58 protein-coding genes and 2 pseudogenes (1 of these 60 running past the window's edge) are annotated in these 57671 nt (G+C 42.5%); 28 read left to right on the top strand and 32 right to left on the bottom strand.

Annotation, left to right across the window (positions count from 1 at the left end; translation table 11 throughout):
• Positions 1-464, top strand: the end of a protein-coding gene (murJ, locus tag FTT70_RS10390) for a murein biosynthesis integral membrane protein MurJ (RefSeq protein ID WP_171287394.1). It extends 1087 nt beyond the left edge of the window; the window shows 464 of its 1551 coding nt (coding positions 1088-1551); the start codon falls outside the window, past its left edge; it ends in the stop codon at positions 462-464.
• A 77-nt stretch (positions 465-541) separates the two neighbouring features.
• Here murJ and FTT70_RS10385 read toward each other — a convergent pair whose 3' ends face one another.
• The 10 genes from FTT70_RS10385 to FTT70_RS10340 form a co-directional block, all read right to left on the bottom strand.
• On the bottom strand, positions 542-1231 hold the full coding sequence (locus tag FTT70_RS10385) for an FKBP-type peptidyl-prolyl cis-trans isomerase (RefSeq protein ID WP_004974089.1): 690 nt from the start codon (positions 1229-1231) through the stop codon (positions 542-544).
• Between the two features lie 56 nt (positions 1232-1287).
• A complete protein-coding gene (locus tag FTT70_RS10380; RefSeq protein WP_004974091.1) occupies positions 1288-1992 on the bottom strand; it encodes an FKBP-type peptidyl-prolyl cis-trans isomerase in 705 nt (234 codons plus the stop codon).
• A 238-nt stretch (positions 1993-2230) separates the two neighbouring features.
• Positions 2231-3253 (bottom strand): NAD(P)-dependent alcohol dehydrogenase, encoded by a 1023-nt coding sequence (locus tag FTT70_RS10375; protein WP_004974093.1) that lies wholly within the window; start codon positions 3251-3253, stop codon positions 2231-2233.
• A gap of 94 nt (positions 3254-3347) precedes the next feature.
• The gene (locus FTT70_RS10370) at positions 3348-3911 is read right to left on the bottom strand and encodes a DNA-3-methyladenine glycosylase I (protein ID WP_180168608.1); all 564 of its coding nucleotides are present in this window, start codon (positions 3909-3911) and stop codon (positions 3348-3350) included.
• A gap of 52 nt (positions 3912-3963) precedes the next feature.
• Positions 3964-4209 (bottom strand): hypothetical protein, encoded by a 246-nt coding sequence (locus FTT70_RS10365; protein ID WP_104852758.1) that lies wholly within the window; start codon positions 4207-4209, stop codon positions 3964-3966.
• Between the two features lie 18 nt (positions 4210-4227).
• Positions 4228-4767 (bottom strand): M23 family metallopeptidase, encoded by a 540-nt coding sequence (locus FTT70_RS10360; RefSeq protein ID WP_131261236.1) that lies wholly within the window; start codon positions 4765-4767, stop codon positions 4228-4230.
• 60 nt (positions 4768-4827) lie between these two features.
• On the bottom strand, positions 4828-5862 hold the full coding sequence (gene mutY / locus FTT70_RS10355; RefSeq protein WP_180168607.1) for an A/G-specific adenine glycosylase: 1035 nt from the start codon (positions 5860-5862) through the stop codon (positions 4828-4830).
• Positions 5863-5998: 136 nt separating this feature from the next.
• Positions 5999-6361 (bottom strand): HIT family protein, encoded by a 363-nt coding sequence (locus FTT70_RS10350; protein WP_070155794.1) that lies wholly within the window; start codon positions 6359-6361, stop codon positions 5999-6001.
• Between the two features lie 69 nt (positions 6362-6430).
• On the bottom strand, positions 6431-7171 hold the full coding sequence (locus FTT70_RS10345) for a dienelactone hydrolase family protein (protein WP_136144130.1): 741 nt from the start codon (positions 7169-7171) through the stop codon (positions 6431-6433).
• A gap of 207 nt (positions 7172-7378) precedes the next feature.
• Positions 7379-7537, bottom strand: coding sequence for a DUF1328 domain-containing protein (locus FTT70_RS10340; RefSeq protein WP_004974108.1), 159 nt, complete (start codon positions 7535-7537; stop codon positions 7379-7381).
• A gap of 191 nt (positions 7538-7728) precedes the next feature.
• Between FTT70_RS10340 and FTT70_RS10335 the strand changes: the two genes are divergently transcribed.
• On the top strand, positions 7729-8181 hold the full coding sequence (locus FTT70_RS10335; RefSeq protein WP_026438343.1) for a YcgN family cysteine cluster protein: 453 nt from the start codon (positions 7729-7731) through the stop codon (positions 8179-8181).
• Positions 8182-8298: 117 nt separating this feature from the next.
• Positions 8299-9567, top strand: a complete 1269-nt coding sequence (locus FTT70_RS10330; protein ID WP_004974112.1) for a replication-associated recombination protein A — start codon at positions 8299-8301, stop codon at positions 9565-9567.
• A gap of 114 nt (positions 9568-9681) precedes the next feature.
• On the opposite strand, the gene FTT70_RS10325 is transcribed toward FTT70_RS10330, so the two are convergent.
• From FTT70_RS10325 to dapA, 4 genes are all read right to left on the bottom strand, one after another.
• On the bottom strand, positions 9682-9894 hold the full coding sequence (locus FTT70_RS10325) for a cold-shock protein (RefSeq protein WP_004974113.1): 213 nt from the start codon (positions 9892-9894) through the stop codon (positions 9682-9684).
• 359 nt (positions 9895-10253) lie between these two features.
• Entirely contained in the window at positions 10254-10973 is a 720-nt protein-coding gene (purC, locus tag FTT70_RS10320; RefSeq protein WP_004974116.1) for a phosphoribosylaminoimidazolesuccinocarboxamide synthase, read from the bottom strand.
• 36 nt (positions 10974-11009) lie between these two features.
• Positions 11010-11609: a hypothetical protein gene (locus FTT70_RS10315; RefSeq protein WP_026438344.1), complete on the bottom strand. Its 600-nt coding sequence runs from the start codon at positions 11607-11609 to the stop codon at positions 11010-11012.
• Positions 11610-11623: 14 nt separating this feature from the next.
• Entirely contained in the window at positions 11624-12523 is a 900-nt protein-coding gene (gene dapA / locus FTT70_RS10310; RefSeq protein WP_131261232.1) for a 4-hydroxy-tetrahydrodipicolinate synthase, read from the bottom strand.
• Positions 12524-13494: 971 nt separating this feature from the next.
• On the opposite strand from dapA, the gene mhpT reads away from it, so the two are divergent.
• The 4 genes from mhpT to ppk1 all read left to right on the top strand — a co-directional run bounded on the left by mhpT (position 13495) and on the right by ppk1 (position 18289).
• Positions 13495-14721: a 3-(3-hydroxy-phenyl)propionate transporter MhpT gene (gene mhpT / locus FTT70_RS10305; RefSeq protein ID WP_131261231.1), complete on the top strand. Its 1227-nt coding sequence runs from the start codon at positions 13495-13497 to the stop codon at positions 14719-14721.
• A gap of 196 nt (positions 14722-14917) precedes the next feature.
• Positions 14918-15319 carry a hypothetical protein gene (locus FTT70_RS10300; protein WP_131261230.1) on the top strand — a complete coding sequence of 134 codons (402 nt, stop codon included), beginning with the start codon at positions 14918-14920 and terminating at the stop codon, positions 15317-15319.
• Between the two features lie 47 nt (positions 15320-15366).
• Entirely contained in the window at positions 15367-15993 is a 627-nt protein-coding gene (pncA, locus tag FTT70_RS10295) for a bifunctional nicotinamidase/pyrazinamidase (RefSeq protein ID WP_180168606.1), read from the top strand.
• 232 nt (positions 15994-16225) lie between these two features.
• Positions 16226-18289: a polyphosphate kinase 1 gene (gene ppk1 / locus FTT70_RS10290; protein WP_180008541.1), complete on the top strand. Its 2064-nt coding sequence runs from the start codon at positions 16226-16228 to the stop codon at positions 18287-18289.
• Between the two features lie 106 nt (positions 18290-18395).
• On the opposite strand, the gene FTT70_RS10285 is transcribed toward ppk1, so the two are convergent.
• Complete coding sequence (locus tag FTT70_RS10285) at positions 18396-19655, bottom strand: hypothetical protein (protein ID WP_004974135.1); 1260 nt, start codon at positions 19653-19655, stop codon at positions 18396-18398.
• Positions 19656-19733: 78 nt separating this feature from the next.
• Between FTT70_RS10285 and serB the strand changes: the two genes are divergently transcribed.
• The 3 genes from serB (at position 19734) to FTT70_RS10270 (ending at position 22380) form a co-directional block, all read left to right on the top strand.
• Positions 19734-20954 (top strand): phosphoserine phosphatase SerB, encoded by a 1221-nt coding sequence (gene serB, locus FTT70_RS10280; RefSeq protein WP_004974136.1) that lies wholly within the window; start codon positions 19734-19736, stop codon positions 20952-20954.
• Between the two features lie 401 nt (positions 20955-21355).
• The gene (gene aciT / locus FTT70_RS10275) at positions 21356-21691 is read left to right on the top strand and encodes a ciprofloxacin tolerance protein AciT (protein ID WP_004974137.1); all 336 of its coding nucleotides are present in this window, start codon (positions 21356-21358) and stop codon (positions 21689-21691) included.
• A gap of 209 nt (positions 21692-21900) precedes the next feature.
• Positions 21901-22380, top strand: coding sequence for a hypothetical protein (locus tag FTT70_RS10270; RefSeq protein WP_004974140.1), 480 nt, complete (start codon positions 21901-21903; stop codon positions 22378-22380).
• 62 nt (positions 22381-22442) lie between these two features.
• Here FTT70_RS10270 and dtd read toward each other — a convergent pair whose 3' ends face one another.
• On the bottom strand, positions 22443-22883 hold the full coding sequence (gene dtd / locus FTT70_RS10265; RefSeq protein ID WP_180168605.1) for a D-aminoacyl-tRNA deacylase: 441 nt from the start codon (positions 22881-22883) through the stop codon (positions 22443-22445).
• A gap of 234 nt (positions 22884-23117) precedes the next feature.
• Between dtd and pncB the strand changes: the two genes are divergently transcribed.
• From pncB to asd, 3 genes are all read left to right on the top strand, one after another.
• On the top strand, positions 23118-24323 hold the full coding sequence (pncB, locus tag FTT70_RS10260; protein WP_131261228.1) for a nicotinate phosphoribosyltransferase: 1206 nt from the start codon (positions 23118-23120) through the stop codon (positions 24321-24323).
• 163 nt (positions 24324-24486) lie between these two features.
• On the top strand, positions 24487-25329 hold the full coding sequence (locus tag FTT70_RS10255; protein ID WP_167846417.1) for a sulfurtransferase: 843 nt from the start codon (positions 24487-24489) through the stop codon (positions 25327-25329).
• A complete protein-coding gene (asd, locus tag FTT70_RS10250; protein ID WP_096901498.1) occupies positions 25326-26186 on the top strand; it encodes an archaetidylserine decarboxylase in 861 nt (286 codons plus the stop codon). The genes FTT70_RS10255 and asd overlap by 4 nt, the downstream gene beginning before the upstream one ends.
• Before the next feature lie 96 nt (positions 26187-26282).
• Here asd and phoR read toward each other — a convergent pair whose 3' ends face one another.
• The 3 genes from phoR to FTT70_RS10235 all read right to left on the bottom strand — a co-directional run bounded on the left by phoR (position 26283) and on the right by FTT70_RS10235 (position 29576).
• Positions 26283-27641, bottom strand: coding sequence for a phosphate regulon sensor histidine kinase PhoR (gene phoR / locus FTT70_RS10245; RefSeq protein WP_179997048.1), 1359 nt, complete (start codon positions 27639-27641; stop codon positions 26283-26285).
• Positions 27642-27650: 9 nt separating this feature from the next.
• The gene (gene phoB / locus FTT70_RS10240; RefSeq protein ID WP_004974162.1) at positions 27651-28361 is read right to left on the bottom strand and encodes a phosphate regulon transcriptional regulator PhoB; all 711 of its coding nucleotides are present in this window, start codon (positions 28359-28361) and stop codon (positions 27651-27653) included.
• 495 nt (positions 28362-28856) lie between these two features.
• Positions 28857-29576: a TetR/AcrR family transcriptional regulator gene (locus FTT70_RS10235; RefSeq protein WP_004974164.1), complete on the bottom strand. Its 720-nt coding sequence runs from the start codon at positions 29574-29576 to the stop codon at positions 28857-28859.
• A gap of 213 nt (positions 29577-29789) precedes the next feature.
• On the opposite strand from FTT70_RS10235, the gene FTT70_RS10230 reads away from it, so the two are divergent.
• Positions 29790-30629 (top strand): SDR family oxidoreductase, encoded by an 840-nt coding sequence (locus FTT70_RS10230; protein ID WP_096901500.1) that lies wholly within the window; start codon positions 29790-29792, stop codon positions 30627-30629.
• A gap of 26 nt (positions 30630-30655) precedes the next feature.
• Here the strand turns inward: FTT70_RS10230 and FTT70_RS10225 are convergent, their stop codons facing one another.
• From FTT70_RS10225 to FTT70_RS10205, 5 genes are all read right to left on the bottom strand, one after another.
• On the bottom strand, positions 30656-32023 hold the full coding sequence (locus tag FTT70_RS10225; RefSeq protein ID WP_096901501.1) for an MATE family efflux transporter: 1368 nt from the start codon (positions 32021-32023) through the stop codon (positions 30656-30658).
• A 114-nt stretch (positions 32024-32137) separates the two neighbouring features.
• Complete coding sequence (locus FTT70_RS10220) at positions 32138-33292, bottom strand: methionine aminotransferase (RefSeq protein ID WP_131261224.1); 1155 nt, start codon at positions 33290-33292, stop codon at positions 32138-32140.
• Positions 33293-33450: 158 nt separating this feature from the next.
• Positions 33451-34779: a DUF445 domain-containing protein gene (locus FTT70_RS10215; RefSeq protein WP_131261223.1), complete on the bottom strand. Its 1329-nt coding sequence runs from the start codon at positions 34777-34779 to the stop codon at positions 33451-33453.
• Between the two features lie 18 nt (positions 34780-34797).
• The gene (locus tag FTT70_RS10210) at positions 34798-35373 is read right to left on the bottom strand and encodes a hypothetical protein (RefSeq protein ID WP_104852739.1); all 576 of its coding nucleotides are present in this window, start codon (positions 35371-35373) and stop codon (positions 34798-34800) included.
• A 45-nt stretch (positions 35374-35418) separates the two neighbouring features.
• The gene (locus tag FTT70_RS10205) at positions 35419-35958 is read right to left on the bottom strand and encodes a DUF924 family protein (protein WP_131261222.1); all 540 of its coding nucleotides are present in this window, start codon (positions 35956-35958) and stop codon (positions 35419-35421) included.
• 318 nt (positions 35959-36276) lie between these two features.
• Here FTT70_RS10205 and gshA point away from each other — a divergent pair, with 318 nt between their 5' ends.
• Both gshA and FTT70_RS10195 read left to right on the top strand, forming a co-directional pair.
• Entirely contained in the window at positions 36277-37854 is a 1578-nt protein-coding gene (gene gshA / locus FTT70_RS10200) for a glutamate--cysteine ligase (protein ID WP_180043508.1), read from the top strand.
• Positions 37855-37872: 18 nt separating this feature from the next.
• Positions 37873-38406 carry a disulfide bond formation protein B gene (locus tag FTT70_RS10195; protein WP_131261221.1) on the top strand — a complete coding sequence of 178 codons (534 nt, stop codon included), beginning with the start codon at positions 37873-37875 and terminating at the stop codon, positions 38404-38406.
• Between the two features lie 137 nt (positions 38407-38543).
• On the opposite strand, the gene FTT70_RS10190 is transcribed toward FTT70_RS10195, so the two are convergent.
• Positions 38544-39875, bottom strand: a complete 1332-nt coding sequence (locus FTT70_RS10190; RefSeq protein WP_004974178.1) for an alpha/beta fold hydrolase — start codon at positions 39873-39875, stop codon at positions 38544-38546.
• Between the two features lie 308 nt (positions 39876-40183).
• Here FTT70_RS10190 and FTT70_RS10185 point away from each other — a divergent pair, with 308 nt between their 5' ends.
• Complete coding sequence (locus FTT70_RS10185) at positions 40184-40768, top strand: YqiA/YcfP family alpha/beta fold hydrolase (protein WP_131261220.1); 585 nt, start codon at positions 40184-40186, stop codon at positions 40766-40768.
• A gap of 14 nt (positions 40769-40782) precedes the next feature.
• On the top strand, positions 40783-42663 hold the full coding sequence (parE, locus tag FTT70_RS10180; protein WP_004974183.1) for a DNA topoisomerase IV subunit B: 1881 nt from the start codon (positions 40783-40785) through the stop codon (positions 42661-42663).
• A gap of 76 nt (positions 42664-42739) precedes the next feature.
• Here the strand turns inward: parE and FTT70_RS10175 are convergent, their stop codons facing one another.
• The 4 genes from FTT70_RS10175 to FTT70_RS10160 form a co-directional block, all read right to left on the bottom strand.
• Positions 42740-43441, bottom strand: coding sequence for a phospholipase D family protein (locus tag FTT70_RS10175; protein WP_131261219.1), 702 nt, complete (start codon positions 43439-43441; stop codon positions 42740-42742).
• 136 nt (positions 43442-43577) lie between these two features.
• Positions 43578-44993: a DASS family sodium-coupled anion symporter gene (locus tag FTT70_RS10170; RefSeq protein ID WP_096901624.1), complete on the bottom strand. Its 1416-nt coding sequence runs from the start codon at positions 44991-44993 to the stop codon at positions 43578-43580.
• A gap of 176 nt (positions 44994-45169) precedes the next feature.
• On the bottom strand, positions 45170-45952 hold the full coding sequence (locus tag FTT70_RS10165) for a sulfite exporter TauE/SafE family protein (protein ID WP_180168604.1): 783 nt from the start codon (positions 45950-45952) through the stop codon (positions 45170-45172).
• Between the two features lie 172 nt (positions 45953-46124).
• Entirely contained in the window at positions 46125-46865 is a 741-nt protein-coding gene (locus FTT70_RS10160) for an outer membrane protein OmpK (RefSeq protein ID WP_070155832.1), read from the bottom strand.
• Between the two features lie 545 nt (positions 46866-47410).
• Between FTT70_RS10160 and FTT70_RS10155 the strand changes: the two genes are divergently transcribed.
• The 6 genes from FTT70_RS10155 (at position 47411) to FTT70_RS10130 (ending at position 52682) form a co-directional block, all read left to right on the top strand.
• Entirely contained in the window at positions 47411-47776 is a 366-nt protein-coding gene (locus FTT70_RS10155; protein ID WP_180168603.1) for an HPF/RaiA family ribosome-associated protein, read from the top strand.
• A 164-nt stretch (positions 47777-47940) separates the two neighbouring features.
• Positions 47941-48483, top strand: coding sequence for an ankyrin repeat domain-containing protein (locus FTT70_RS10150; protein ID WP_004974192.1), 543 nt, complete (start codon positions 47941-47943; stop codon positions 48481-48483).
• Between the two features lie 16 nt (positions 48484-48499).
• Entirely contained in the window at positions 48500-49270 is a 771-nt protein-coding gene (locus tag FTT70_RS10145) for a transporter (RefSeq protein ID WP_180008537.1), read from the top strand.
• 172 nt (positions 49271-49442) lie between these two features.
• Positions 49443-51275, top strand: a complete 1833-nt coding sequence (gene dsbD, locus FTT70_RS10140; RefSeq protein WP_180168612.1) for a protein-disulfide reductase DsbD — start codon at positions 49443-49445, stop codon at positions 51273-51275.
• Positions 51272-51952, top strand: coding sequence for a glutathione S-transferase family protein (locus tag FTT70_RS10135; protein WP_180096280.1), 681 nt, complete (start codon positions 51272-51274; stop codon positions 51950-51952). Before dsbD ends, FTT70_RS10135 begins: the two co-directional genes overlap by 4 nt.
• Before the next feature lie 166 nt (positions 51953-52118).
• Complete coding sequence (locus FTT70_RS10130; RefSeq protein ID WP_004974205.1) at positions 52119-52682, top strand: FMN-dependent NADH-azoreductase; 564 nt, start codon at positions 52119-52121, stop codon at positions 52680-52682.
• A 107-nt stretch (positions 52683-52789) separates the two neighbouring features.
• On the opposite strand, the gene FTT70_RS10125 is transcribed toward FTT70_RS10130, so the two are convergent.
• On the bottom strand, positions 52790-53701 hold the full coding sequence (locus tag FTT70_RS10125) for an alpha/beta hydrolase (RefSeq protein WP_004974206.1): 912 nt from the start codon (positions 53699-53701) through the stop codon (positions 52790-52792).
• 154 nt (positions 53702-53855) lie between these two features.
• On the opposite strand from FTT70_RS10125, the gene FTT70_RS10120 reads away from it, so the two are divergent.
• Positions 53856-54293, top strand: coding sequence for a DUF2147 domain-containing protein (locus tag FTT70_RS10120; protein WP_004974208.1), 438 nt, complete (start codon positions 53856-53858; stop codon positions 54291-54293).
• A 96-nt stretch (positions 54294-54389) separates the two neighbouring features.
• Here FTT70_RS10120 and FTT70_RS10115 read toward each other — a convergent pair whose 3' ends face one another.
• Both FTT70_RS10115 and FTT70_RS10110 read right to left on the bottom strand, forming a co-directional pair.
• Entirely contained in the window at positions 54390-54737 is a 348-nt protein-coding gene (locus FTT70_RS10115; protein WP_026438350.1) for a Spx/MgsR family RNA polymerase-binding regulatory protein, read from the bottom strand.
• A gap of 545 nt (positions 54738-55282) precedes the next feature.
• Positions 55283-56101 carry an exodeoxyribonuclease III gene (locus FTT70_RS10110; RefSeq protein ID WP_096901635.1) on the bottom strand — a complete coding sequence of 273 codons (819 nt, stop codon included), beginning with the start codon at positions 56099-56101 and terminating at the stop codon, positions 55283-55285.
• 39 nt (positions 56102-56140) lie between these two features.
• Between FTT70_RS10110 and pyrE the strand changes: the two genes are divergently transcribed.
• The 3 genes and pseudogenes from pyrE to FTT70_RS13710 all read left to right on the top strand — a co-directional run.
• Positions 56141-56791, top strand: a complete 651-nt coding sequence (gene pyrE / locus FTT70_RS10105) for an orotate phosphoribosyltransferase (protein WP_096901637.1) — start codon at positions 56141-56143, stop codon at positions 56789-56791.
• A 473-nt stretch (positions 56792-57264) separates the two neighbouring features.
• A pseudogene (locus FTT70_RS10100) lies at positions 57265-57540 on the top strand (PAAR domain-containing protein); the annotation flags it as partial.
• Positions 57541-57604: 64 nt separating this feature from the next.
• Positions 57605-57671 (top strand): annotated as a pseudogene (locus FTT70_RS13710) (helix-turn-helix domain-containing protein); the annotation flags it as partial.

Here is a 57671-nt window from a genome sequence, read left to right as displayed (position 1 = left end):
GGGTGATTTCATTCATGCTGATTAAAGTCTTTGCACCGGGTTTTTATGCACAGCAAGACACCAAAACACCAGTACGTGTGGGTTTAATGGCTGTGGCTGCCAATGCGATTTTAAACGTGGTGTTTATTGGCTTCTTTAAACTGATTGACTGGCAAGCTGAACACATGGCATTGGCACTGGCATCATCAGGTTCGGCTTTGGTGAATGCAGGCATGTTGTATTTCTATTTGCATCAACGCAAGATTTTCCGTTTTGGTGCGCACTGGAAAAAACTCATGGTGCAGTTTGCAGTGGCAAATGCCGTGATGATTGCTGCGTTGTGGTATGCCTTAACTTGGTATAACGGTGATGTATCACAATGGATGCGTGTGGCAGAAGTCACTGCGCTGTGTGTGGTGGGCGTAGTGGCCTATGGGGTTGGATTGTTGGCAACGGGTTTTAGACCACGTCATTTAAAACCTTAATGAAGCGAAGTTGATCTGAAAAAATACCGCAATTTAAATTGCGGTATTTTTTTGTTTAAAGATGATGCGGCTTTGGATTATTTTACAATTTCTAAAAGTTCCACATCAAAAATAAGCGTGCTGTTTGGCTCAATTGCATCGCCTGAGCCAATTTGACCGTAGGCTAGAGCAGCAGGAATAAAGAAGCGATATTTGGCACCAACTTTCATGAGTTGTAAGCCTTCAGTCCAACCTTGAATGACTTGGCTGACCTGAAATTCTGCAGCTTGATCGCGGGCGATAGAACTGTCAAATACCGTACCATCAATTAAACGACCTTCATAATGGACTTTAACGGTAGAGGTGGCTTTGGGTGATTTGCCCGTACCTGCCTGTAAGACTTGATATTGCAAGCCAGACTTGGTGACTTTGACCCCTGCCTTTTTGGCATTATTGTTTAAAAAGGCTTGCCCAATTTTAGCATTGCTATCGGCTACTTTTTTAAGCTCAATCAGTTGTTTGGCTTCGGCTTGCTTTTTGAATTGAGTCAGCACTCGTGCCATTTCTTCATCGCTTAAACTGGCGGCTTGGTCTTGTGTTGCCATTTTTAAGCCAGCAATGAAGGCTTCGAGATCAATATCTTTTAAGGTTTCCGCATTGCTGCGCCCCATTAAATAACCAAAGCTATAACCGACCTGATCTGCAACAGGACTTTTATTGGTCACGGTTTTGGCAAAACTGCCACTGCTGAGCAGTGCGATACACACAAGGGCAAGGTGTTTTTTCATTCTTTTCGTCCTAAGACCATACAGGAGAGCCAAGCTCTCCTGAAAGGGTGATGTTGTTATTTCACTTCAATCAGTTCAACATCAAAAATTAAGGTGCTGTTGGCAGGAATCATGCCTGGTACACCTTGTTCGCCGTAGCCCAGTTTCGATGGAATATACAGCGTAGCTTTACCGCCTTCCTTCATGAGCTGTAAACCTTCAGTCCAGCCCGGAATGACTTGATTCAGTGGGAATTCAATTGGCTCACCACGTTGTACCGAGCTGTCAAATACTTTGCCATCGACCAGTTTACCCGTGTAGTGCACTTTGACCACAGAGCTTGCCGTTGGCTGTTTGCCTGTGCCTTCTTTAATCACTTGATATTGCAAGCCAGAAGCTGTGGTTTGTACGCCTGCTTTTTTGCCATTTTCAGTTAAGAATGAATCACTGGCTGTTTGCGCAGCTTGCGCTTGAGTGGCTTGTTTTTGTTGCAACTCTTGCTGGAATTGCTCATAGGCTTTTTGTAATTCTTCTTCGGTGTAGGCAGGTTGTTTACGCGCATGACCTTCACGCACACCTGTTACAAAGCTGTTGATGTCTAGCTCTGGTGGGGTTTGATGTGCCACTTCATAACCCAAAGCGTAGCTGATTTTTTCAACCGCAGAAGCATTTGCCGACGCTTTAGAGGTCGCCACTGCTGGGTTTTGAGAGGCATAATAAACAGGAACAAGTGCAGCACCGCCTAAAATTACAGCAACAGCGATGGGTAAGGCTTTACTCATAGGTTTTCTCAAATTCATTTTATAGTTAAAAAAGCAGCATTCATCTTAGCAGACTTTTTCACAGACTTTTCTAGTTTGGCACGTGGCTTTGCAGCCTGTGTCGATTCAACTTTTTAATATATGCTGCTTACGCAGTTTATTCTATAACAGACTGAATATCTAAAACATTTTTTATACATAAATCTTGCCCATCTGAGATGAGCAAGACCGTTAAATTGGGCAAGATTTAACTTAAAAATCAGTCAAAGTCGGCCTTTAACACCACCCGATAGCGTGCCTTGCCCTGATGCAAATGTTCAATTGCCTGATTGATTTGTGACATCGGAAAAACTTCCACCTGTGGGGCAATCTGTTTGCGTGCGGCAAATTGTAGTAATTGACGCAGCGCTGCAGGCGAACCTGTCGATGAACCAGTAACCGATTTTGCACCGCCAATTAAGCTGCCCGCCTTAATTTGCATGGGTTCTAGCGCTACACCTAGCATGTGAATAGTGCCATGTGGTGCAAGCGTACTTAAATAAGCATTCCAGTCCAAGCTTACGTTTACCGTACTTAAAATCAGGTCAAACTTGCCACGCTGGGTTTTAAGGGCAGCAGCATCACGGCTGTTCACTACATGGTCTGCACCCATAGCCAGTAATTCTGCGGTTTTGTCTGGATTGGAACTGAACGCCGTAATTTCACAGCCCCATGCTTTTAATAATTTGATGGCGATATGCCCCAAGCCACCAATACCAATCACCGCAACATGATGTACTGCCTGAATTTGATGTTTCAAGATCGGATCAAATACGGTAATTCCACCACAGAGCAAAGGCCCTGCACTGACAGGATCGACCTCATCGGGTAATGGAATTACCCATTGCCAACCTGCACGGACTTTATCGGCAAAACCACCTGCATGTCCCACAATGGTTGCGGTAGTGCCATTGCTGCACAGCACTTGTTCGCCTGCAATACAGGCATCGCAGTGTTGGCAACTGTCTGCAGTCCAGCCAATGCCTACACGTTGCCCCACGGTTAAGCCTTTGGCCTCACTGCCTAATTGGGTAATCGTGCCAATAATTTCATGTCCTGCCACCACAGGATATACCGAGGAATGCCAGTCATTTTGAATGACTGAAAGATCGGAATGGCATAAGCCACAATATTCGACTTTGACTTCTACCTGATGCGCCTGCAATTCACCCGCATCAAATTGATAGGCTTGCAGGGCTTCACCTGCCTGCATTGCGGCATAGGCTCGAATGGTATTACTCATATTGCACCGTCCTTGTCATAAGGCTGACTGTATTGATTGGTGATCTTGCTATTATGGGTTGAGCAGTTTTGAATACTAAAGCTTGGATGTTGCTTTAAGATGTTGTTTTAAAGTGACAGTGATTTTCATGATCATCGACCATGCCTACAGCTTGCATAAAAGCATAGCAGGTGGTCGGGCCTACAAATTTAAAACCATTTTTCTTTAGGGCTTTCGACATGGCAACACTAGCGTCGGTTTGTGCAGGCGCAAGACGATAGTCAGGTACATCATTCCTAATAGGTTGCTGTGCAACAAAACCCCAAAGCCATGTCACGACGTTTATATCGGCGTCTTTTAGTTTTTGCCATGCACGTGCGTTGTCACGAATTGCTTGTAATTTACCTCGATGTCGAATCAATCCAGCATCTTGTAATTTGAGCGCAATATCATCATCACTGAAGGCGGCAATTTCAGCAATGCTGTATTGAAAAAAATGCTGACGATACGCTTCACGTTTTTTTAATACAGTAATCCAAGACAAGCCTGCTTGCTGTCCCTCTAAACACAGCATTTCAAATAAATGCACTTCGGCAAATACAGCTTGTCCCCACTCTAAATCATGATAGGAAATATAGAGCGGATCATCGGAACACCAGCCACAGCGTTGTATCGTCATGGGTCATGCTCCTTGTTGAATAGATAGCTGAATAGATGTGAATGGGACGGACTTAAAGCTGAAATGCTGCCCATTGGTCATGTTGGTTATCCCAATAATATAGTTCTGCCTGTTGCAGATCGTGAAAGGAAATCCAGTTGTCTTTACCAACTTTATCTGAATAACCTGTGCTGATGAGCAGGGCATCTTCAGTAATTTCCATGACCCAGCCTTGATGGACTTGTCCTGCCAATACAATTTTTTGTTGATTGCCAGATTCTGCAAATTCCACCAATCGATTTATCAAGGCTTCAGACATGAAATGTTCCTAACAAAATTAACGTAAATAAGGATAAGGATTGACCGCACCGCGTCCTTTACCATTTAAATAAAGTCCGTAATGCAAATGTGCGGCAGTGTGTCGGGCGTTGCCTGTATTGCCGACATAGCCAATATGCGTTCCTGCCTTGACATAATCGCCCACGTTTAAACCGCGTTTATGTCCATCCAAGTGTGCATAGTAATGCCAAGTGCCTGCAGGCCCTAATATCCAAATTACTTTACCACCTAAGCGATTATCGCGTAAGTCTGCAATTAAACCTTCTGTAGCGCTATACACTTTGCTGCCTTTGGCGGCAAGAATATCAATGCCTTCATGCAAACGTCCGCTACTACGAGATGCACCCCAAGTGTCATTCAACTGATGCGCTTTAATGCCCTGCACAGGAATGGGCAAGCGAGTTTTTAAACTCATTTGATTGAGTTTTTGCACCAAGGCAGGCGGGAGTGGGGTACTAGGACGTTTCGGTGCAGAACTACAGGCCGCAATCAATAAGGTAAAGAGTGACAGGCTTAAAACAGCAATCCATCGAAACATAAGACATCCTTGTAATGGCAGTGAAAGCAAAGATTTCATTCATCACGATGCTTGACTATGTCACAGATTGATTGCCGAGATCAATTTTTTCATGGCCGTCGGAATGCCCAAATCGCTGGCTTGTTGCGGACTATACCAATCTGCATTCAGTTCTATTGCCAAGTGTTCTTGTAGATCAGCATCGACCTGAAAACACAGTGCTTCAAGCTGCCAAGTGAAATGGGTAAAGCTATGTGAAATCTGTGCGCGTTGCTGTACCTGTTTAAGGCTCAAGCTTTGACACAGTTGCTCAAAAGCCTGTGCATCTTCAATGACAGGCAAACACCATAGTCCACCCCAAAGTCCTGTATTGGGACGTTGTTGCCATAACCACTGATCTGCGCATTGCAGTACTAAGACCTGTGCAGATTTAACGGGTACGGCTTTTTTCGGTTTTTTAAAGGGCAATTCCTGCTCTAAACCTTGTTGATGTGCTTTGCAGTGTTGTTGCATTGGGCAATATAAGCACAGTGGTTTTTTGGGGGTACAAATGGTGGCGCCCAAATCCATAATAGCCTGCGTATAGTCGTGATTACGCACTTCGGGGCAGAGCTGTTCTGCCAGTTGCCACATGGCACGTTCATGTACAGGTTTGGATAAATCATCTTCAATAGCAAAAAAACGTGCTAAAACCCGTTTGACGTTGCCATCCAAAATGACGCCGTATTGGCGTAAACCCAGCGACATCATGGCACCACCCGTAGAGCGACCAATGCCCGGCAAAGCCATCCACTGTTCGAGCGTACTTGGAAAATGTCCTTGCTGTGCCACAATGGCTGCGGCTTTATGCAAGTTGCGGGCGCGGGCGTAATAGCCTAAACCTGCCCAATACGGTGCAACTTCATCCCAAGTTGCACGTCCTAAATCTTGCACTGTCGGAAAGCGCTGCAAAAAACGCTCAAAATATTGCAATACGGTTTTGACCTGAGTTTGTTGCAGCATGATTTCAGACACCCACACCGCATAGGGATCATCGGCGACTTGCCACGGCAGGTCATGGCGTCCGTGTTGATCGAACCACGTGAGGAGAGCATCGGAAAATGAAAAAGCAGTCATGCGAACCCAGTTTGTAAAGTAGCGGCTTAGTATAGCCAAACTGGCGTGGGAATTACGTGCATAAAAAAAGAAGATGAGCGTGCATCTTCTTCTTTAGGTTTGGTTTCACTTGGTTTGGGATAAAACGAGTCGTGGTTTAAATTTGACCGCTCATACCCCAACGGTTATCCAATTTTAAGGTCTGACCTTCATAGCGTGGAATAATGTGGATGTGTAAATGCTCAGATTTAGCATCAAACACATCGCCATCATTAAAACCCACATGGAAACCTGCAGGTTGATGACGCAATTGCAACTCATTGCGCGCCAATTCTAATAAAGACAATAAACTTTTACGTTCTTTGTCTGTAATGTCAAAAAAAGAGCCGACGTGACGTAGCGGAATGATCACGCAATGTCCTTTAGACAGGGCATTGGGTTCAGGCAAAATTACCCCAAATTCATTTTTTGCCAAAACATCATAATCATCAAAATTGCAATAAGGGCATTGCTCAGTCATTGTTATATCCTCTTCTTTAAAATTTTCTTGGCTTGCGTTGAGTATATGCTGCGTAATGTGAACAGCAGATTAATCTGCTAAACGACGATCCAACACTTCATACATGGCAGCTAAACCTTGTTGCTCTGCCGATGCGTTATAGCCTAAATCGACCCCATTGGCTTTGGCACGTTCATCGGCTTGAGGGTTACTAAAGCCGTGTTTGGCATCTTCAAAAATAATCACTTCATGCTCTACTTGAGCCGCGTGCATTTCTTCACGGAAACTTGCGACGTCGTCTAAAGTCACCATGCTGTCCAGTTCACCATGCAACACCAAAATCTCGGCTTGTACCTGACCTTGTTGTGCAGGGGCTTTCGGGCTGAGGTTGGCGTGGAAGGTCACCACTGCTTTTAATGCTGCGCCAGAACGAGCCAAATCCAGAACGACTTTGCCGCCATAACAGAAACCAATTGCAGCGAGTTTATCGCGATTTACTTCAGGTTGGGCAGCTAAAGTGTCCAAAGCTGCAGACGCACGAGTCACAATTGTGTCAGCATCTGCAAAAGTTTGCATCATCCATTCATTGGCTTGGGCTGCGGTGGTGGTGACTTTTTTATCGCCATACATATCAATCGCTAAGGCTGCAAAACCATGTTCAGCCAATTCACGCGCGCGTTGTTCGGTGTATTCGTTACGTCCCCACCATTCAGGTGCGACAATCACCCCCGCGACAGCTTGTGCTGTTTCTGGTGCAGCAAAATAACCGATCAGTTTGCTGCCATCTGCAGCCGTATATTCAATTTCGCGAGTTTTGATTGCTAAAGCCATGCCTTATTCCTTATCGTTTTCAATGCCATGATTAAAGCATAATAATATGGCACGCATTTTTAAAAACAGGGTAAATACTGCCTATAAATGTGAGAAAATATTTTTAAAATAGCCAAATTGGCATTTGTTGCGTAAAAAGCGGACATAAAAAAAGAAGGAAAAATCCTTCTTTTTTATCTGATTTTTAGGAATTTATAGACGAGGTCACTAGATTTTTCCGCGAGAGAGGAAACCAACAATTGCCAAAATCACAGCAATCACCAATAAAATAATGGCAAAGTCTTTGGATAAACCTGCGACACCACCAAAACCAAGTAAACTCGCGATTAACGCAATCACTGCGAAGATTATAGCCCAACGAAACATAATTGTTCTCCATGTGTTTTTATAGCTTCTGAATTTAGTATAGGGAGCTGAACGCAGCACACTGTTTTGTTTTTGTGTATTAAATGTTCAGTTGTTTGAGTTAAGTGTTTGATTCATTTAAAGACTAAACAAAAGCAACAAGTTGAAACAAGGCTGTTATAATGACGCAGTTTTGTTATTTTCTGTGCGCTATGTCTGATCAATTACGACCTGAATTTTGGAAAAACTATCCGCTGAATGCCTTAAATACTGCGGAATGGGAAGCATTGTGCGATGGTTGCGGTTTATGCTGTTTGGTCAAACTAGAAGATGAAGACACGCAAGAAGTGGCCTATACCAAAGTGGCGTGCAAGTTACTGGACTGTAACACAGCACGTTGTTCAGATTATGCCAATCGCTTTGACTTTGTGCCCGATTGCATTCAACTTTCCCCCGAAAAACTAGAAAAAATTCACTGGTTGCCGCCAAGTTGTGCCTATCGTCGTTTAAAACAGGGCAAAAATTTGCCATCTTGGCATTACTTAAATACGGGCTCACGCCAAAGTGTGATTAAAGCCAAAAAATCTGCGGCAGGGCGTTGTATTTCAGAACTGGATGTTGCAGAAGAAGATATAGAAGATTATGTGGTGCGTTGGGTGCGTTAATTCATACTGCAGAATAAACTTTGAATCGTGTTTTAGCGATAAATCGGTACGATTAGAAATACTCCAAAGCTTGAGATCATAGTAGACTAGGTTGAAGTCAAGTATAGAAATAACAAGATGTCAGAGAGTCATATTCCACTGCCTGAGCGTTTGCGTCCACGCGATTTATCGCAAATTATTGGTCAAGATCATCTTTTAGGTGAGCAAGCGCCGTTACGCCAAATGATTGATCAGGGGCATTTGCCTTCAATTATTTTCTGGGGGCCACCAGGGGTGGGGAAAACCACCATCGCTTTGCTGTTGGCGCAGGCGGTAGATCGTCCTTTTATCAGCCTTTCTGCCTTGAATACTGGGGTCAAAGAGCTGCGTGAAATTATTGCCGAAGGCGGCGATTTGCTCACACCAGTGGTGTTTATTGATGAAATTCATCGCTTTAATAAGTCGCAGCAAGATGCCTTATTAAATGCGGTGGAAAAGGGCAAAATCACCTTAATTGGTGCGACCACTGAAAATCCATCTTTTGAAGTCAATAGTGCGCTGCTTTCACGTTGTCAGGTCTATACCTTAAAGGCTTTAGATGCCGATTCGATTCAGACTTTGCTTACTCAAGCCATTCAGCAAGATCAATTCTTAAAAGACCGTTATATTCAGATTGAAGAATTTGATGCTCTGATTCAGTTTGCTGCAGGTGATGCACGCAAGGCTTTAAACCTACTGGACTTGGTGGCAAGCACCTTTGAACCCGAGGTGGAAAATATCATCACCAACGCGATTGTGGTCAAGGTTGCGCAACAAAACATTGCCCGTTATGACAAGTCAGGCGAGCAACATTATGATTTGGTATCGGCTTTTATTAAGTCAATTCGTGGCAGTGACCCCGATGCTGCATTGTATTGGATGGCGCGCATGCTCAAAGGCGGTGAAGACCCGAGCTTTATTGCGCGTCGCATGTTGATTGCTGCTTCGGAAGATATTGGCAATTCAAATCCGAATGCCTTGTTATTGGCAGGCGAGTGTTTCCGCTCGGTACAAGTGCTGGGTATGCCCGAAGCGCGGATTATTTTAGGACAATGTGCAGTATATTTGGCAACCAGTGCCAAAAGTAACAGTACTTATTTGGCAATTAATAAAGCCATGGATTTGGCTGAAAAAACCGCCAACTTACCTGTGCCACTGCATTTGCGTAATGCACCGACCAAACTGATGAAAGAACAAGGCTATGGCGTAGATTATTTGTATCCGCACAATTACCCAGAGCATTTTGTGCTACAGGACTATTTGCCGCCTGAACTGAAAGGCACAAAGTTGTATGAGTCGGCACGTAATAAACGTGAAGTGGAAGGTGAGCGTTTACAACAACGTCGTTGGCAGCAGACTCAATCCTAAGCGATTTGGTATAGCTGAAAAGATATTTGTAAAAGTATTGGCATAAAAAAAGCTCAAGAATCAACTTGAGCTTTTTTACATTTGTTTGCAGCCTTGAGTGCTGCATTCAAAGGCTTAGAGCGGTTTGATGTTTACAGCATTCGGGCCTTTTTGACCTTGCGCAATGCTGAATTCAACTTGCTGACCTTCGTGTAAAGTCTTGAAGCCTGAGTGTGCGATTTCGCTGAAATGCGCAAACACATCTGGACCAGATTCTGGTTGAATAAAACCAAAACCTTTAGTTTCGTTAAACCACTTTACCGTGCCTTTCATTGTCGGATTTGACATAGGGAAATATCCTGCTGAATTTTAATATGTTGCAATCTAAAAAAGATTTGGAATAACTGGGAAAAAGATGCGACTTAAAATCTGAACAAACGAAGGATTACAAAATAAAACTACGGACTTAGACGATTAAAACGAACTTCATATTTTTCTAGTATGACAACAAGCATACACGGAATTGCAGAATACACAATTTAAATTCAGATAAATTTAAAAATAGGCAGACAGACTGGGCATTGTGGATGGGGCGATTTTTTCAAAGATTTGGTTTGTAAACCCTGTTTGGTCTACAGCAAAATACAAAAAACCGAGCAATGTTGCTCGGTTTTGGGAATTCAGCTTTTAAAATTGAAAAGCTTGAATTAGATATTGTCTAAGTCGATGCCTAAACGTGCAGCAACTTCTTCATAAGCTTCAACCACACCGCCTAAACCTTGACGGAAACGGTCTTTGTCGAGTTTCTTCTTGGTGTCTTTGTCCCATAAACGGCAACCGTCTGGAGAGAACTCATCACCCAACACAATACGGTCGTGGAATACACCAAACTCAAGTTTGAAGTCGACCAAAATCATGTTACCTGCATCAAACAATGCTTTTAATACATCGTTGACTTGGTAAGTTAATTCTTTCATTTTTGCCAATTGTTCAGCATTGGCCCAACCTAAAGCAATCGCTTGAGATTCGTTTACCATTGGGTCGCCAAGAGCGTCATCTTTAAAGAACAATTCAAATGTAGGTGGGGTCAGTTCTTTACCTTCTTCTACACCTAAACGACGGCAGAGTGAACCTGCAGCGTAGTTACGAATAACGCACTCTACAGGAATCATGTCTAACTTTTTCACCAATACTTCGTTTGGTGTAAGTAGTTTTTCAAAGTGAGTTTCGATACCCGCTTCAGCCAATTTTTCCATGATAAAGGCGTTAAAACGGTTGTTCACCTTACCTTTACGATCTAGTTGTTCGATTTTTTCGCCATTGAACGCAGAGGCATCATCACGAAAGACTAAAATCAGGTGGTCTGCACTGTCTGTGGTATAAACAGATTTTGCTTTACCAGTATAGAGCAAGGTTTGTTTTAACATGAGGGAACCTTTTTCAAAAAAAAATGCCTAGTACGGCTAGGCTGGCCAATTTTGGTAAATCTGGGCCAACAGATCTGCAGCTTTTTCTTGATCTGCAAAGCTGTTATCGGCATTGAATACAGCTAGGTTGTTGCTCGAACCGACAGAGGTCAATCTTAAGACATAAATCTGTTGATCGACCTTAATGGTTGCCTCGTAACGGTTCTTACTTTGACCAACAATGCTGTAATTCAGACTGCTGAGGGTGGCAAGTGTGTATTGCCAAATTGTAGCAGAATTTCCATCAATTTTGAGCAACGGATTTTGGTTTCCGTCAACTACGGGTTGAGGACGTCCAATTTGCGTACTGTCTTGAACTGTGTTGCTGCTGGCTTGCATGGCTTCAGGACGTGGCATCGCAAAACGGTTGCCACGTGCATTTTCAAGCTTAGGTGCATTTGCCGTTGCTAAAGGGTCAACGCTTGGTGCAGGATACAACGGTGTTGCAGGTCGAACCACAGAACCTTCTGGATATTGAAGTGGTGCTAAAGTAGCGGCGTCTTTATAGTCCAATGAACCATTATTGATGGCAAGAGAACTACAACCAGCCAAACTCAATACTGAAAGTGCGGCGATAAAACCAAAACGTAATTGCATCATACTAAGCTCTTTTATTGAATGACACCCGCAGCCTGAAGGGCTTCGCGTAACGGTGCACGATATTGTTCTGCAAGCGGAGTTAATGGCAGGCGAATTCCTGTACCAATTAATCCCATTTCATGAAGTGCCCATTTCACAGGAATTGGGTTCGATTCACAAAATAGAATATTGTGTAAATTTGCAATCGCACTGTTTTGTTGCTCTGCACCTGCAGCATCACCTGCGATTGCAGCCGCGCAAACTTGGCTCATGGCTTTTGGTGCAACATTGGCGGTTACAGAAATATTGCCTTTTGCACCGTGCAGCATCAATTGATATGCCGTAGCGTCATCGCCTGAATACACCACCATGTTTTTGCCTGTTAAGCCAGCCAATAATTGCTGACCACGTGGCACATCGCCCGTTGCATCTTTTACGCCCACAATATTTGGGATGTCTGCAAGACGGATGACCGTTTCATTTGACATATCTACACCAGTACGACCCGGTACATTATATAAAATGATAGGTAAATCAACTGCTTCTGCAATTGCTTTATAGTGCTGGTATAAACCTTCCTGAGTTGGCTTATTATAATAAGGCGTTACCAATAAGGCCGCATCTGCGCCCAATTGTTGTGCTTCTTTGGTCAGTTCGATGGCTTCATGCGTTGAGTTTGCACCAGTACCAGCAATGACAGGAATACGCTTATTTGCGACGCGAATAATTTCTGCGATCACTTTGGTGTGCTCTTCCATACTTAAGGTCGATGCTTCACCAGTTGTACCTACAGCAACAATACTGTTGGTACCTTGTTCTATGTGCCACTCAACGAGCTTCTCGAGACCTTTCCAATCTACGCTGCCATCTTCTAACATTGGGGTGACAATTGCGACAATTGAGCCTTGAATGGTCTGTGCTTGCTGAGTCATTTTTTAAAAAGATCCTATTTTTCCATCCACAGAGGTGTAGAAAAGGTAGATGTGGATGGTTGCAGTATTTTGATTTGGGTCAAAATTCAATCAAATTGATTAAATAATGCTTAGCCAAATTATGACTGATTCAGTGTGTCAGAACAATATGCTTTCGTCAAAGCAATCATAAACTTTGTTTAATTTAGTATTTTAGGATCAGCAGCTTGTTGTTCAAAATAAAAAAATAATAACCATCTCCTTTGTACCCAAATTTTCATTGGTATGGCGCAACCCTCATCAGCACTTTTTTAGCCTCAAGTTTGAAATACAACGCTGAATATAGGGTCTGTTGACATTTCATAAATGGCTTGCGCTGTAGGCTAAAACTGAGCAGATCAGGCATGAAACGCAGGGAATAGCGAGACTATTGCCAAGTTTCATAACGCAATCTGAGAAAGTTTTAGCCACAGCCTTTCAGGGCGAGCATATTTTTTGCTGCTATTGCGTTATGTGCCAGTCATTTAGAATGACTAAATTTCCTGTCTCATGCCTTATATCAGCTAAAAAATCTTGCGAGATATATCTCTCACGTCGCAAACATAGATGAATTGTCAACAGACCCTAGATATTTATATAAAAAAACGCTCAATTCAGACCTTATAGCTCTTATATCTGGCTGTTTTAATCGGGATATTTTGATTTTTGATTCTTAAGAATAATAGCTTTTAAGTCTACCTATGTTGTCGCTGACTTCTTAAATGGTGAGAAATCTTGCGCTGAATTTACTGCTTTAAGCGGGAAAATAGCGTGTAATTTGCCAGATTTATTGTTTTTTTCGCTATGTTTTTTTCTACATGCTGCGCAACACGTTTGCGCTGATCTGAAAAAATTCACTTTGGTCTAACACTTATTGATAGCTATTGCTGCAGTTTAAAACTGCGCAAGATGCAGGCTTTCACATGGCTATCTAATTCTAGTAGAGGGACCCAATGGATAGATCAACACAACATAGCGATCAGCGGCATGCGGTTATTACCGTCGCGATCTGCTTTTTAATTGCAGTGATTGAAGGTCTGGATATTCAGGCAGCAGGTATTGCTGCGGCAGGTATCCGTGAGCATTTTGGTTTAGACAGCTCGCAGCTTGGGGTATTTTTTAGTGCGGGTATTTTAGGTTTATTGCCAGGTGCTTTGGTTGGCGGACGTTTTGCAGACCGTATTGGTCGTAAAAAAGTATTAATCTGGTCTACAGCAGTCTTTGCTTTATTTACCTTATGTACGGTGTGGGTGAATAGCTTTGAAAGCTTATTGGCGGTGCGCTTCTTGGCAGGTGCGGGTTTAGGGGCAGCCATGCCAATTTTAATTACTTTGGCATCTGAAGCTGTTTCGCCACAAAACCGTGGTCGTGCTGTGGGCTTGATGTATTGTGGTATGCCTGTGGGTGCAGCCATTTTATCTTTAATTGCCAGTACAGATTTTGGCTCAAACTGGAAAAACATTTTCTATTTGGGTGGTTTGCTGCCATTTATTGTCATTCCATTGATGATGTGGTTATTGCCAGAATCACGTGAATTCTTAAAAGCACAAGCGGCAGGTAAAGATGTCACAGCACAAAATGCTGCGCCAAAAGCATCTTTTAAAGATTTGTTTAATTCACAAAACTTATTGCGTACCTTATTTATTTGGGTGAGTTACTTCTTTACCTTGATGGTGGTTTACATCATGTTGAGCTGGTTACCATCTTTATTTATGGAATTAGGTTTCTCGCGTAAAGAAGGCAGTACTGCACAGTTCTATTTCATGGTGAGTGCGACAGTCGGTACTGTAATTTTGGGTATGCTGACCGACCGTTGGAAAAAAGCCTACGTGATTTTATTGATGTATGGTGGTATTTTGGCAGGTTTATTTGCTCTAAATGCAGCGGGTTCACTCATGCAAATGTATATGGCTTCAGCTTTGGTCGGTGCTTTTGTGATTGGCTGTCAGGGCGTGTTATATGCTTTTGGTAGTATTGTCTACCCAACCGAAGTACGTGGTACTGGGGTCGGTGTTGCCTCTGCTGTTGGTCGTGTAGGCGCAATGCTTGGCCCTGCTATTGCAGGTCAGTTGTTGGCAGCAGGCTTTGGTGCGGCTGGGGTTATTTCAGCAGCCATTCCATGTATTATTATTTCAGCCATTTTCATGTTGTTATTGGTACGTCGTATTCAAACTGTTTAAAAGGATGAGAACAGTTGAAAGACCAAATAGCCTGCACCTGCAGGCTATTTTTTTGTATGTTGATCGCTGATTTTTGAGAGAAAATGCTCGAATGAAGTGTGACAAGTACTGTCGCAAAGCTGCCTGTTCTACTGGGTGGCAATGACGCAAGCAGGGTATAATAAGTCCTAAAAAACAGTAAATATAAGAGTATCATTTGAAGCAGAAAAAATTGATTGCAGAATTTCAGTTGGATCAACAGCAGTTTTCGCTGTATCTGATTGAATATGAATTTATTTTAGAACTGAAACGCCATTTTCGAGCAACACGGACTTCTCCAAAACAAAACGCGTGGCTGGCATTTGCCGATCAAGCTACTTATGAAGATGTCAACGCAGGTATTGATGCCTTTCAGGTGATGCGTTTAACCCGACAGCATTTGGTCAATTATTTAACTCGGCATCCACTGCCTTATTTTTATTTTCATGCCGCGACTGCACGCAAAGCCAAAATCTATCCACGTTTTGTACGGCAATTATTGTTACAGCTACCGAACTATCAACATTGTGCCGAAAACGATTCTTTTTATTTTTATCAAAGCGATACAACTCAGACTTAAATTTCAGCTATGCTGAGGGTAGCGTTTAAGATGGGAAAGGAAACAGCATGCAGCAGCTGAATAATGCCTTGATTGTGGTTGATGTGCAAAATGGTTTTTGTCCAGGAGGTAATTTGGCGGTTGCAAATGCCGATCAAATTATTCCCTGCATTAATGCGTTGGGACGTGTGTTTCAGAACATTGTGATCACCCAAGACTGGCATCCTGCAACGCATGTGTCCTTTGCTGCCAACCATGCAGGCAAACAGGACTATGAGCAGATTCAGCTCAGTTATGGCGAGCAAGTGTTGTGGCCTATGCATTGTGTGCAAGGCACAGCTGATGCTGAATTACACCCAGATCTAGATTTGCCTACAGCACAATTGATTATACGCAAAGGTTTTCACGAGCAAATAGACAGTTATTCTGCCTTTATGGAAGCAGACCGCAAAACCACCACAGGCTTGGCGGCCTATTTAAAAGCCCGTGAAATTGATACGGTTTATATTGTGGGCATTGCCACCGACTTTTGTGTGGCGTGGACGGCAATAGATGCCTGTGAGTTGGGTTTTAGCACCTATGTGATTGAAGATGCCACCAAAGCGATTGATTTAAATGGCTCTTTAGAACAAGCATGGCAACAGATGTTGGCACAAGGAGTACAGCGAGTACAAAGTCAGCACTTACTTGGCTAAAACTAGATAACGAACTGGCCGCGAAAGGGAAGGGCGAAATCTTCCTTTTTGCTATAAAAATAGATTAAATGTAAAATAAAATAAATAAAAATCAATTTTTTACATATACTCAATTTTGACGAAATGTTCTGCGATTGATTGTGGGTGTAACATGATTGTCATAATCTCTACCTACCATGCCTTGCACAGAGGCGAAATAAGCAGACTGTCTTAAAAACAGCATAGAGAAGATATGGAACACTTTCAGCATTCATCTGATACTTATTTTAATCGTGAACTCTCTTTAATTGAGTTTAACCGTCGGGTCTTGGCGCAAGCTTTAGACCCAGAGTTACCTATTTTAGAGCGACTCAATTTTTTAATTATTTTTTCACGTAATTTAGATGAGTTTTTTGAAATTCGCGTTGCAGGTTTAATGAAGCAACTCGATTTGAATGCCATTACCCGTACCCCAGATGCCATTCCGACTGAACAGGTCTTGGTAGAACTGTCTGATAAAGTGCATCAGGCGGTGAAGCAGCAATACGACATTTTAAATTATGCCATTTTGCCGCAGCTGCAAAGTTTAGGGATTCACTTTATTCAATACCATGACATTGTGGATAAACATAAAGCGTGGATTGCCGATTATTTTGCCCGTCAGGTACAGCCTGTTTTAACGCCAATTAGCCTAGACCCATCGCATCCATTTCCGCGTTTGGTCAATAAAAGTCTGAACTTTATTGTCAGTTTACAAGGCAAAGATGCTTTTGGACGTGAAATTGAAATGGCGATTGTGCCTGCGCCACGCTCTTTGCCACGTTTAATCAATTTGCCAAAAGAAGTGGCAGGTAGTGCGACTGAACATATTTTCTTGACTGCGATTATTCAGCAGCATATCAATGATCTGTTCCCAGGCATGAAAGCCACAGGTTGCTATGCGTTTCGAGTGACCCGCAATGCCGACCTGATTTTGGCCGAAGATGTCGATGATTTGGCAGTTGCCTTAAAAGATGAATTATCGTCACGTCGTTTTGGGCGTGCGGTACGTTTAGAAATTGAAGATGATTGCCCGCAAGATATTATTGATTATTTGCTCAGAGAGTTTGATTTAGATGAGCAGCAATTATATCGGATTAGCGGGCCGATTAACCTGTCGCGTCTGACCAGTAGTTTTGACCGACCTGAACTGAAATATCCACCTTTTGCACCTGTGATTCCAAAAATATTTCGGAAGCAAAAACCGATGTTTGAGATTCTGAAAAAGCAGGATGTGTTGCTACATCACCCATTTGACTCTTTTCAGCCGGTGATTAATTTACTCAAAGAAGCGGCGAAAGACCCAAATGTGTTGGCGATTAAGCAAACGCTGTATCGTAGTGGCCCAGATTCTGAAATTGTGCAGGTACTTGCAGAAGCCGCACGTAATGGCAAAGAAGTCACTGCCGTGATCGAGCTACGCGCACGTTTTGATGAAGAATCCAACATTATGGTCGCCAACGTCTTGCAAGAGGCAGGCGCAGTGGTGGTGTATGGCATTGTCGGCTATAAAACCCATGCCAAAATGATTTTGATTGTGCGTCGTGAGCAAGATCAGTTGGTGCGCTATGTGCATTTGGGTACAGGCAACTATCATGCGGGCAATGCACGTATGTACACCGACTATGGTTTGATGACCACACATCCTGATATTTGTGAAGATGTGCATCGGGTGTTTCAGGAACTCACAGGCATGGGCAGATCGGCAAAATTAAAAAACTTGCTGCATGCACCATTTACCTTGCACAGTGAATTGCTCAAACTGATTGAACAAGAAATCGGGTTTGCACAAGCAGGCAAAGCTGCCCGAATTATCATTAAAGTCAATGCATTGACTGAGCCTGAGTTAATTACGGCTTTGTACCGTGCTTCGCAGGCAGGGGTACAGGTCGATTTAATTATCCGCTCAATTTGTTGTTTGATTCCAAAAGTGAAAGGTATGTCTGAGCGTATTCATGTCCGTTCGATTGTGGGACGCTTTTTGGAGCATACCCGCGTGTATTATTTTGAGCATGGTGGTGCAAAAAAATTGTACTGCGCCAGCGCAGACTGGATGGGGCGCAACTTATTTTCACGGGTGGAAACTTGCTTCCCTATTTTGGATGAGAAAATTAAACAGCGTATTGTAGAAGATGGCTTGCTGAGTTATTTGCATGACAATCAAAATGCGTGGGAGCTACAAGCCAATGGCGAATGGCAGAAAGCTGCTGTGGTGGGGCAGGCTGCTGTACACAATGCGCAAATGTATTTGGTCGAGCAGAAGCAGTTGAATGTGTAAATTGGGCTGCAGTAAATGGATGTGATCTAGCATCTGTGAGTATAAAAAACCTGAGTATGTGTGCATACTCAGGTTTTTATGCTTTTAAGGCATCTCATGGATTATTTTAAGAAGCTCTTGAATGTTTGCCTTTTAGAATTTCAGTTCGCAGGCTTTGCGCCAACTCAGCCGATTGGCTGTCCATGCCATTAACCATAAAGGCATGGCGCATCAGCACATTGGTCGGATTTGGCATACTCACCAATTCATAATGCGTAGACAGTTCATCTAGTAATTCATTCGGTAAATGCACTGCATTTTCACGAGCAGATAATTGATGCACCAAACGCTCTGCTGCCTGCACTGCAGATAACTGCATGGCTTCGACTGCGGTTGATAAACCACTGCGAGTTTGCAACACAAAACGCTTTTCTTCACGATAACGCTTATACAGCACTTCAGACAATAACTGGAACACCGTGCCAATCATGGCCATACAGGCTGCTGCATTTGGTGTATTGGCTGCAATACTGAGTGTTGCGCCATCTTCATGGAATGGTTGTACTGTTTGAATGTCGGAACGGTTTAACTTGTAGTGTTGTACGCACAGTTCAATGCTTTTGTTCAGGAAAATCTGACATAAGCTAAAATAAGGCACAGACACACTTTGCGTGACCGTGTCTAATAATTGTTTCGGGTCATAAAACTGAATATTCAGCGCAATGTTGTTTTGCTCTTGGCTTTGCTCAATGGCTTTGTTTGCTTTAGGCGACATCACAGGTTTAGGCTGTTGCTGTGCCTGCGCAAGTGCCAAAGCCGTTTGATGTTTTTCTTGTTCAAGGGCTTGCGTCAATAATTGTAATTCGTGTTTAAGGCGAGATTCATTATTAATGCGTGCTAAATATTCACTACGACTTGGACGGGCAATCGCGCGATAAGCCAACCATAACAAGCCATGAACCAATAATGATAAAAGTGTCGCTAACCATTGGGTACGCAGAATTTCACCAATACTTGGCTGAATTAAGGTAATTTCAATGCTGCCGACTTTCTTTTCATTGATGATTGCATCGCGGACAAAGACTTCACCTTCACGGGTACGTGACTGTCCACCTGTCGCCAAGACCTGATTTTGCGCATCTAAAATACGAATAGAAGCAATGCTTGGATTGGTGGCATAACGATTCACCAATAATGCCAGTGATACTGTATTGGCAGGTTCCAGCTCAGAAAGGCTGTCTGTGACCAGTTGGCTGGTCATTAACTGCCCCTGATTGGCGCGGTTTTCATTTAATTGGTGTGTTGTTGCAAGCACCAATAAAAAGGTGTGAAAAGCAAAACTTACAATCAATAGGCTAGCAAATAGCCCTTGTCTAGGCGCATTCAAGGTAAAACTTCCAAGGCATTTATATTCAATTTAGATTATGATTCTCACAATAGTTGTAGCTCAGACCCGAGTCAATTCATGCGAGAAATCATTCTTATATCATTTTTAGGACCTGACCAACCTAATCAGTTTACTCGATTAATGCAGGTATTGTCCGCTCATTCCTTACAAATCTTAGATGTTGGCCAAGCTGTTATTCATAATCAACTGACTTTAGGTATTGTTGTTGCATCAGAAGACCAGACTGCAACTGCTTTAGCCATGAAGGAGATTCTGATTTTAGCACATGATATTGGCTTAACTGTGCGTTTTAAACCAATCTCTGCAACTGAATATGAGCAATGGGTCAAAGAAGGCGGTCGTACCCGTTATATCGTGACTGCACTGGCACCAGAGCTGAATGCCTCACATTTACAGGCGGTCACGCATATTGTATCTAGCCAAGGTTTTAACATTGAAACTGTAACCCGTTTGTCGGGTCGCCCACAGCTTAATGTAGCCGAAGATGAACCTAAACGTGCTTGCATTCAGTTTGGATTAAGTGGACAAATGCTAGATGCAGTTGCCATGCGTGCTGCGTGTTTAAGCCTGTCGAATGAACTGAGTGTGGATGTCGCGGTACAAGAAGACAATGCCTACCGTCGTAACCGCCGTTTGGTGTGTTTTGACATGGACTCAACGCTCATTGAACAAGAAGTGATTGATGAGTTGGCGATTGAGGCAGGTGTGGGCGATCAGGTGGCGGACATTACCGAACGTGCCATGCAGGGTGAACTGGATTTTCAGCAAAGTTTCCGCGCGCGCGTAGCATTGCTCAAAGGTTTAGATGCTGCTGTGTTGCCTAAAATTGCCGAACGTCTGACCGTGACCGAAGGTGCTGAACGCCTGATTTCAACCCTGAAATCTTTGGGTTATCGCACCGCTATTTTGTCGGGCGGTTTCCAATATTTCGCAGAATATCTGCAGGAAAAATTGGGGATTGATGAAGTGCATGCCAACATTCTAGATGTGGAAAATGGCATGGTTACAGGCGAAGTAAAAGGTCACATTGTGGATGGTGCGCGTAAGGCATTATTGCTACGTGAACTGGCAGACAAAATGGGGATTTCTTTGGAACAAGCCATTGCGGTGGGTGATGGTGCGAACGACTTACCAATGCTTTCTATTGCAGGTTTAGGTGTGGCGTTCCGTGCTAAACCGTTGGTACGTCAAAACGCCAATCAAGCCATTTCAAGCGTGGGCTTAGATGGTGTGCTGTACTTATTGGGCGTGCATGACAAAGACTTGAACCGTGCCTAATATGACAATTCAATGAAAAAAACGCAGCAGTCATGCTGCGTTTTTTGTTTGTATAATCAGCAGATAACGATGAACGGTAAACAAAAACTGTCGATAAAAACCGCAACAGCATTGAATGAAAAAAATATTTTTTAAGGCAAAAAAATAAGGTGTTTTTTTGTAATGACACGCGAATAAAGAGCTAGCTTAGCTTCCCGAAAACTACAAAATTTAAAAAATGTAATGACAATATAATATTGCGACAAGGTGTGTCGCTTTATAAAAATACAAGTCTTTTTTTATCTAGAAAACGCAGCATAATGCAGACATAGAATTTAAATCGACATCCATTATTTATTTAAACGGTATTTGAAGTCGCAGACCAATTCAAAAAGAGGCTGCATCTTTAGACGGAGGTTTTTATGCTAACAGCGAATTTAGCGACCATTGTAGGCTTAAGCCTCGTCGCAGCTGCGTTGATTGCTGTTTTCTTTTCGCCTTATCGTCGCTGGTTAAACTTTATGTTGGCAGGTATGGTGTTTTGGGGTTTATTGGAAGTGGTGCGCTACAGTGTGCAAAGCGTATTTGAACTGCCAATTACCTACAGTTACTTGTCGGCAATTTTCTTGGCGATGACTTTGGTGACTTTATTATTATTACGAGAAGACCGTCGGGCAGAGCGTGCTTTGGCAAAACGTCGCTATATCGAACATACCCCAGTCTATGAAGACGATCAGCAGCAGTGCTCAAGCCGCTAAATCGTACAGACTAAATTCAAAAACTTTAAAAAGATGCAACTGGTTTGCATCTTTTTTGCTTTATCTGTACGGCAGTTTGCGCCATCCAAACAGCGACAAAATTTTAACACCCTCCTAAAGATTGTTATACAAAGCCTTGCAGCAAAAAGCGGGAGTTGTGATAGGATGAGTCTGTTCATTATCCAACAATTACAATAGGCTTCACTGTCATGAAACTTTCTGCAATTCCTGTGGTCAAACTTCCTTTGGTTGATGTCAGCACCGATCCACTTGACCTTCTCGTGGCAGGTTTGGCATTGCGTATGAAACAACTGGCACGTACCAGTCCAAAATTTATTGAGTTGGTGCATGAACGCCAGTTCCGTATTCAAATTGGCACAGACTTGGGTATGGCGCGTCAAATTATTGTCAACAATGGACATATTGACACTGTGGCAGGCGATGCAGAAAAAGCCGATTTTATTTTGCAGTTTGCAGACAGCGAGCAAGGCGTAAAAACCTTAATGAAAGGTGATCCAACTGCATTTATGACAGGCATGCAAAATGGCAGCATTAAAATGGAAGGTGATTTTGGCTTATTGGTGTGGTTTAACCAAGCAGCGAAATTGATTCCACCTAAACTACCAAAACCTGTAAAAGAAAAAATTAAAATGGCACGCCAGTTTATTAAACAAAAAACGGGTAAATAAGCTGCTCAGACCCAAACAAAAACCTCTGATCAATTTTTGACAGAGGTTTTTTTATATGTGATTTACTCGACTTCCAAACAAAAAGTCACAGGCCCGTCATTTACCAAATGCACTTTCATATCGGCAGAGAAAATACCTGTTTCCACCCTGTCAAACTGACTTTTGGCATAGTCCACCAATTGTTCATACAGCGCTTTGGCATCGTTTGGGGGCATCGCAGGGCCAAAATCAGGACGTAAACCTTTTTGAGTTTGCGCCATCAGGGTAAATTGAGACACTAAGAGAATGCCGCCGTTGGCCTGACTGACATTCCAACCCATTTTGCCTTGTTCATCATCAAAAAAACGATATTTCAAAATTTTATCAATCAGCTTTTTGCCTTTCTCAAAATTATCGTCTTTGCCTAAGCCCAAAAATACCAAAATACCCTGTTGAATCTCGCCAGTGATTTCACCATCGACCACGACTTTGGCTTCAAGAACTCGTTGTAATAATGCGCGCATGGGGGACTAATTTTCTCAGTGTGGGGGATGGCTGCAGATTGTAGCAAACTTAGGCACTTTGGCGTGCATTAACATCAATCACGAAAGCATCACAACGGTAGCTGCCCGCAGAGAGGTAAAATATCTTGGGAAGGCTACACTTCAGCAAAGTTGTAACAAGATTGTCGATAAAAGCCCTTTTTTGCTGAATAAAGTATGCTTTAATGCAAGAAGTACCGCGAAATGATGATCCCTATGACCCCCATTATTCAATCTCTGCTCGATACTGATTTATATAAATTCACCATGTTACAGGTGGTGCTGCATAAATTTCCGCAAACGCACAGTGTGTATCAATTCCGCTGCCGTAATCTTGAAGATACCGCGTATCCACTGAGCGATATTTTAGCTGAGTTGAATGCGCAGCTTGATCATTTGTGTCAGTTGAAATTTAAAGAAGATGAATTGCAGTATTTGCGTAATTTACGCTTTATTAAAAGTGACTTTGTCGATTATTTAGAATTATTTCAGCTCAAGCGTCGTTTTATTCACGCCAGTATTGATGCGCAAGGTCGTTTGGATATTCGGGTAGAAGGCCCGATGGTACAGGCCATGATGTTCGAGATTTTTGTCCTGGCAATTGTCAATGAACTGTATTTTCAGCGCATCCGTAATGATGAGGTTTGGGCAGAAGGTGAGCGCCGTTTACAGCAAAAAATTGCCCTGATTCAAAGTTACCAACAGCAGCAACTGCCTGAAGATCCACCATTTTTGGTTTCAGATTTTGGTACGCGCCGCCGTTATAGTTTTGCATGGCAAAAGCACGTGATTGCGGCTTTTCATCAAGCTGTACCTGAAGTGTTTCGTGGTACTAGTAATGTACTGTTGGCTAAAGAATTAGGCATTACCCCAATTGGGACAATGGCACATGAGTTTTTACAGGCATTTCAGGCGCTAGATGTACGTTTACGTGACTTCCAAAAAGCCGCACTAGAAACTTGGGTGCAAGAATATCGGGGTGATTTAGGCATTGCCTTGACTGATGTGGTCGGGATGGATGCTTTCCTGCGTGACTTTGATTTGTATTTTGCCAAGTTATTTGATGGCTTGCGACATGACAGTGGCGACCCGTATGTGTGGGGCGATAAAGCTTATGCACATTATAAAAAGCTAAAAATTGACAGTAAAACTAAAATGCTGACCTTCAGTGATGGTTTAAATGTCGAAAAAGCATGGGCCTTGCATCAGTATTTTAAAGACCGTTTTCAGGTTAGTTTTGGGATTGGTACCAACTTAACCAATGATATGGGGCAAACTGCGCTAAATATTGTGTTGAAATTGGTGGAATGTAATGGTCAGTCGGTGGCGAAATTGTCCGATAGTCCGGGTAAAACCATGACCGATAATGACACCTTCTTGGCATATTTACGCCAAGTTTTTGAAATACAAACGCCTGTTTAAAACCTGAGCACATTGAAAAAACCGAAGAAAATCTTCGGTTTTTTTCTAGATTAAAGCATGTGATTGTTAAAATTCTGCGAAAGTTATGAAAAAAACAGCATGCTATCAAAAATGACCTATACTAAGTTAAAGTTGATTGCCAAACAGACTGAACCGCATAAAAATGAGCACTTCTCCATTCAATTTTGGACTGCTGATTGAAGCAGAAGATTTAGTTCCCTTTTTAGGGCATGAAAAATTGCGCATTGTCGATTTGAGCCGCAATTCGGTGTACGAGCAATTGCATCTTCCGCATGCTTTACAGGTCAAACCGAGCATGTTGCTACGTCAGGATGAAGATACATCGGGTTTATTGCCTGAACCCGAGGCTTTACAAGACTTGATTCAGTATTTGAGTATTTCCCCTGAGCATCATGTGGTCGCCTATGACGATGAAGGTGGCGCATGGGCAGGGCGTCTGATTTGGAATTTACACTGTTTAGGCTTTGAAAATACCAGTTTACTAAATGGTGGGATTCACGCATGGTTGGCAGCAGGTTTTCCAACTACTTCTGAGGTTGAACCGCTAACACCCGTCAGCATGCTTGTTCCTGTTGCCGAGCAAAATCAGTATAGAATTCAATATGATGAGCTATTAGAAAAGTGCCAAAACCAGTCGGTGCAACTTTGGGATTGCCGCACCATAGATGAATATACAGGGCTGCGTTTGGCTGCACGACGCGGCGGTCACATTCCTGGGGCATTGCATTTTGAATGGAGTACTGCCCTTAATCGTGAAAATCATTTAAAATTGCATCCCTTAGAACGCACACGACAGCGTCTGGAACAACTCGGATTCAATTTAAACGAACCTGTAGTGGTGTATTGTCAGTCACATCACCGTTCAGGTTTGGCCTACATTTTAGGGCGTTTATTGGGTTGGAAAATTCAGGCCTATGATGGTGCGTGGAGTGAATGGGGCAACCGCCCTGACAGTCCTGTTATTACTGGAGAGTTGCCGTCTTGAGCCTCACATCACGTTTAAAAAAACAAATTTTCATTCAGGCACAACGCGTTGTGCCACAACATCAATTATCACGTGTTGTGGGTAAACTTGCAGCCAGTGAGCATCCTGTGCTCAAAAATGCGGTGATCACTGCATTCAAGGCGCAATACGGCATTGATATGTCTTTGGCAGAACAAAGCAATGCCTTGAAATATAAATCTTTTAATGAATTTTTTACCCGTTCTTTAAAGCAGGGTGTGCGGGAAATTGACAGCAATCCGAACAGCATTGTATCGCCTGCAGATGGGGCGATTTCACAGTTGGGTAAAATTGAAGATGGGGCAATTTTTCAGGCCAAAGGTCAGCAATTTACTGTTGAAAACTTAATTGCCGACCCGCAATTGGCTGAACCATTTAAAAATGGTCAATTTGCAACCGTGTATTTATCTCCGCGCGATTATCACCGTGTACACATGCCTTTTGCAGGCACACTCACCGAAACTTTATATGTGCCAGGTGAGTTGTTTTCTGTCAATCAAACCACAGCCGAAAATATTCCGGGTTTATTTGCCCGCAATGAGCGCATGGTGTGTTTGTTTGATACCGAATTGGGTCGTATGGCGGTTGTTTTGGTGGGTGCCATGATTGTGGCGGGCATTGAAACCGTGGCGACAGGCAAAGTGAAACCATCAGGGCGTTTGGAGCTGAATCAGCACCAATTATTCCTTGAAAAAGGTGCAGAATTAGGACGTTTTTATTTGGGTTCAACCGCGATTGTTTTGTTTGAAGAAAATAAAATGCAGTGGGATGCTGAATTCAAAGCCAATTCTGTAGTGGAAATGGGGAAAGCCCTGGGACATATCGTTTCTGCTGAATAAAATATGTGAATAAAGAAATAAAAAACGCCAAAGTAATTTGGCGTTTTTTTGTTTTTTAAATCTGTAATTTATTGTCTATTTTAGCTCAACCAGCGCTTAAGTTTCGTAATACAAACGCTCTTTTGGGAACATGACTTTAAATATAGAGCCTTGATTTTCTTTAGATTCGACTTCTAAGTGTGCATTATGCTGCATCAAAACGTGCTTCACAATTGCTAAACCTAAACCAGTACCGCCTGTTTGTCGGCTACGTGCGCTGTCTACACGATAAAAGCGTTCGGTTAAGCGTGGTAAGTGTTTCGGATCAATCCCGATGCCTGTATCTTCCACAGTAAAATAACCTTGATTGCCATCATCATGCCAGCCAATGGTAATCGTCCCACCTTTCGGGGTATATTTAATCGCATTGGTGATCAGGTTGCTAAAGGCACTGGCCAATTCTACATCTGAACCAATCAGATCATAATGACTGTCAATATTTAAGTTGAGCGTATGTCCATAATCGACGTTATAGGCATGTGCATCGTCAAATAATTGATTCATTAAACTTGGCATTTCAATAATTTGATTTTTGGCGATGTTTTTTTCATTTTCCAGACGCGACAGCAGCAGCAGGTCATTTACCAAAGCGTTCATGCGTCTGGTTTGTGACTGCATTTGCTCAAAAGCACGTTTCCAACGCGGGTTAATATCTTCCTGATCGGTAAAGGTTTCGATATAACCACTCAGCACCGTTAGCGGAGTGCGTAATTCGTGTGAAATATTATCGACAAAGTCTTTACGCATTTGTTCTAGGTTATGCATACGCGTCATGTCGTAAGCAAATAACAAACGGCTATCGCCACCAAACTGAGTCATTTTGACTTGCACATATTGCCCTTCATGCACGCTAGATTTCATTTTTAAACCGTCAGGTGCTTGATCAATATGATTAAAATATTCAATAAAACTAGGTTGGCGCAAAATAGTGAGGATGTTGCGTCCACGGTCTAAAGGCTGAATACCCAATAGCTTTTCAGCAGCAGGGTTCCACCATTCAATTTGATGATTTTCATCAATCAGCATCACGGCTTCATCCAACGCCACCAATGAAGACTGGGCGCGATCAATCAACCCGACCATTTCGGCCTGAACGATACGTTCCTGACGTTGTGAGCGATAAACATTGAACAGTAATGCACCCCAAATACCATGCAGATTTGGCGGCACATCATAAGGACGATTGGAAATCCAATCATTAACTAAATAGAGGGAGCGCATTTGCTGAAGAAAAAACAGCAAAAAGGCGAGGCTAATACAAATCCAAAAATACCCAATCCCAAAACCAATCAAGCTTGCAATAATTAGGAAAAAGGCCAATAAACGAAAATCTTGTTTGGCAAAAGTCCATAAACTGCTGTAACGAACTTGTTTGAGGTCACGGGCGAGTTCAGGGACTGGGTAAGGTTCGTACATAAAATAATTTTAGCCTAAAGCAACATCCGCACGTGTCGAGAAGCGATAGCCTGTACCACGTACCGTTTGTACAAAACGGTCTACGCCATACGGTTCTAAAACTTTACGTAAACGACGAATATGCACATCAATAGTTCGGTCTTCAATATATACATTGCCGCCCCAGACTTGGTCAAGCAATTGCGCTCGGGTGTAAGCGCGCTCTGGGTGCGTCATAAAGAACGCCAATAGACGATATTCGGTTGGGCCCATTTCTAAAATATTGTCACCAAAACTGACACGCTGGCTGACTGGGTCCAAAATTAAACCGTTGGCATCAATAGTTTTTTCACCGCTTAAGGCATTGGCACGACGTAAGACCGCTTTAATACGTGACACCAGTTCACGGGTCGAGAACGGCTTAGTCATGTAGTCGTCCGCGCCAGCATCTAAACCTTGAACTTTGTGATCTTCTTCGCCACGTGCAGTGAGCATAATCACAGGAATTTCAGCAAGGTTGTCATCGCGTTTTAGGCGACGGCACAAGTCTACACCGCTGACACCGCCTGGCATCATCCAATCAAGCAAGATAAGCGCTGGACGTTGATCGACAATCATCTGATGAGCTTGTTTTGCATCTTCTGCTTGTAAGCACTGAAAGCCTGCCATATCTAAAGAGGTATGGATCATCTCCCGAATTGGAAGTTCGTCATCGACGATTAAAATGTAGTCATCTTTCACAACGCAATATCCTATAGGTGTTAACGGTGGACCGTTTTATTTATGACAGGCTTATTACAAAGATTAATTATGACAGTATCATTGCAGAAAGGGTTGAATGGGCTATTTTTGCAATAATTTGTGACAAAATAGTGTCGATTTGATGAAAAAACTGAACAGATTCAGTCAAAGTAAATAGGGTCTGCTGACACTTCGTCTATGTTTGCGACGTGAGAGATATATCTCGCAAGATTTTTTAGCTGATATAAGGCATGAGGCAGGAAATTTAGTTATTCTAAGTGACTGACTCATAACGCAATAGCGGCAAAAAAATATGCTCGTTCCGAAGGACTGTAGCTAAAACTTTCTCAGATTGCGTTATGAAACTTGGCAATAGACCCACTATTCCCTGCGTTTCATGCCTGATCTGCTCAGTTTTAGCCTACAGCGCAAGCCATTTATGAAATGTCAGCAGACCCCTCTGAATTTGAAAAATATTATGAATATTTTTCGATTTTATGACAATGTCGAAGAATCTTTCACAAAAGCTTGCTCTTTTTCCGAAAAGGTCTGTAATAACGATAAAAATACAATACGGCAAGAAGACAAGACATCTTCCATGGATTGTTTGAAATCGCTCATCACCCAGCGAATCGCAATTTGGGTGACATAACCATTTAAGCCTGTCGCTACCAGTGAAATTTCTCGGTTGGGGCGGTCTAAATGCGGCATCATCAGCATGACAAAGGCCTGAATCATGCGGTCAAAACGCGACATAGTTTCGTGAATGGTGGCTTGGTTATGGAGTTCTTGCACCAGCATGGCATCAATATAAATAATACGTGCCATTTGCGGGTTATTTTTTAGCGTGGTCAGTAAAGCAGTCAGTCCTGCATCAATCATTTTTTTAGGATCAGCCGAGGCTTGCATAATGGCTTGCATGACATTTTGCTGTAATTCATCAATCAATTTTAAAAAAATGGTCTGAAACAGTTCTTCGCTTTTTTTAAAGGATTCGTAGAAATAGCGCTCGGTTAGTTTGGCTTCGGTACAAATATCTTTTACGGTCACGGCAAAAAAACCATGCGTGCCATAGGCTTGAATACCTGCCTCAATCAGTTTTTCACGACGCGCCTGTTTGCGCTCAGTTAAAGACAAGCCTTTAAACTGACGTTCTTTTTGTTGTTTCTGGGTGGTTTTTTCTGTTTCTGCAGTCACGGGCAGTTGTTCTGTCATGTTCAGTTAAGCCAAATAAGAACCGTAATTAGGCTTTATACTAGCAATAATTATCTGTTAAACCTATGTTTTCAGATTCATTTGCGATATTCGTACTGGCTTATATTGACAATACTTATTGTCAAAATTATATTTAAACCACAGCGCATCGCACAGCCCTACAAAACAACAAGCAGGTCTGAACTGTGCACGCCACATACTCAAGGAAATCACATGAAAAATTTTAAAAATAAAGTTGCCGCAATTACAGGCGCAGGCTCGGGTATTGGGCAGCAATTGGCTGTTCTATTGGCGAAGCAAGGCTGTCATTTATCGCTCAGTGATGTGAATGAACAAGGTTTGGCGCAAACAGTGGATTTGCTCAAAGACAGTAATGTGCGCGTGACCATTAAAAAGGTGGATGTTTCTAAATTAGAACAAATGCGCGAATGGGCAGCTGAAACTGTGCGAGACCACGGCTCGGTCAATATGATTTTTAATAATGCAGGCGTGGCGTTGGGTTCTACCGTAGAAGGTGCAAGTTACGAAGAGTTGGAGTGGATTGTTGGTATTAATTTCTGGGGTGTGGTCTATGGCACCAAAGAATTTTTGCCTTTAATCAAACAAACGGGAGATGGTCATATCATTAACATTTCCAGTTTATTTGGTTTAACTGCACAGCCAACGCAGTCGGCTTATAACGCAACCAAATTTGCGGTGCGCGGTTTTACCGAGTCTTTGCGTCAGGAATTGGATTTGGAAAATTGTGGTGTGAGTGCGTTGAGCGTGCATCCAGGCGGGATTCGTACCAATATTGCCAACAATGCTAAAATGAACGACAGCATGCGCACTTTGGGCATGAATCCTGAAAAATCGGCACGTGCTTTTAATAAATTATTGCGTTGCCCGCCTGAAGAAGCGGCGCGCCAAATTTTAGAAGCGGTACAAAAAGACAAGCGCCGTTTATTGATTGGTAATGATGCCAAAACTTTGGATTTAATCCAGCGTATTGTTCCAACGGGTTATCAGAAAGTTACCGCATGGGCGACTAAGTTGGGCAAGAAACGCGGTTAATCTAACTTACAAATATAACAGACCATTCAGACCAAAACCTGAATGGTTTTTTTCTTCCAGACAAATTGATAATACGCACCTTGACCGATGCACAGACTCACAAATGCCAAGGCATAGGCATACCAAATTCCTTGCAAACCCCACCACTGACTGAAGAAATAAGCACACGGTACTTCAATTAAAACAATCGCTAAAATATTGATGATCATTGGAACATTGACCGTGCCACTGGCGCGCATAATGGAGGCAAAAATTGCACTGGCACCAAAAAATAAAATGGCCCATAATACAATAAATAAGAGCTGCTGACCCAGTACCACCACCGCAGGATCGGTAATAAACAACGCCATCAGATATTTAGAAAATAAATAACCCAAGGTGACTAAAATACCTGTAATCAGCAAATTCATGCCTAAGGCTGTACGGGTCACTTTAGCCAGTAATTCGGCTTTGCCTGCACCAATGGCTTGTGCAGCAAAAATTGAAGCGGCAATTGCAATAGATAGCGCAGGAAATTGAATATAGTTCAACACCTGATTAACTGCGCCATAGGCGGCAGTGGCCTCAGCACCATGCCGATTGACCAAACCGACAATCACCAAACCTGCCATAGAGGTAGTGACCATTTGTAAGCCTGTGGGAATCCCTAAGCGTAAAATCACCTTGCTTAAATTGGGTTGATGCCGAATTTGACGTAGTAGATGCACATCCATTTTTAAGGGATGATTCTTTTTATTCAGGTAAATCACCAAAAAAATTAAAACAGCCAGATAGCCCAGAATGGTGGCAATTGCAGGGGCAATAATGCCCAAGCGAGGAAAGCCAAAATAACCTGCAATCAGGATGGGGGTAATCACCAATCCCATTAAACTAGTCAAACTCAGGGCAATGAGTGGCGTAAGGCTATCGCCCACTCCACGTAAAATAGAGGTATAAATAATATAAACAAACAGCAGTGGGCTGCCTGCCAACATCCATTGCACATACGGCAGGGATAGATGCATCACTTTAGGGTCTGTGCCTAATAATATTAAAATTTGTTCGGCAAAAATCACCCCCAAACAGGCAATGAAACTGCCGCCAATTAGGGTCATAAATAAAGTCGAACCGACAATACAACGCACTTTTTCGACATTTTGTGCGCCCCACGCTTGCCCGACCAACACGGTCGATCCTGCCGAAAGCCCAATCACAAAGGCCATCAGGCAAAAAATAATGGGAAAAAATACCGACACCGCAGCAATGGCTTCCACACCGAGCATTTGCCCGACAAAAATCGTGTTAATGGTGCCCGAAAGATTTTGCAAAATATTGGTGGCAATCAGTGGCAATAGAAACACCAAAAAGGTTTTCCAAAGCTGAGGGTGATCGACCAGTGCCTGAGGTCTTGCCATGCCAAATCCTGCGCTTCAATATGCGGTTGTTTGAAATTTCACCCTAGCATGATTTGGTCATAAAAAGCCTTAGCTTTTCAGTAACTCAGTGACATTTCAGTGGAGCTTCATCGCTTAAATTGCCGATAAAATTTCACCTGCACGCAACAGGGTTTCGGTTTTTTTAGCAAAGCAGAAACGGATTAAACGTAAATCATCGGGTGGGGTTTGATAAAATGCAGACACAGGAATACCGACAATGCCGTGCTGCTCGGCTAGAAAATGGCACATATCGACAGCATTTAAGCCGGGACGGATATTGCTGTAATCTAAATTTTGAAAATAAGTGCCTTGTGCAGGGCTGAATTGAAAGCGTGAATTGGCAATGCCTTGATTAAACAAATCACGTTTGTCCTGATAAAACTTTGCCAGTTCTGCAATATGTTCAGGGTGCTGCTGCATATAATTTGCCAAAGCCACTTGCACAGCGCTAACTCCGCAGAAATTAATAAATTGATAGGCTTGGCGAAAGAGCTGCATTAAGGCAGGTGCAGCCGCACAGTAGCCTGTTTTCCAGCCTGTGACATGAAAAGTTTTACCAAAGGAACCCACGACAAAACTGCGTTCCCTAAGCTCAGGAAAAGACAGTGCAGAGCGGTGTTGATGCGCATCAAAGACCAAATGTTCATAGACTTCATCGGACAGCACCACAATATTATGTTCCTGAATAACATCAATTAAATGCTGCCAATCTTGCGCTGACCATACTGTGCCTGTGGGGTTATGTGGTGTGTTGATGATGATCATGCGGGTTTTGGCATGAATCGCATCTTTGACCATATTCCAGTCCACCTGAAAATGTGGAGCCTGCAGCGGAATATGAACGGCTTTTGCACCCAACAATTTTACACAGGGTGCATAACTGTCATAACTTGGATCAAAAATAATGACTTCATCGCCTGCCTGCAGCACGGTTTGCATGATGCTAAAAATAGCCAGTGTTGCCCCTGGGGTGATGGTAATTTCACTGATCGGGTCAAGCATTAGCTGATCACGCTGTAAAAATTGCTGTGCCAGTTGTTCGCGTAGTGGCAAGTAACCATCGCCCGAAGGATATTGATTGAAGCCTGCGTGTGTGGCTTGGCTTAAAGCATCCAGTAATGCTGCAGGTGGGGGAAAGTCGGGAAAACCCTGCGATAAATTTAAGGCACTCAGTTGTTGTGCCAAGTTAGACATGGTACTAAAAATACTCAGACCTTGAGCAGGCAGTTTCGCGTGAATATCGAGCATAGTGGGGTTCTGGTTGTGGCAGCAGCTTGTTTTACATCGTAGCGTTTTCAGGGGGGAATGCAAATGGGGTAAAGGGTGATGATGTGGCTTGAATAGATCGTTCGAGGCGTTATTTTTGATTGAACACCTCAAGATCGACTTATCAAAAAAATTTCATCTCAAATCAACTCCACCAATGCCCGAATAATCCCCAATCCCAGACCAATAAATGCACCTACCACTACACCATTGACCCGAATCATGTGTAAATCACCACCGACTTCGTTTTCAATTTTGCCAATCATTTCGCGCGAGTCCCATTCATGAATGCGCTCACTAATAAAGCGAATTACTTTTTCACTATATTGATCTGACAAGTTCACCGCAATCGTACTCATTTTTTCATTCAGTAATTGACGTACTGCGGTATTGGCAATGATATTTTCACCGACTTGCTGAATAGCAACACGCAGGTTTTGTGCAATTCCCGAATCAGGTTTTTGTAAATCTTCCTTAATCGCATTGCAGAGAATCACCACTGCACCACTGATAAAATTCAAGACTTGTGGACTGTCTAATAGGGCATTTTTAGTGTCATTTAGACGTAGACTGGCACTGCTGTTGTTATCTGCCAGTTGTAACATCAGTTGTTGCCCAGCCTCTTCAATTTTTTGTCGCCAAGGGTGTTCAGGGTCTGCCAACATAGATTCGACCCGTTGCAGTAAAGAATCTATGGTGCGTTGCTGCACATCAATTCCAATCCAGCTCGCACCTTTGGCCAGTTTCCACACGCCAAGCTCTTTAAACAATTGACGGGTCAATTCACGGCTTTTTTCAGGATGTTTCAGCATCCAGTCATGGGCAAGGTCTAAACCGCGTTGCAGCACATCCTGATGAAAGTCATTTTCCAAAACCGCACGCAGCATTTCACTGGCCAAGTGGTTGACCTGCGTGTTGCGAACCCATTGCACACTGTTGCTTTGAATAAAGCGCCCAATTTGTTCTTGCCCGACAAATTCAAAAATTTTCGGTACAGTCTGCTGAATGACTTGGGTCACTTGCGCATTATTTTGTGGATTCGCCAACCATTTGCCCACGGATAAAGATAAGTCAGTGCTGTGCAGGCTTTTTTGTACCACTTGGGGCGATAAAAAGTTTTCCTGTACGAAACGCCCCATCGACTCGGCAATACGGTCTTTGTTGCGTGGAATAATTTCGGTGTGATCACGTAAGAATTTAGGAATTGGCATTTTGCCAAAAGGATTGCGAAACAGCACCGTAATCGCATACCAGTCTGCCAGACCACCGACCACGCCTGCTTCGGCAGACAGCATTAGTATGTGAATCAACCACGTATATTCAGGCAGTAATTTTGCGGTCAGCATTAATGCCAGCCATGCCAGCACGGCAATCACTAAAGCAATGGTGGCAAAGCGTTTACTGCGTTGCAGGCTCGGAGAGCTATGCTGCGAGCTGCTCGCTAAAGTGTGGTCAGACGCTGTATTCATGCAGGCATCCTTATCTCATTAGGGCGCGGCAGGGGCAGAGGTTGGTGGGGGTAATGGTTGTCCTGTGGGACTTAAACCATATTTTGCCCCCAGTGATTGTAAAATTAGGCTCGCATCAAAGGCATCTTCAGGTGCAGATTTTTGATCTTTAAAACACTGAATGGTGTAAGACACTTGAGTCGGATCGAGGGTCACCACTTGCGGCATATCATAGAATGGGTCAGGCCAGAATGGTGCGCGACGATGATAATATCCATACGGCGAATAGCTATACGGATAGTAACTTGGTGCAGGGTAAACCACGGCTTGTCTAGGTGGTTTCTGGCTACGGTTACTCGGATCATCTAAAACTTTAAAAAAGCGAAAACCGTGTTGCAGCGTGGTTTGTGCTGCTTTCACCAAAGTAATTTCTTCTGCAGTGCCAAAACTCATGTTATGACCCGCTAAAAAACTAATCCGATAGGTTTGCGCATTCAGTGGTGTGGTGCTGTATTGCCCCAACTGCTCAAAGCTGAGCGGTTTAGAGGATGTCGTGGCACAGCCTGTAAACAGCAAACTGCTGGCAAGGGCAAGACCGAGTAGGGAATATTTCATGTGAAAGCTCCTGTACACATCAACCAGCCAAGACAAGCTCGCCAGTTAGAAACTGCTATTGGGTTGGGTTAAAAACTCAAGTTCTTCTGCACTCGAAGGACGTCCCAACACCTGATTCCGATGCGGATAACGCCCAAAACGGTCAATAATCACTTTATGTTTCAGTTCATAGCCCAACACGGTGGGGTCATTCAAACTTTCAAACAACGTTAATGCGACTTCGTGAATACGTTTGGATTCACTGTGCATAAACGGCATATATAGAAAACGACGTTCGGTTGGGTTTAAGTCCTGATCCAATTTTAAGTGAATCATTTCCTGTGCCAACACCAAGGCTATTCCATCTTGGGCAAAGGCACGCGGGTCATTACGGTATAAATTACGTGATAATTGATCTAAAACAATGATTTCAGCCAAACGACCTGCGGGTGTTTCGCGCCATGTCCATAGTTCTCCTTGTGCCGCTTGTTGCAGTACATCGGTAAATTTTTCTGCGAGCAGGGCATCAAATTCTGCGCTTTTGACAAACCAGTTCGGTTCTGCAGCAGGAGAAAACCAAAAATCTAAAAAATCTTGATAATTCATACGCTTTATTATTTACCTCTGTTCTTTTGATTATAAAATCACAAATTTAGCATGTCTTATAGTGCAACTTTGTGATAAAAAATTGCCAAATTAAAATTTATTGACGTTGACCACTTTATAAAATGTCAGCATGCCCCAAAATCATCATTTTGTTAGAAAAAACAGCCCAAGCGCATGTGCTGATGCCAAATCAAGTTATACTTGAACGGTAGCAATTTCATCTCAGATCATCTGCATGATAGAGAAAATTGCCACCGACCCAAAATCAGCCTGTGGTTTATGTCGTATTTGTAGTGTATTGGATTAAGCGAGAGTGTAATGAGTCAACCCGAACCAAATGCGCAAGATGTTCTACCAACATGGGTAGACGCTGCGTTGCTTCAAGGGATGTTGCGCGGGATTGAACGCGAAAGTCTGCGTATGCAAAGCGATGGCTTCTTGTCGCAGCAAGCACATCCTCAAGCCTTGGGTTCGGCACTCACACATCCGCATATTACTACGGACTATTCCGAAGCGTTGATGGAGTTCATTACTCCACCGCAAAGCAGCATTCAACACGCGCTTGATTATTTGCGAGATATTCATAGCGTGGTGCATCAGCACTTAGGCGAAGGTGAAAAACTTTGGCCGCTGTCGATGCCATGTATGCTTGATGAAACCGATGACGGTATTCCACTGGCGCAATATGGCAGCTCCAATATTGGGCGCTTTAAAACTTTGTATCGCCGTGGTTTAGGTGTGCGCTATGGTCGCCGTATGCAGACTATTTCAGGGGTGCATTATAATTTATCCTTCCCTGAACATTTATTTGCCGCCTTGCAACAACATGAAAGTGATGAGCAGCTCAAAGCACTGAGTTTGCAAGATTATCGTAGTCATCGTTATTTAGGTTTAATTCGTAACTTTATTCGTTTAACACCATTGGTGATGTTTTTAGTCGGTGCAAGTCCATCGGTTTGTCAGTGTTTTATGACGGGGCGTGAACATCATTTGCTGCCGTTGTTAAGAGGCACGTTGTATTTACCGTATGCGACTGCATTGCGTATGGGTAACTTTGGCTATCAAAACTCGGCGCAGAAAAAACTTGGTATTCATTACAATGATTTAACGGGTTATTTGGATGGTTTGCAAAAAGCCGTAAAAACCCCGTACTTGCCATTTAGCCGCTTAGGTTTAGATGATGCCACGGGTGAGCCAATTCAAATTAATGACCATGTGCTGCAAATTGAAAATGAGTACTATAGTTTAGTGCGCCCAAAACAAGTGCCACAAGAGGGTGAAACCCCATCTCAAGCACTTGCCAATCGTGGTATTGGTTATGTCGAATTACGCGCGGTAGATGTTAATCCGTATAGCCCAATTGGGATAGATGAACATACCGCAGGCTTTTTGGAAGTCTTAGCATTGTATTGTTTGTTGCAAGACAGCCCAGCCTTGTTAGATGCGGAACAAAGTATCATCGAAAAAAATCAGGCCGAAGTGGTCAATCGTGGGCGTGCGCCAAATGCGCACATTCAAGAGAGCGATGTTAAAACCCCAATTGAAGCGTGGGGACAGCAGTATGTCACCGCCATGCAACCTTTGGCTGCTTTACTCGACCAAAGTTATGCGACGCAGCTGTATTCTCAAGCTTTAGAACGCATGATGGTGCGTTTGCATGAAGTCGATGAAACTCTGTCGGCACACATGATTGCCGATACTATTCGTCATGGCGGTACGTGGGGCTTTGGCAGTTATATGGCGCAGCAACATGCACATGCGTATGAGCAACATGCGCTGCGTCCTGAAACACAAACATATTTTGATGAAATTGCAGTGCAATCTATTCAGCAACAACAACAACTTGAACAAGCACAGGGTCTGAGTTTTGCAGACTATGTCGCACAATATAGATAACAGCTCAGAGATTTAAACATGCAATTGAGTTATCGTCTGCTAAGTGGTGTTTTATTTTTAGCCAGTGTCATTGGGATGACATTTGCATTGTATTTAGAGCATGTGCAAGGTTTAGCGCCGTGTCCACTGTGCGTTTTTCAGCGGGTGGGCTTAATTGCATTGGGTTTGGTTTCACTGATTGCTTTTGTGCATAACCCTAAATCTAACGTGGTTAAGCGTATTTACGCGCTGTTCGGCAGTATTGGAATTTTATGGTCAGTGGGTGTGGCAGCACGGCATGTGTGGCTGCAAAACTTACCGCCCGATCAAGTGCCAAGCTGCGGTCCAGGGCTAGATTATTTGGTAGATGCCTTACCCATGAAAGCCGTATTGCAACAAGTACTGTCGGGTTCAGGTGAATGTGCTGTGATTGACTGGACGTTCTTAGGGCAGTCTTTACCTGTGTGGTCATTGCTGTTCTTTAGCGTGTTGGCGATCATTAGTTTATGGCAATTGCTGCGTAACTATCCTTTTGTGGCATCGACTACATTTGGCAAAGTGAAGAAAAAATAAATTCCGGGAGCCTACCCACTGAATTGATAAAAATGCGTCATCCATAAAATTGCGATGGCGCATTTTTTTTGTGTATCTGTTGATAATCTATCTAAAAATCATCGTGTTGTAGCGTATTTTGAACTGTTTAGACTATGTTAGGTGAGCGCGATGCCTTCTAAGCTTGACCAATCACCAATAAACTCACGAATTTGCTGCTCTGGCACTTCTTCATGCGCAGGATAAAACCATTTCACCAATTGCTCAGCCACACTCGGATGATATTGCAACTGAAAATGGTTCAGACCATAGAACACAGCTTTGTGTGATTCAGGCAGTCTTAATTGAAACCGTGGGTTAGGGTGCTCCCCCAAAGCACTTTTTACACTGACCAAATAGTCGCCAATGACTTTGCGGGTCAGGTTCTGCTTTTTCTCAAACTCAATGCTGCCTGCCACGAAATAAGCATTAATATGGGTCGGCAAAGGTGCAGGTTTGCGGTTGTCATCGACCTGTCCAATTCGTGCCTGATTATGTTCCCAGTCATCATCTCGCACACTGCCATAGCGCAAATCTAAAATGCCGTTGCTGCGAATGTTGACCAAATGCCCGACAATTTTCACAATAGGAAAGCGACCTAATTTTTCCTGTAAATGGAAACCAAAACGCTCCAAAACAGCCCCATGATGTGGTGAACCCAAGCAGACCAGATTTTCGACCAAGTGAATCCAGTGCTGCAAATTTTGCTTACCGTAAAACAGCGCACTGCGCGACACCAAGCCACCCATGCTGTGCCCAATTAAATCAATACTGGTAATTTTAGGATGACGCTGAATTAAATCATCTAAGGTATTGGCAAGACTGCGGCCATTGGCAGAAATGCGACGCCCTGTATTGTAATTCAGATATAACATGGTGTTATGGTCACGTTGTGCCAGTAATTTTTCACCAAAACCACCAAATTGGTGTGTAGTCCAATCGAGGTGATTGCGGCATAAACCGTGCACAAAAATTACCACACGTCCAGACAAATCGCCTTGTTGGACTTCGCCATAATGGTCATAGAGCACCATAGGTAAGGCGAGCGGATTTTGCTGTTCGAGTAGATAATCTCCCAGTACGCCATTCAGTACACCGACTAAAAAATGCAGGCTTGGCGTGAGTGCTTTGTCATGTAAGTTGGGAAATTGCGCAATGATTTGACGTAAACCTGGTGCAACAAAGTGATAGCCGTATTGTTGTAAGCTGTGGAAGGCAAACTTATACAACTTTTGAAAAGTTGCGGTTTTTTGAAACTTTTGCGAGCGTTGTTCGCTCATGCCAAATACGCTGAGCAAAACTTCACGCTGAATGGTTTGAATCACTTCGCTCATCACGGCATTCAGGCGCGTGCTGACCAACTGTGCCAAGCCTTCTAGGATATCGGCCTGACTTGGAGGTGTACGATCCCATCTACAATACGTTTCATGCAGCGGTGTTAAACTTGGCATACTGTGTTGCCCCTTGTGTTCCCATATACCGAACGCTTTATTTTTACTTGGGTTCGCGGTATAAACTCAAGGGTCTGCTGGCATTTCATGAATTTACAGAACTGCAAATTTTTAGATGAATTGTCACCAAACCCGATACTTTTATTTTATCGTGTTCATCTTGAACTACTTGTAAAATACCGATGACTGCCAAGATGTTCGCATCTTTTTGTCTAACAATTGCATTTTTCCATGAAAATTAAATTAAAAACGCAAAATAAGTGCTGTATCAGCCAAAAATTGAATGGTGTTACTAAGAAATGTCGCGCATGAATTTAATTTATTTACATGGTTTTCAAAGTAGTCCTTTGTCCATGAAAGGGCAGCTATTGTATGCCTATGTGCAGCAGCATCGCCCTGGTATTCAGATGCATTTGCCCGATTTAAATGCTCCACCTTTAGAGGTTTTGGCAAACGTATCGGCATTGATTCAACGTTTGCCCAATGTGGCATTGGTGGGCAGCAGTCTAGGCGGCTTTTATGCGACACAACTGGTCGTACAGCATCATGTGCCTGCTGTTGTGATTAACCCTGCTATGCGACCATGGCAATTGTTTCAGGACTTGTTTGGCGATGTGCTGCCCTATGTGGTACATCCGAACTGGAGCTTAACTGCAGCGCAATTGGATGACTTAGCAGACATTGCGTTGCCAGTTGCGCAAGATGCAGACAAAATATTGGTGTTATTGCAACAAGGCGATGAAGTTTTGGATTATCGTGAAGCGCAGCGTTATTATAGTGCTGCCTCACCTTCGGCCATGATCATGACTGAAGCGCACGGCAATCATGCCATGGATAATTTTGCAGACAAAATTCCGATGTTACTGCAATTTTTATCGGATTCCCTAGCTTAAGGAAACAGTACAACGTGTCTCAATATACCGCTCAATCTCTTGAAGTTTTATCTGGTTTAGATCCAGTACGTCGTCGTCCGGGCATGTATACCGACACCACACGTCCAAACCATTTGGCGCAAGAAGTTATTGATAATGCGGTGGATGAAGCACTTGCAGGGCATGCCAATAAAATTACCGTAAAAGTCTATAAAGATGGCTCTTTGTCGGTAGAAGACAATGGCCGTGGTATGCCTGTCGATATTCACCCAGAATACGGGCAAAGCGGGATTGAAATTATTCTGACCAAGCTGCATGCAGGCGGTAAGTTCAGCACCGACAACTACCAATTTTCGGGCGGTTTGCACGGGGTCGGTATTTCTGTAGTGAATGCCTTGTCCAGTCGGGTTGAAGTGACCGTACAGCGTCAGGGCAACCTGTATAAAATGGCTTTTGATCAGGGCGAAGCTGCTGCACCTTTAGAAGTCTTGGAAGGCAAAGCCCCAAAACGTGCTTCGGGTACGTTGGTACATTTCTGGCCTGAAGCTAAATATTTCGATTCACCTAAATTTGCGCTAAAAGCCTTAAAGCACAATTTAAAAGCCAAAGCGGTACTGGCTGCAGGTTTAGAAATTCATTACATTGATGAAATTAACGATGAAAAAATTGTCTGGCAGTTTGAAAATGGTCTAGTCGACTATTTGATGGATGAGCTGGAAGATCGTGAGATTGTACCTGCTCCTGCTTTTGTGGCGACAGGTGAGGCAGAACGTGCTAGTGCAGAATTTGCAATTTGTTGGAACGTAGAAGGTGGCGAGCAAATTCAGGAAAGTTATGTCAACTTGATTCCGACTGCGCAAGGCGGTACGCATGTCAATGGACTACGTTCTGGTGTGACCGATGCTTTACGTGAGTTCTGTGAATTACGCAATTTATTGCCGCGCAATTTAAAGCTATCTGCCGAAGATGTTTGGGATGGGGTTAACTACATTTTATCGTTAAAGTTCCAAGAGCCGCAGTTTTCTGGGCAGACCAAGGAGCGTTTATCGAGCCGTGAAGCGGCAAGCATTATGCAGAATATCGCCAAAGATGCTTTTGCCTTGTGGTTGAACCAAAACTCTGACATTGCCATGCAGCTGGCAGAAATGGCAATTTCCAAAGCAGGTCGTCGTTTAAAAGCAGCGAAAAAAGTAGAACGTAAAAAAATTGTTTCAGGCCCAGCCTTGCCGGGTAAATTGGCAGATTGCGTGGGACAAACCCGTGAAGAATCGGAACTGTTTATTGTCGAAGGTGATTCCGCAGGTGGTTCTGCCAAACAAGCACGTGATAAAAACTTTCAGGCGATCATGCCAATTCGTGGAAAAATTTTAAATACGTGGGAAGTATCTTCGGACGAGGTTTTGGGTTCGCAGGAAGTACACGATATTGCAATTGCGATTGGGGTTGACCCGGGCAGTGATGATTTATCTGAATTGCGTTATGGTAAGGTTTGTATTTTGGCTGATGCCGACTCGGATGGTTTACACATTGCCACTTTGCTGTGTGCCTTGTTCGTGAAGCATTTCCCAAGCTTGGTGGAAGATGGGCATTTATATGTCGCCATGCCGCCATTATTCCGTATTGATGACGGTAAAGATGTGCATTATGCGCTGGATGAAGATGAGTTAGAAAACACGCTGAAAAAAGCCAAAACCAAAAATCCGCAAATTACCCGATTTAAAGGTTTGGGTGAAATGAATGCCAGTCAGTTACGTGAAACCACGATGGATCCAAATACACGCCGTTTGGTGCAACTCGATTTGGATGATAGTCATTTTACCGCAGGTTTATTGGATAAATTGCTGGCTAAAAAACGCTCTGCAGACCGTAAAGTGTGGTTAGAGCAAAAAGGTAATTTAGCCGATTTGGCAGTTTAAGCTGATTTAATTTAGAAAAAGCATCCATTATTTCAAAAAAGTAATGGATGCTTTTTATTGTAATTTTGATTGGTGTTTATAATTCAATATTTTCAGGCCATAAAAAATATCCACCATATTGACTGGTTTTAAATTCTGCACCTACGTCTTTGCCTTGTTGAGTGAGTATGTGCTTTCCAGCATCATTGATATTTAATAAGCCTTTTTCGGTAAAATGAGCCAACAATTCATTGGTTTTCATTTTATGTTTTGCTGCAAGTTTAGATGATGTTAATTTACCAACATTATTGTCATTGGTTTCTTCAACAGATTCATTTATTGGTTCGGCTTTCACTTCATCTAAACTAATTCTAACTTCATCACTAATACGAATAATACGTTGCGCTTCTTCATAAGCATCTTTAAAGACATCTTGATCTTCATATTTGCGAATCAAAATGCCCATTTCGTTATTATTAATTTGGCTAAATTCATAAAGATTTAGACTAGAAATAATACATTCAGATTCATTGAGATAGCATTTAGCATGTAAGTTTTTACAAAAACTGAGCCGAACAAAATCAAGTTTTTGCATCCATTTTATTTCATCAGGATGTAAATCACTTTTTCCATAAACGATTCGAATATCAATTTTGAGTCGATCTTTATCTTCAAGTAACTCTTTAATACGGTCATTTAAACGTAAATATGGGCTAATTAAAATTAACCTTTCTTTGGCATTTTTTATCAGTTCTTCTAAGAAAAAATTGGTCGCGCTCGTATTTAAAAACTTAGCCATTTAACCCTCCTCATTGTGTCTAAATTATTATGTCCTGAGTATAGCGAATTTATTTAGGTAATGATTTGATGATTAAAAATATTCTAAAATTGAGGCGAAAAAATGGAGCATCTTGTGCTCCATTTTTTATTGATCCTTAACTAAAGAACCAATATACAAATAATGAAATAATAAATACGCACATGACGTTCAACACCATGCCCACACTCATCATTTCACTTTGTTTAATTTGACCTGTACCAAATACAATCGCATTTGGTGGCGTTGCCACAGGTAACATAAAGGCACACGATGCACCAATACCAATAATCACCACTAAAATTTCTTTTGGAATACCCATTTGGTCTGCAATTGCAGCAAATACAGGAACCAATAACGCAGCAGACGCTGTATTACTGGTAAATTCAGTTAAGAAAATAATGAAGATGGTCACCGCAAAAATCACTACCAATGGCGAAGTATCACCAAAGGTATTGGCAAGGGTTTGACCCAATACCAAAGATGCGCCTGAATCTTTTAAGATCGCACTGAGGGTTAAACCACCACCGAACAGTAATAACACGCCCCAATCGGTATTTTCAGCTACTTGCTTCCAAGATGCAGTACCTAGCATGACTACCAAACATGCAGCAGCTAATGCAGTCCATGTATCGGGTTGGCTAATGCCGAAGGTTTCGCTAAGTTTTTTACCAAAAATCCACGCCACTGCAGTACATACGAATAAAATCATCGTTGCAACACGGGTTTTGGTCCAAGGAATCACTTCAGTTTCAAAATGAATTTTTTGATTTAAATTTGGACGCAATACCAAATATAAGCTGACCAACATTGCTGGTAGCAAAATCAGCATCATTGGTAAACCAATTTTCATCCAGTCAGCAAAGTCATAGTCTAACGCTTTGGCTGCAATAGCGTTTGGTGGCGAACCTACCAACGTACCCAAACCACCTAAACTGGCAGAGTAGGCAATCCCCAATAAAATGAAAACGAAGGTTTTACGCTCTTTAGTGGCATCGAGGTGTGATAACAAACCCAGCGCCAACGGTAACATCATCGCCGCCGTGGCTGTGTTGGAAATCCACATCGACAACGCAGCAGTGACAATAAAAATAGATAAAACCGAAATCCCCAAGTGACCGCCCGACATGGAAATAATCCACATCGCAATTTTACGATCCAGTTTCTGAATGTGCAGTGCAGTCGCTAAAGCAAAACCACCAAAGAACAGGAAAATAACAGGATCGGCAAAAGTCGCCAATGCCTTGCTGGTGCTAATTGGCTCAAGCACTTTGCTGGCATTTTCTACAGGCATGCCCAAAATTACGGCAAGCACCGGCACCAAAAGCGCGGTAATGGTAATGTGTACAGCTTCGGTGAGCCATAAAATACCAATAAAAAGCAACAGACTTAGACCCTTATTTGCATTTTCATCATAGGGCAAGACATTGTATAAACCGAAAGAGAGCAGGGCTGCAATTGCAACAATCACCCAGGTCTTGATCAGTTCTTTTCGCTTAATATTGGCTGGCACTTCTATATGGTTATTTTCCATAGAAGTTCACTCCGTCAAAAGGAATTAAAAGAAAAGAGGGAAGATTGGTCGATGCAAACGACCGAAGCAGTCTGAATAGACTGTTTTTTAAGCTGGTCTTAATTATAGGTGTAAATAATTATTTAAGCCAAAAAAAATCTAAATAATTTTCCATTTGTTATGTTTATTGATCTGATTTATATCAATAAAGCAGGTGATGTTTGGATGATGAATAATCCTTGAGCAATTGCGTAAATAGCCATGAAACCAAGTAAAGTAAATACAATGTGCTTAAATACAGCCTGAGAAATATTTTTACGAATCAGACTGCCCACATAAACCATTGCCACAGAAAATAGGCAAATCAGTGCCAAAACTTTAAATTGTGTGCTGCTAAATTGTTGAATTACTGGATATAATACTGCCAGTTGAATGAGTTTAGAGACAATAAAATTAAGATTACTAATCACCACAATATCGGTTTTGCTGTGTTGAGTGCTGAGTAAATACATCATTAGAAATGGTGCCATGGCATTGGTCGCACCACCAATCACACCTGCCAGCAAACCAAAAATCAGCATATTTTTGAGTGAGGCAGAAATTTGCAAAGGACGTTGTCGAAATTGATCGGCCACGTACAATAAAATCAGTACGCCCATTGCCAATTTTAAATAACCTTCGTTCAGAATGAGCAGCAAACTGACGCCCAAATAGCTGCCAATCAGCGCACTGAAGATTAAACCCCAATATTTTTTGCAGTAGCCATATAAACTGCTGAATATAGATTGTGTGGCATCGCCCCGCAGCATGTAGATATTGAGAAGCAAACAGGGAATCAGAACCAAAGCAACCGCAGTACTGAGTGGATATAACATCGCCACCGCAGCCGTACTGAGCATAGGAAAACCAAAACCGCTCATGCCATGCAAAATTGCAGCAATCGCACAAAACAGCAGAATAATGAAATCGGTTTTTTGCATGTGGGCTTCACAGTGCTTTTTATTTGAAATTTAACTCAATGTAGCGGAGTTTTGAGCTAAGTACAAATGGGTTGCGTGGTGGAGAGCAATGCATATTTATTGGAAACTATTTTAATGACCAATAAAAAAGCAAGACCGAAGTCTTGCTTTTTTGAACAGAGAAAAATACAGCTTAGAAATGGTATTTGACCAATGCGCTGACATCGTTTTGATTGATGCCTGATTTATTACCGTATTTGTTGTTCCAAACAGAGTGTTCGATACCGACATATAAACGTGTATTTGGCGAAATGTGTTTGCCTGCATTCCATTTATATTGTGTAGTCCAGTTGAGTTCGCTAGCGTGGTCATCTTCTGCAGTAGACCAATCAAGGAAACCATCTACTAAAAAGTCTTCAGCACCGACTTTAAATGGAAGACCGTAAGCAAACGTCATTTGATAATCATCTTGAGAGATATCTTTATCATTATCTGCTTTGTAGAAGTTCAATTGCGCATATTTGAAATATGGAAGCTCAAGATCAAAACCAATACCGTATAGGTAATTGTTAAAGCCTTCGCCACCTTCCCAAGTGGTTGCAATTAAAACATCTTTAATTGGACCAAAGGCAAGTTTTTGACCAGAAACAGCGCCTAAGCTTAAGCGTGGTGATACTTCAAAGTAAGTGTCATTGCCATCTACATCATTGTTTGAACGGTCAGCAAAGGCAAAAAAATCACCATATTTAAAACCAGCAGCGTATTCAAAAGTTACAGTGCTTTGTTCAATCTCTTGATCGCCAGTTAAAAAAGGTGATTTGTAATTTTCACCGTATAAACCTGTCACGCTAAAATCTTGCCAAATCGGTGCAGCTTGCGTAAAAGTTGCAGCAGTGGAGATTGCGCACAGCGCAGCAATATGTGTAAGTTTCATAAAAATAGACCCCAATAAAAGCGTTTCAAGGATACAGATTCTTTAGCAAAAATAAAGCAAAATTCGATTATTGACGGGTCATTTTGGGGTGTTTTTTATCAGTTTTTGGGTTGAGTGTTTTTTAAACGATTTAAAACCAATGGTCAAAATGCAAAGGCGAATATTGCAGATGTAACTAAACCCTTTAAAAGCATCAAGTTTCTTATTGGCAATAGATTGAACAACATGGTGCTATCCAAATTGATCGCTTATTGAGCATCTAAGCTGAAATTGGTGATAAAAGGGTTATTCTTTTGCTGCTTTTCTATAAATATCGCTTGCATATTTTTCAGATAGGCCCGATATTCAAGGTATAGGGACACGGTTCTGCAGAATTAAAAGTGTTCATCATTCACGTAGGAGGAAGTGATTCCAAACTAAGTTGAAGATGTACTTTATGCTGTAAAAACAGCACATTATAAACACGCCAAAACGTATATATAAAATTATGTGTAAGATTTTGGCACAACAAGATTCAGAAATAACGAACGCAAGAGGATGAAATCATGAACATTGAAATCCGTACCGATAAAAACATTCAAAACAGTGATCGATTAATTAGTTACGTTCGTGAAGAACTGAATAATGAATTCCAACGCCACAGTGAGCGTATTACCCATTTTTCAGTGCATTTTAGTGATGAAAATGGTGAAAAAGGCGGTGATGATGATATTCGTTGTATGATTGAAGCACGTCCAGCAGGTCTAAAACCAGTGGTTGTGAATCATCGTGGTCATAATATTGATACAGCCATTTACGGTGCGATTGACCGTTTAAAACGCAGCCTAGAACATGCGTTTGAGAAAAATGAAAATCCTCGTGGTGCTCGCCCAGAATTTGTAGATACAGATGTTGGTGGCGACGACGAATAAGGATCAGACAGATTCCAAGAGCCTCGCAAATTTTGCGAGGCTTTTTTGTGTTTGCATGTAGCCAATGCACTAAATTCACGATTTGCTGACATTTATCTCATACAAATGTCGCTTTATTGGGCATAATAGTTCTAAATTAAACATTGAATAAGAGAGCTCTCTGCATGTTAACTGCGCAACAACAAGTCTTGGTGCAAGCAATAGAAGAATTAGACCTTGCCCAAGTGCAACGCCTATTGGCAGACGGTTTAGACCCTAACTTTATGGATGCCGAAAAAGGCCCTGTGATTTCAGTCTGGTCAGATGGTTTATTTCAATGGTGGGAAAAAGTCTGCGAAGCATATGAAGCAGGTCAGCCACTCACAGAGCAGCAAAAACAGCAAGATTTGCAAGTGCATTTAGATATTTTAGAGGCCTTGATTCAAGCCAAAGTGAATTTGCATTTATGGGATGCCGAAGAAATTTACGGCCCATTGTGGGATGCGGCTTCTGCAGCATGTGTTCCTGCGGTACAGCGTTTATTAGATGAAAAAGTCGATCCGAACAGCAAAGATGAAGATGGTTTAACTATTCTATCTTCAATTAGTGATTTATTGTTTGATTGTGATTTTGATGAAATTCAGTGGTCGGATGCTTTGCTAGAAGAACAGCAGACTTTAGAATTGTTGCGTCGTTATGGCGCAAAAATGAGCAAAGAATTGGCCTAAGAGCAGAGATAAAAATATGTCAGCATTAAAAACAGTTGGGTTAATCGTGGCGGCAGGCATCAGCATGCAGGTGAGCGCGGCAGATTTTGAGTTTGATCGTCCTGGTGCAGGAATGAGTACGGGTATTACACCTGTAGGGAAACTGGCTTGGGAACAGGCTTTGCCAAGTGCAAGTTATCAAGAAAGTAACGATGCTTCGGGCGAAAAAGTTAAAACTACTCGCCTTAATGCTGACATGCTGTTACGTACAGGTTTGGCGCAAGATTTAGAGTTACAGCTGGGCTGGCAAGGGCCTGCATGGAGCAAAAGCAAAACTGCAGGTCAATCGGTTGAAGATGATGGTTTGGGTGATGTCAGCATTGGTTTAAAACAAGCCATTGACTTAAATGATGACAAACTTTCTATGGCCGTGTTGTTGCAAGCGCTAATTGCCACAGGCAATGATGGCTTTAGCGAAGAAGATGATATTTATAGCTTGGGTACGGCAGTCAGCTATCAATACAGTGAGCTGTTAAAAACAGGCATCAACATGCGTTACGATGTACAAAATAGCGATTGGGCGGTTACAGCAATTCCCAATATTCAGTATCGTTTAAGCGATCAATGGTCAGGTTTTTCAGAATTGGTCTATCGTAAAGCAGAAAGTCAGGACAATGAATATGGCTTAACTTCGGGGGTGATTTACGCACTGAATGAACGCACTCAGCTGGATGCCAGTGTCGGTGTAGATTTAGACGGTGCAGATAAAAGTTACCGTGCAGGTTTAGGTATGGCGTTTTTGTTCTAAGCAATCGAAACCATTTAAAGCTTTAAAATACGTTGTATGCTGCAGCAGGCCAAAGTTATTAAGTATTAAGCTTGCTGCAGATCTGTTTTCATCCTAATAAAGTTCATGCCGAGGCGAGCAGAACATGAAGCAGTCCTTATTTCAGACCTTTTGGCAAGTTGCTGTTGATCTAATGGCTGATATTTTACGTTATGTGGCGCAGGGCTTATCTTGTCTGCTCGCAAGTCTACTTTTATTGTGTTCGCTAAGCCTACACGCAGAAGCACCTTTACTCCCACCCGAACAAGCCTTTCAGTTTAGCGTTGAATCGGTCAATCCCCAACAAGCCGAACTGCGCTGGAACATGCCTGAACAGTATTATTTGTATCAGCATCAATTTAAGGTTGAGCATGGACAGCAAATACTGGCTTTAGAGTTGCCTCCCGCAGAAGATGTTTATGATGAAAACTATGGACATACTCAGGTTTATTATCAACAAGTCAGTTTTAAAATTCCCACGCAGGCTGCACAGCGCTATCAAGTGAGCTGGCAAGGTTGTGCGCAAGATCGACTTTGTTATCCACCACAGCGCATTGAATTTCAGACAGACAGCACTGGTTTGGTGATTTTAGACAATCAAAGCGCAGCACAAAAAAATCTGTGGGGTGGACACAGTAACCCAACCCAGAATGTGTTTTCGACAACACCTGCCAACTCCACGCTAGCATCTTCAACAAGTCCTGCAGCAGCACAACCCATCACAGCACAAGATCAAATATGGTCAGAAAAACTGGCACAAAGTTCGTTTGCCTATGGCTTGCTGCTGTTTTTGGGTTTAGGGGTTTTATTGGCCTTTACCCCATGCTCCTTGCCGATGCTACCGATTTTGACCTCCTTGTTGGTGCGTGAACATAAAGGTGTCAAAGCGTGGACGATTGCACTGGTCTTTGTCTGTAGCATGGCAATGGTCTATGCCATATTGGGTTTAATTGCGTCATCCGCAGGTTTGAATTTTCAGCGCTGGTTGCAGCAACCTGCGACTTTAATTGCTTTTAGTTTGCTGTTTGTGCTGTTTGCCTTAAATCTGTTTGGACTGTTTGAAATCAAGTTGCCGCGTGCTTGGGTCAATCGACTAGATCAGGCACAATCCATGCAAAAAGGCGGCAATTTGGCAGGTGCTGCACTCATGGGCATGTTGTCGGCACTTTTGGTCGGCCCATGCATGACTGCGCCATTGGCAGGGGCGTTATTGTTTATTTCACAAACCCAAAGTCAGATGCAGGGGGCGTTGCTGCTATTTACGCTCGGGTTTGGCATGGGTTCGCCGTTATTGTTGGCCAGTGTGCTTGGGGCAAAAGCTTTGCCACGCGCAGGTTTGTGGATGCATCAAGTCAAAGTGCTGTTTGCCTTTATTATGTTGGCATTGGCATTGTATTTTATTCGTCCGTTATTGGGTGAAGCATGGATGCAATGGCTTAGTTTGGCACTTGGAGTGGGTTTTGTCGGCTATGTGCTGCATCGTTTGAGTGGCTATCATGGTACGCTGCGGGCGATTTATCTGAGTGCGTTATTGGTGGTGGTGCCGTATCTGATTTATAACCAATATCAACACAGCCAGCGTTTTTGGCAGCAGGAAAACGATGCGGTTTTAGAATGGCACCGTGCAACGACTGCAACGGAATTACAACAGTTACTTGCCCAAGCTCCGAAAAATCAGCGCATGATTATAGATGTCTATGCCGATTGGTGTGTGGCGTGCCGTCCGATTGAGCAACAGGTATTGACATCTTCCACTGTAAAACAGGCACTTGCAGAATTTTATTTAATTAAACTCGATTTAAGCCATTACGATGCCAGTCATCAAGCTTTGCTGAATAAATGGGAAATTTTAGGGCCACCTACCTTTTTATTTTTGGATGCACAACAACAAGAAATTCGCAGTCTGCGTTTAACGGGTGCGTTTAACGAAAGCACCTTGTTAAATCAACTGCAGCAACTTCAAACCACACAGGAGTCATCGCCATGATGCAGCTGTATATTGCCAATAAAAATTATTCGAGCTGGTCGATGCGCCCGTGGTTGGTACTGAAGGCGTTTGATTTGGCTTTTGAAGAAATACAACTGAACTTTCCATGCGAGCGTGGTGAGGGCGATTTTAAACAACGTGTCCTAGAAATTAACCCCAATGGTAAAGTGCCTGCCTTGTTAGATCAGGGCATGTTGATTTGGGATTCTCTCGCCATTTGTGAATACTTGGCAGAGCAATATCCTGAACAGGCACTTTGGCCGCGTGATGTACAGCAACGCGCTTGGGCGCGTAGCATCAGCGCAGAAATGCACAGTGGTTTTACCGATTTACGCAGTTTATGTGGCATGAATATTCGCGCCAATTTAGCAGAAGTGGGTACAAAATTATGGCAAGAACATTCGGGTTTAAGACAGGATGTGGCACGCATTGAACACATTTGGGTGGAACGTCCTGCTGTAGATGGTTTCTTGTGTGGTGAATTTAGCATTGCCGATGCGTTTTATGCTCCTGTGGTGACGCGTTTTATGACTTATGCCTTGCCTGTAAGTGCCAACAGCCAACACTATATGCAGCGGGTGATGCAGCATCCTGCTATGCGCGCTTGGGTACACGCCGCATCACAAGAAGCAATGTGGGTCAATTATTTAGAGCCTTATCAAAAACCAGCAAAATGACTTGGAAAAAGCAGGATTAGGAAAAATACTGCGGAAGTTTTTGTGCGGTAAAGTGGTCTTTTTTGTTCCAAAAATAAAACATAGTGTCTTAGTTTTCCCAATTATTCTATTTACGCTGCACGATTAAAATAGCGTTATTAAATGAATACAAGATTGGAACATCCCCATGAAAATTTTACACATCGACTCGAGTATTTTAGGTGAAAACTCAGTTTCACGTCAGTTAAGCCAAGCGATTGTGCAACAATTGACTGCAAAAAATAGCAATGCACAGGTCGATTATTTAGATTTGGCACAACAGCCGATTCCGCACTTAACTGCCGAAATTTTAATGGGGCAGGATGCAGAACAAGCGGCTTTGGGTGAAAAAATCATCCAACAATATATTGATGCCGATGTCGTGGTGGTGGGTGCAGCCATGTATAACTTTGGTTTGACTTCAACTTTAAAAGCATGGATTGATCGCATCAGCGTGGCAGGTAAAACCTTTAAATATACCGAGCAAGGGCCTGTAGGCTTGGCGGGTGAGAAAAAAGCCTATATCGCCAGTAGCCGTGGCGGTGTGTATGGTGATAACAGCCCTGCCGATTTTCAGGAAGATTTCTTGAAAACCATCTTCAACTTTACAGGGGTGAATGATGTAGAAATTATTCGCGCTGAAGGGGTGAGTATGTCGGAATTTAAAGACCAAGCTGTTGCCAATGCGATGCAAAAAATTCAGGCGATTTAACCCACTATTTCAATAAAAAAAGCTCAGTGCCTTGAGGGTGCTGAGCTTTTTTTATATAGATGGATCGGCTAAAAGGGTTGGTTAGCAAAGCCTTGTTATGGTTGAACTTAGCTCTGATCTTGCCGATGTGCAAACTCTGCTAAATCTGCCAATGCACGTTTGGCTTCTTCAAACCACGGTGAAAACATTTGAAAATTGTGCCACATACCCGTGTAGAGTTTGTAATGCACTTCTACGCCTGCCTGTTCGGCTTTTTCTTTAAAACGTGTTGCATCATCCAGCAAAATTTCTTTAGAGCCAATTTGTACTAAAACTGGTGGTAATTCGTGTAAATCATCAAACAATGGCGAAATTTGCGGGTCTGCCCGATCAAGTTCAGGCGGTACATAGTAATCAATGCCTGTTTCCAGCGTTTCAATTGACAGCAGGGCATCATGCTTGCTGTTATAACGCAAGGATTCACTGGTGAGGGTTAAATCTAAAAATGGTGACAGCAGCATTAAGCCACTCACTTGCGGCAATTGCTCATCACGTATTTTTAAAGCTAGCGCCAACGCTAAATTTGCACCGCAAGAATCTCCTGACAAAATAATATCTTTGGCGTGTATACCTTGCGCCAACAGACTTTGATAGACATCAAACACGGCTTCCAAAGCATGTGGAAAAGGATGCTCAGGTGCAAGCGGATAATCGACATGAATCACTTGCATTTGGGTGCGTGCCGCAACTTGACTCAAAAATGCTCGATGGGTATTTAACGAACCCAGAAAAAAAGCCCCGCCATGAATATGAAAAATGAGCTGTGTTGCAGCATTCTGTGGTTTTAATTCTTCGGCATGCAGACCTGCTAAACGCAGCGCGCGTACCTGCACCGACTTTTGCATGGGAAATAAACGGCACATTTGTTCTAGTGCAAAACGTACAGAATTGGGGGGTAAATTAAATTGGCTTGGTTTGCGAATGGTGGTTTTTAAAAACTGCTCTGTAATAATTTGTTTCCACATGGGGTTAATCTTCATGATTTTTCCATCTTGTTCTTTATTTGATCGGATATTTGTGTATTTACCAACATAATTTACAAGGGTACACTAAACGGTCACATTCAAAAATTGCAAATTTGTTGTGACTTTTTAATAATAAAGTTGTCTGATAGTAGACCAGGGAAACAAAACAATGAAAAAAATTGCACTTGCATTCGGGCTGTTAGGTTTAAGCGCTTTGGCCAATGCTGCAGATCCGCTTAACGGCACAGTTTGGAAAACAATTGACGACAAAACCAAACAACCCAAAGCCACGGTAAGATTTACTGAGCAAAAAAATGGAACTTTAACCGCAAGCATTCAGTCAATTTTAACGCCTGGTGAAGAAAATGCCTGTACAAAATGTGAAGGTCCGTATCACAACAAATCACTCAAAGGTTTGACCATTGTTCGCGGTCTGAAAAATACAGGCGGCACGAGCTACGATGGTGGTTCAATTCTTGACCCGCAAACAGGTAAAACCTACAAGCTAAAAGGTAAACTTGCCGATGGTGGTAAGAAACTGGAATTGCGTGGTTTCATTGGTGTAGCGGCATTGGGTCGTAACCAAACATGGATTCGTGCGAACTAAGCATGTATTCCACCTGTGCAGTTGAAATCATATTGCACAGGATATAAAAAAACCTGCTCCATGTGAGCAGGTTTTTTTATTGGTATTTTTTTAAACTTAACCTAAAGCACGATAAGCCGCTTCATCAAAACCCGCAATAAAGCCTGATTCAGTTTTTAAGACAGGACGTTTAATTAAACTGGTGTGAGTGCAAAGTGCTTCAATTAAGTTGGCTTCACTGGCCAAAGCAGCTTGCTGTTCTGCTTCGCTGAGTTTGCGCCAAGTGGTGCCTTTTTTATTCAGTACTACATCTTGCCCAAGCGCATCTAACCAACTTTTGACAGTGTCGGCATCGATCCCTTGTTTTTTATAATCGTGAAACTCATAACTTAGCCCCAATTCATTGAGTAAATCGAAGGCTTTTTTCATTGAATTGCAGTTCTTAATCCCATAAATTTTTAACATATTTTTTTCACGTTAATATCATCAAACTGGCTATAGCCTAGCCCAAAACAGCGCTAAGTGCTAGAAACTTGCAGTGAACAATGATTGGCTGTTTAAATGGTATGTGTCATCAATACGTCATACCGATGTCACCAAATTGACACTTGATCGCTCTAAAATGGGACGCATAAACAGAAAAAAATGAAAAACTTGATAAGAACAGACTCTAGTGAAAATAAAAAATACAGTGAAGAACAACAGTAACAGCGCAAAACAGAAAATAAGATGATAAAAAGAGAAAACCCGCATTTAATCATCCTGATTATGCGGGTCTCATTTTAACGTCCATTGTTACATCCTTGAAACTAACCAAAACCAGTTAGTTTATTTTCCATCCTTCGGCTTCCAATCCTTTTGTGTCATCCTGACTGTCCCTTTGCCGTGATGCAATAATGCGCTGAATCGACTTGAAGATAAATACACAAAGTCGACAGATTATGTGCGAATTGAACCTCAGTTGAGTGAACAACTGTTCACTCGTGTAGGCTGTGAAATTTGTGTGAATATTAGATCTTATAATCAATAATCACGGGAGCATGGTCACTAAACCATTCTTCTTTATACACCCAAGCATTGACAGTGCGTGCTTTCCAGTCGGGTGAACAGGCATGATAATCAATCCGCCAACCAACGTTCTTGGCACGGGCTTGCCCGCGATTTGACCACCAAGAATACAACTCTGCTTCATGGCGTACTTCACGGAAGGTATCGACATAGCCCAAGTCATTATAAATATGATCTAACCATGCACGTTCATGCGGTAAGCAACCTGAAGACTTTTGGTTACCTGACCAGTTTTTAATATCAATGCGCTTATGCACAATGTTGTAATCGCCACAGACAATGATCGATTTATTGTCTTCACGCCACTGTTTTAGAATTTTTTGATACTCTTCTAAAAAGTGATCTTTCCGCATTTGGGCTTCTTCACCTGAAGAGCCAGAAGGCAAATACAGTGAACAGATGTAAATTGGGTGATCCAGTCCTACATCAAATTCAGCACTGATAAAGCGACCCTGAGAATCGGCCAATTCAAAGCCTAAACCATTTTGCACAGAAACAAACGGCAAACGGCTATAAATAGCTGTCCCTGCGTAGCCTGCGCGTTCTGCAGGGAAAAGATGCGTGTGCCAGCCTTCTGGCTTAAATTTATCGGTCCATTGGGCGTGTGTGATGCGGCTTTCCTGCATGCAAATCACGTCTGCTTCAGACTTTTCCAACCATTCGAGTAAGCCTTTGCTTACCGATGAACGCAACCCATTGACGTTAATTGAAACCACTCGAAGAATTTTTTGATCACTCGGATAGCTACTCTTTGGTATCATGCTCAGGTCTTACCTCAATGTATTAATTTGGAGCACCTCATGACATCGCCAGCTCAATTTAACCCGCAAGCTTTTATCGAACTCGCCTTATCACGTGGTGTGCTTAAATTTGGTGAGTTTACTTTAAAATCGGGTCGTGTGAGTCCTTATTTTTTTAACGCAGGTTTGTTGAATGATGGCGAAGCTTTATCGCTATTGGCTTCGGGCTATGCAGATCAACTCATGCAATGCAAAAATGTAGATGTTATTTTCGGGCCTGCCTATAAAGGTATTCCATTTGTGGCAGCTACAGCAGTGGCTTTATCGCAAAATCATGGCGTAAGTGTGCCGTGGGGGTTTAACCGTAAAGAAGCCAAAGATCATGGCGAAGGCGGTGTGTTGGTGGGTGCTGCGGTTGAGGGCAAAAAAGTTTGGATTATTGATGATGTGATTACTGCGGGTACGGCTATTCGTGAAGTGGTGACTATTTTGAAAAATGCAGGCGCACAAATTGCGGGCGTATTGGTGGCTTTAGACCGTCAAGAAAAAGGTCAGGGCGATTTGTCTGCTATTCAGGAAGTGCAAAAAGAGTTGGAAATTCCTGTGCATGCTTTAATTACCATGAAAGATTTAATGAATTATTTGGATGCTAAAGGTGAAAAAGATGCCTTGGCGAAAATGGAAGCGTACCGTGTGAAGTATGGGATTTAAGTTGTTTTGGAGAAGGAAGCGAGAGCTTCCTTTTCGCTTTTATTCAGTTTGATTTTTAATAATATAATGAAATGTAATAAATAATAAAAAAGCCCGACTGAGGGGTGAGACAAATTTTGTATTTTTAAATCACATTAAAATTTAATATGAGAAAAGTACTATGATTTTTTACTAATTTAAAAGTTTGTTATACTTCGCATTATATAATAAAAACATATACGAACTCAAAAATGACAAGATCAACTTCGTTATACAAATTATTTATCAAAACACTAGAACAACAGATGTTCTCAAAAGAGATTGAGCAAATCTTAAAAGTTGTTGAAGGTATCACTGCTCTATTGGTCAGTAGTCAATTAAAGAATGGCGATGAAATTATTGATACTTTTAACAATTCGGTGGCAATATGCATTTTTAAAGATCAATTAACATTTCAGAACTCTCTTAGTCATGACTAAACTATAAGGATTAAGATTATGAGAGGTTTTGCTATTCATAATGCACCAACTAATCATGGTGGTCGTATTCTAGCTACTCAGATAAGAAATTCTCAAATGGGCAATTCTTTTGTTAGAGCGGGCGATGGGCATTTCTGTCCAAGATGTAAATGTTGGTCTTCAGTGATTAAAAGCCATGACCATATTATCTTTGATGGTAAGCCAGTTGCTTATGTCGGGGATAAATTAACATGCGGTGCTATTATTCAGCCGCAACAGTCGCATGTTGTTGGTGGGAGTAATGCTAATTATCATATAAGTTGACAAAAATAACTAATCATGCGAAAAAGTTTTTTTAGTTAACAGATGTTCACACATGCCTCGAATTGTTTCTGTACCACTTAGTTTAGAACAGCGAGAACGACTCATTTTTCTGGCCAAGC

The organism is Acinetobacter sp. YH01003, from assembly GCF_013420525.1.
In the GTDB taxonomy this organism is placed as follows: Bacteria; Pseudomonadota; Gammaproteobacteria; order Pseudomonadales; family Moraxellaceae; genus Acinetobacter; species Acinetobacter towneri.
This window is presented reverse-complemented; position numbering and strand designations above follow the sequence as displayed.

Bases quoted from the DNA above. Each gene is read 5' to 3' on its own strand.
- FTT70_RS10385 (WP_004974089.1), bottom strand. From the start codon at position 1,231: ATGAAAAAACACCTTGCCCTTGTGTGTATCGCACTGCTCAGCAGTGGC.
- FTT70_RS10380 (WP_004974091.1), bottom strand. From the start codon at position 1,992: ATGAGTAAAGCCTTACCCATCGCTGTTGCTGTAATTTTAGGCGGTGCT.
- FTT70_RS10375 (WP_004974093.1), bottom strand. From the start codon at position 3,253: ATGAGTAATACCATTCGAGCCTATGCCGCAATGCAGGCAGGTGAAGCC.
- FTT70_RS10370 (WP_180168608.1), bottom strand. From the start codon at position 3,911: ATGACGATACAACGCTGTGGCTGGTGTTCCGATGATCCGCTCTATATT.
- FTT70_RS10365 (WP_104852758.1), bottom strand. From the start codon at position 4,209: ATGTCTGAAGCCTTGATAAATCGATTGGTGGAATTTGCAGAATCTGGC.
- FTT70_RS10360 (WP_131261236.1), bottom strand. From the start codon at position 4,767: ATGTTTCGATGGATTGCTGTTTTAAGCCTGTCACTCTTTACCTTATTG.
- mutY (WP_180168607.1), bottom strand. From the start codon at position 5,862: ATGACTGCTTTTTCATTTTCCGATGCTCTCCTCACGTGGTTCGATCAA.
- FTT70_RS10350 (WP_070155794.1), bottom strand. From the start codon at position 6,361: ATGACTGAGCAATGCCCTTATTGCAATTTTGATGATTATGATGTTTTG.
- FTT70_RS10345 (WP_136144130.1), bottom strand. From the start codon at position 7,171: ATGGCTTTAGCAATCAAAACTCGCGAAATTGAATATACGGCTGCAGAT.
- FTT70_RS10340 (WP_004974108.1), bottom strand. From the start codon at position 7,537: ATGTTTCGTTGGGCTATAATCTTCGCAGTGATTGCGTTAATCGCGAGT.
- FTT70_RS10335 (WP_026438343.1), top strand. From the start codon at position 7,729: ATGTCTGATCAATTACGACCTGAATTTTGGAAAAACTATCCGCTGAAT.
- FTT70_RS10330 (WP_004974112.1), top strand. From the start codon at position 8,299: ATGTCAGAGAGTCATATTCCACTGCCTGAGCGTTTGCGTCCACGCGAT.
- FTT70_RS10325 (WP_004974113.1), bottom strand. From the start codon at position 9,894: ATGTCAAATCCGACAATGAAAGGCACGGTAAAGTGGTTTAACGAAACT.
- purC (WP_004974116.1), bottom strand. From the start codon at position 10,973: ATGTTAAAACAAACCTTGCTCTATACTGGTAAAGCAAAATCTGTTTAT.
- FTT70_RS10315 (WP_026438344.1), bottom strand. From the start codon at position 11,609: ATGCAATTACGTTTTGGTTTTATCGCCGCACTTTCAGTATTGAGTTTG.
- dapA (WP_131261232.1), bottom strand. From the start codon at position 12,523: ATGACTCAGCAAGCACAGACCATTCAAGGCTCAATTGTCGCAATTGTC.
- mhpT (WP_131261231.1), top strand. From the start codon at position 13,495: ATGGATAGATCAACACAACATAGCGATCAGCGGCATGCGGTTATTACC.
- pncA (WP_180168606.1), top strand. From the start codon at position 15,367: ATGCAGCAGCTGAATAATGCCTTGATTGTGGTTGATGTGCAAAATGGT.
- ppk1 (WP_180008541.1), top strand. From the start codon at position 16,226: ATGGAACACTTTCAGCATTCATCTGATACTTATTTTAATCGTGAACTC.
- serB (WP_004974136.1), top strand. From the start codon at position 19,734: ATGCGAGAAATCATTCTTATATCATTTTTAGGACCTGACCAACCTAAT.
- aciT (WP_004974137.1), top strand. From the start codon at position 21,356: ATGCTAACAGCGAATTTAGCGACCATTGTAGGCTTAAGCCTCGTCGCA.
- FTT70_RS10270 (WP_004974140.1), top strand. From the start codon at position 21,901: ATGAAACTTTCTGCAATTCCTGTGGTCAAACTTCCTTTGGTTGATGTC.
- dtd (WP_180168605.1), bottom strand. From the start codon at position 22,883: ATGCGCGCATTATTACAACGAGTTCTTGAAGCCAAAGTCGTGGTCGAT.
- pncB (WP_131261228.1), top strand. From the start codon at position 23,118: ATGACCCCCATTATTCAATCTCTGCTCGATACTGATTTATATAAATTC.
- FTT70_RS10255 (WP_167846417.1), top strand. From the start codon at position 24,487: ATGAGCACTTCTCCATTCAATTTTGGACTGCTGATTGAAGCAGAAGAT.
- phoR (WP_179997048.1), bottom strand. From the start codon at position 27,641: ATGTACGAACCTTACCCAGTCCCTGAACTCGCCCGTGACCTCAAACAA.
- FTT70_RS10235 (WP_004974164.1), bottom strand. From the start codon at position 29,576: ATGACAGAACAACTGCCCGTGACTGCAGAAACAGAAAAAACCACCCAG.
- FTT70_RS10230 (WP_096901500.1), top strand. From the start codon at position 29,790: ATGAAAAATTTTAAAAATAAAGTTGCCGCAATTACAGGCGCAGGCTCG.
- FTT70_RS10225 (WP_096901501.1), bottom strand. From the start codon at position 32,023: ATGGCAAGACCTCAGGCACTGGTCGATCACCCTCAGCTTTGGAAAACC.
- FTT70_RS10220 (WP_131261224.1), bottom strand. From the start codon at position 33,292: ATGCTCGATATTCACGCGAAACTGCCTGCTCAAGGTCTGAGTATTTTT.
- FTT70_RS10215 (WP_131261223.1), bottom strand. From the start codon at position 34,779: ATGAATACAGCGTCTGACCACACTTTAGCGAGCAGCTCGCAGCATAGC.
- FTT70_RS10210 (WP_104852739.1), bottom strand. From the start codon at position 35,373: ATGAAATATTCCCTACTCGGTCTTGCCCTTGCCAGCAGTTTGCTGTTT.
- FTT70_RS10205 (WP_131261222.1), bottom strand. From the start codon at position 35,958: ATGAATTATCAAGATTTTTTAGATTTTTGGTTTTCTCCTGCTGCAGAA.
- gshA (WP_180043508.1), top strand. From the start codon at position 36,277: ATGAGTCAACCCGAACCAAATGCGCAAGATGTTCTACCAACATGGGTA.
- FTT70_RS10195 (WP_131261221.1), top strand. From the start codon at position 37,873: ATGCAATTGAGTTATCGTCTGCTAAGTGGTGTTTTATTTTTAGCCAGT.
- FTT70_RS10190 (WP_004974178.1), bottom strand. From the start codon at position 39,875: ATGCCAAGTTTAACACCGCTGCATGAAACGTATTGTAGATGGGATCGT.
- FTT70_RS10185 (WP_131261220.1), top strand. From the start codon at position 40,184: ATGAATTTAATTTATTTACATGGTTTTCAAAGTAGTCCTTTGTCCATG.
- FTT70_RS10175 (WP_131261219.1), bottom strand. From the start codon at position 43,441: ATGGCTAAGTTTTTAAATACGAGCGCGACCAATTTTTTCTTAGAAGAA.
- FTT70_RS10170 (WP_096901624.1), bottom strand. From the start codon at position 44,993: ATGGAAAATAACCATATAGAAGTGCCAGCCAATATTAAGCGAAAAGAA.
- FTT70_RS10165 (WP_180168604.1), bottom strand. From the start codon at position 45,952: ATGCAAAAAACCGATTTCATTATTCTGCTGTTTTGTGCGATTGCTGCA.
- FTT70_RS10160 (WP_070155832.1), bottom strand. From the start codon at position 46,865: ATGAAACTTACACATATTGCTGCGCTGTGCGCAATCTCCACTGCTGCA.
- FTT70_RS10155 (WP_180168603.1), top strand. From the start codon at position 47,411: ATGAACATTGAAATCCGTACCGATAAAAACATTCAAAACAGTGATCGA.
- FTT70_RS10150 (WP_004974192.1), top strand. From the start codon at position 47,941: ATGTTAACTGCGCAACAACAAGTCTTGGTGCAAGCAATAGAAGAATTA.
- FTT70_RS10145 (WP_180008537.1), top strand. From the start codon at position 48,500: ATGTCAGCATTAAAAACAGTTGGGTTAATCGTGGCGGCAGGCATCAGC.
- dsbD (WP_180168612.1), top strand. From the start codon at position 49,443: ATGGCTGATATTTTACGTTATGTGGCGCAGGGCTTATCTTGTCTGCTC.
- FTT70_RS10135 (WP_180096280.1), top strand. From the start codon at position 51,272: ATGATGCAGCTGTATATTGCCAATAAAAATTATTCGAGCTGGTCGATG.
- FTT70_RS10130 (WP_004974205.1), top strand. From the start codon at position 52,119: ATGAAAATTTTACACATCGACTCGAGTATTTTAGGTGAAAACTCAGTT.
- FTT70_RS10125 (WP_004974206.1), bottom strand. From the start codon at position 53,701: ATGAAGATTAACCCCATGTGGAAACAAATTATTACAGAGCAGTTTTTA.
- FTT70_RS10120 (WP_004974208.1), top strand. From the start codon at position 53,856: ATGAAAAAAATTGCACTTGCATTCGGGCTGTTAGGTTTAAGCGCTTTG.
- FTT70_RS10115 (WP_026438350.1), bottom strand. From the start codon at position 54,737: ATGTTAAAAATTTATGGGATTAAGAACTGCAATTCAATGAAAAAAGCC.
- FTT70_RS10110 (WP_096901635.1), bottom strand. From the start codon at position 56,101: ATGATACCAAAGAGTAGCTATCCGAGTGATCAAAAAATTCTTCGAGTG.
- pyrE (WP_096901637.1), top strand. From the start codon at position 56,141: ATGACATCGCCAGCTCAATTTAACCCGCAAGCTTTTATCGAACTCGCC.